Below are 48794 nucleotides of genomic sequence, written 5' to 3'. Positions count from 1 at the left end.
TAATTTTTAGGAGATGCTTTACTCTTGTGGCTAAACTGGGTACAGTGTCACTCTGAGATTGCCCATAGCTTACGTCTCCAAAATTATGTGCAAAAATGATATAATCCATTTCTTCAGCATCAATTCCGGCATCTTCAATTGCATCCTGGGCTGCAAAAAATCCCAAATCGGAAGTATTCAGTTCTTTTTTGGCATAACGCCTTTCATCAATACCGGTTATTGCCTTAAATTTTTCGATAATAACCTCGTTTGTATAATCAAAAGGAATGCCTTCACTGGTAAGAAAATTGTGGTGCTCAAAATCTTTATTTTGAGTAGTGATCGACGGTATATAACAACCTGTGCCGCTAATTCCAATACTCATGTTTTATGGAGTTGTATAAGTTTTTGCCAAACTACTAAAAAACAGTGTACTACTATGCGCGCATAGTAATTAATTACGATGTTCAGAATTAACAAACAATATGAAATTAATTCTTAAGCTTTTATGTAGCCTTTCAAATCCCTGATTATTGGTAAAACTAAGCTTCCATATATGCTTCAATGGGAGCACAGGTGCATATTAAATTACGATCTCCATAAGCATCATCAACTCTTCGAACGCTGGGCCAAAATTTATTTTCATTAACAAAGGGTAGCGGAAATGCTGCTTCTTGTCTTGAATATGGGAAATCCCATGAATCATTGGTCACCATATGCAACGTATGTGGTGCATTTTTTAATAGATTATTTGTATCATTTGCAGAGGCCTGATCAATTTCTGCCCGGATTGATATCATAGCATCACAAAATCGATCTAATTCATCAAGATTTTCACTTTCCGTAGGTTCTATCATAAGGGTTCCGGCTACAGGAAAAGATACAGTTGGAGCATGAAAACCATAGTCCATCAATCGTTTGGCGATATCAGCAACCTCTATTCCGTTTTGTTTAAATGGTCTGCAGTCTATTATCATTTCATGCGCTGCTCGCCCTTGTTCCCCGGTGTAAAGAACATCAAATTTTCCACTTAACCTGTTCTTTATATAATTTGCATTAAGAATGGCAATCTTTGTAGATTCGGTTAAGCCGGCTTCTCCAAGCATCTTTATATAACCATAAGAAATTAAACAAACCAATGAACTGCCCCAGGGAGCCCCTGAAATTGCCGTAATGGCTTTTTCACCACCTGTTTTTATTACCGGATTACCAGGGAGGAAAGGAACCAATTGTGCTGCAACACAAATAGGCCCTACGCCGGGTCCTCCGCCTCCATGTGGGATGGCAAAAGTTTTGTGTAGGTTGAGATGGCAAACGTCAGCTCCAATAGTTGCCGGATTTGTTAATCCTACCTGAGCATTCATATTGGCACCATCCATATAAACCTGTCCCCCATGGTCGTGAATAAGCTGTGTTATTTTTTTAATGGAGGATTCAAAAACCCCATGTGTTGAAGGATAGGTAATCATTAATGCAGCCAAATTTTCTGAATGCATTTCTACTTTCTCCTCAAGGTCCACCATATCTATATTTCCCCGATCATCTGTTTTAGTTACAACAACCTTCATTCCGGCCATTACCGCCGAAGCCGGATTAGTACCATGTGCCGATGCCGGGATTATACAAATATTTCTATGAGTTTCGCCTCTGGATTCATGATATGCTCTTATGGTCATTAATCCCGCATACTCGCCTTGTGCGCCGGAATTGGGTTGCAGAGAAGTACCCGCGAAACCCGTTATTTCCGTTAAATCGTTTTCTAAATCCCGGAGGATTATTTGATAACCCTCTGCCTGCTCAACCGGGACAAATGGATGAATGTTTCCCCATGCAGGCATACTCAAAGGAAGCATTTGACTTGCAGCATTCAATTTCATAGTGCAAGAACCCAGTGAGATCATAGAATGATTTAGTGCCAGGTCCTTCCGTTCTAATTTTTTAAGATAACGCATTAATTCCGTCTCCGAATGATGAGAATTGAAGACCTCGTTTTCCAGGAAGGGGGTGTTGCGTGTTAACGAATTTGGAATAACAACCTTTGTTTTCTCGTCAAAAGAATTAATTTCTTTGGATCCAGTGAATTCACTAAAGCAATTGTAAATTAGTTTAATATCGTCTTTACTTGTTGCCTCATTGACCGATATTGAAACGGTATTATTATCAATATAATTAAAATTAACACCATTTTTTTCCGCTATTGATTTTAAGGACTTGGTATCAGGAATCTGCACCTTGATGGTGTCGAAAAAAGCGGTGTTCAATTGTTTAAGCCCTTGTTGTTCAAGTAACTGACCTAAAAGCTTTGCATTATGATGGACTTTATTTGCAATGTATTCTAATCCTTTTGGCCCGTGATAAACTGCATAAGCCCCTGCCATCACTGCAAGTAAAACCTGGGCTGTACAAATGTTAGATGTGGCTTTATCTCTTTTAATATGTTGTTCTCTGGTCTGCAAAGCCATACGCAAAGCCTGATTGCCGTCTGTATCTCTGGTAAGCCCTATGATTCTTCCAGGGATATTTCTTTTATAAGCTTCCCTGGTGGCAAAAAAAGCAGCATGTGGGCCCCCATAGCCCAAAGGGATTCCAAATCGTTGAGTAGTTCCAACAACTACATCTACTCCAATTTCTCCAGGTGGGGTTAATAAAACCAAACTAAGTATATCTGCCGCTACAGCAACTTTTATCTCTTTATCCCCGGCTTTTTGAACAAAACTTTTATAATCATTTACCTGGCCGTATTTCCCGGGGTATTGCAACAAAGCGCCGTAAAAACTCTCACTAAACTCGAATGTTTCATGATCTCCGCTTACCAATTCAATTCCAAGGGGTTTTGATCTGGTTTGCAATAGTGAGAGGGTCTGCGGCAATACTTCATTGGAAACAAAAAATTTAACCGCCTCATTTTTCTTTTGTTCCCTGGTCCTCACATCAAAAAGCATGGTCATAGCTTCGGCAGCTGCAGTACTCTCATCTAAAAGTGAAGCATTGGATAGCTCCATCCCGGTAAGATCGCATATCATGGTTTGGAAGTTTAATAAGGCTTCCAATCGTCCTTGTGCAATTTCTGCCTGATATGGCGTATAAGCTGTATACCATCCTGGGTTTTCAAGAATATTCCTTTTAATAACAGATGGGGTAATACATTCGTTATAACCCAGACCGATATAAGTTTTGTATACCTTGTTTTTTAGAGAAAGAGAATTAATATGTGACAGGAATTCATGTTCACTCATTTCCCTATTGAGGTCTAAAGGTTTTTTAAGTCTTATTTCACTGGGAATAGTTTCATTTATAAGCTGGTCTATACTTTCTACGCCAATGGTTTCAAGCATTTTGGGCAGATCTTCTTTTCGTATACCTATATGTCTTGAAGCAAACAGGTCTGTCGTCATAATTCCGGATTTTATAGCTAAAATAATAGTGAACAAAATTAGGGATTAATTCTCGTAAAATAATCTATTTCAAAGCGCAGTGGCCTAAAGTTTTTAACGAAAAAGATACGTTATGAACAGTTTGGCTATTTTTGTTTAATGGGATGGTTGAACCGTATTTTTAATTTTTATCTGGATGCCAGTATTCATGTGGCGCTTGCGGTAATAAGCCTGGTATTGATCACAAATCTGTACTTAAACATTATACCCGGGCAGCATCTAATTCTTTTCGTTTTTTTTGGAACTATACCGAGTTATAATTTTATTAAATACGGGGTTGAAGCCAAAAAATATATTCTGGTAAAGAATAGCTATCACAGGCAAATACAAATTTTCAGCTTTATATTATTGGCGCTAGCGGGATATCATTTCTTTTTTTTGAGTTATGCGGTATGGTTCATTTGTTTTGTATTGGCCCTATTTGTAGGATTGTATGCCTTGCCGGTTTCTTCAAAGCACAAGAATTTAAGAAATTCAGGCATCTTAAAAGTATTGCTGGTGGCGTTGGTTTGGACAGGCACTACGGTCATAATTCCTGTAATATCTTCGTCTATTTCTTTTTCATGGGACATTGGACTTCTAATACTCCAACAATTTATTTTAATTCTCATATTGTTAATTCCATTTGAGATAAGGGATCTTGAATATGATGAATTGAATCTTAAGACAATACCACAACGCATAGGGGTATCTCAAACCAAAATTCTTGGCCTGTTCTTGTCTCTGATATGCTATATGATTACCTTTCTTAAGGTCGATTTAAATCAGTTAGAAATTATTGGAAATACGATACTCTTTTTTATTATGCTAATTATGCTGCTTATGACGCGCAGAAATCAAACAAAATATTTTGCCTCTTTTTTTGTAGAAAGCATTCCGATATGTTGGTTGGGGATCCTAATAGTCCTGGAAAATTGTCTTTAGATATTATGTTCAAGCTTTTCTTTCATTTTTTCCTTTTCCAGATCAGAAAGGTTATGCAAATTGGCTTTATCACAAAGTATAGTTAGTTTTTTGTTCTTCCTGGAAAATGCAGCGCAGGTTTTGCAGTATAAAAGGTGAAAACCTAACTTGATTTGTTCAAAAAGTGTGGCTTCTTTGTATTGTTTCTTATTGCAAATTGTACTTGCTTTCTCGCAACTAATCATAATTTAAACCAATTTTCATTCAGGCAACCCATAAGACTCGTTCTCGCTCTGTGTACCATTACCCAAAGGTTAGACGGATTTATACCAAGTTCATTACAGATATCTTCCGTACTTAATCCTCGGATAGTTTTCATGACAAATACTGCAGATTGCTTTTTTGGTAGTTTAGAAATACATTCCTGTATGGCTAGTCCCAATTCTTCATTTTCTATAGCATCATTTTCAAGTGTACTAAAGGGATCTGCCACATTTTCTTCCAGCCAATCTCCCGCTGAATCACTTTGACTGCTATAATTAATTCGCACTTCGGCCTTACCTTTTTTCGAATTAATTTTTCTATAATAATCTATGACCTTTCGTTTTAAAATAGCGATAAGCCAGGTGCGTTCCGTTGCGGCTCCCTGAAAATTTTTAGCCGATTTTAAACCGGCCAGGAATGTTTCCTGTACCAAATCCTTGGCGATCTCCGCATCACTCACCCGCGCCACGGCATAGTTGAAGAGATAATCAGCGTAATTGTCTACCCATGAAGTAGGATTTAAATAATTTTCCGTCATTTTGATACTTGTGGAACCCAAAAATAAATTAATTTTAATGAAAATATTAATTTAAAGTGTAATACACCCAATTATGAAAAATATCGGCTATCTCATTCTTTTGTTATTTACTCAAATAAGTTGCACTCAAACCAAGTCCATGTCAATCACAGAATTGACACCGGTAGATGTTGAAAATGCCGTACTAGTTGATGTTCGCACCCCGGAAGAGTATGCAGAGGGGCATCTTGATAATGCAATCAATATTAATTGGTATGATGAGAATTTTATGGATGAATTCAAGACCATAGAAAAGGGGAAAACCATTTATGTCTACTGTAAAAAAGGTGGACGCAGTGCGAGTGCCGCCGAAATGCTCAACTCATCCGGGTATAAAAATGTAATAGACCTGTTGGGCGGCTATGATGCATTGGAAGAAAAAAAATAAACTAAGCCGTCTTTTTTATTAATCCGGCACGCTCTAAAAGAGCTTCAATTTTAGGCTCTCTGCCCCTAAACCGCTTATAAAGGACCATTGGCTTTTCCGTTCCTCCTTTGGAAAGAATGTCATCTCTAAATTTTTCAGCTACCTCTCTGTTGAAAAGTCCTTTTTCTTTAAAATAATCAAAAGCGTCGGCATCCAATACTTCGGCCCATTTATAGCTGTAATAGCCTGCGGAATATCCACCCTGAAAAATGTGGGCGAAAGATACACTCATGCAAGTCTCCGGGTTATTAGGGTAAAGTAAAGTATCTTCGAAAGCTTTAACTTCATGTTGCTTCACATCTGAGATACCTGAGGGATCAGATGCATGCCATGCCATATCCAGGAAACCAAAACTCAGTTGGCGCATCGTGGCCATCCCCTCCTGAAATGTTGCAGATTTCTTTATGCTATCAACGAATGACATAGGAATAGGTTCTTCTGTCTCATAGTGCCTTGCAAATACTTCCAAAGCTTCTTTTTCATAACACCAATTTTCCAATATCTGACTGGGTAACTCAACAAAATCCCAATATACAGAAGTACCCGATAAGCTTGGATAGATCGTATTTGCAAGAATGCCGTGCAGCGCATGCCCAAATTCATGAAAGAGCGTAGTGACTTCATTAAAAGTTAAAAGGGATGGTTTACTTTCCGTTGGCTTGGTAAAATTGCAAACGATGGAAATCTGAGGTCTTTCATTTTTATTATTCAAGATGAATTGTGGCTTAAATGAAGTCATCCAGGCACCAGCGCGCTTCCCTTCCCTTGGATGAAAATCGGCATAGAAGAGGGATACAAATTTATTGTCACTATCATAAATTTTATAAGTTTTAACTTCGGGATGATACTTGTCTACATCAAATACTTCTTCGAATGACAATCCGTATAGTCTTTCGGTTATCATAAATACTCCTTCAATAACATTTTCTAGCTTAAAGTATGGTTTCAGCTTTTCATCGTCAAGGTTAAAGCGTTTTTGCTTTAATTTTTCAGAGTAAAAAGATCCGTCCCAGGACTGTAGTTGTTCAATGCCATCCAGTGCTTTTGCAAACTCTGATAGTTCTTTGAATTCCTGTTTAGCTGCGGGCTTTGCCTTAATCAACAATTCCTTTAAAAATTCGTATACTTTTTCCGGGGTTTCGGCCATTCGCTCTTCTAAAATGAAATTCGCGTGGCTTTTATAGCCTAATAAATTGGCTCTTTCATGTCGAAGATTGGCAATTTGGAGAACATTAGCCTGATTATCAAGTTCATCATTGTGGAACCCTTTGCTACCAAATGCCATTGAAAGCTCTTTTCTGAGTTCTCTGTTGCGTGCATATTTCATAAATGGAATATAGCTTGGATAATCCAAAGTAATAAGCCATCCTTTTTTACCTTTAATTTTTGCTAACTGAGCCGCAGCATCTTTTGCACTTTCCGGAAGCCCGTCTAGGTCATCTTCGTTTGTGAGGTGCATTTCATATTTATTTGTCTCTTTTAAAAGGTTTTCGCCAAATTTTAATTTTAGAGTTGCAAGTGTTGCATCAATTTTCCGAAGGCGTTTCTTTTCTTCTTCATTGAGGTTTGCGCCATTTCTGCTAAAATTTTTATACTTTTTATCAAGTAAGGTGTATTGTTCTGCTGTAAGCGGGTATTTGTCTTTATTCTCAAAGACATTTTTTACTCTTCTGAATAATTTTTCATTTAGGGTAATATCATTATTAAACTCGGACAGCAAAGGAGATACTTCCTGGGCAATCTTCTGGATGGTATCATTTGTTTCTGCAGAATTCAGGTTAAAAAACAGACTGGCAATGCGTTCCAAATGTTGCCCTGAGAATTCCAAAGCCTCAATAGTATTCTCAAAGGTGGGTTCTTCTTCAGAATTAGTAATGTCATCAATTTCTTTACGAGCATTTTCCATGGCCTGACGAAAAGCCGGCATAAAATGTTCATTTTTAATACGCGAAAAGGGTGCGGTACCAAATGGGGTTAATAAAGGATTCATATATAGACCGATGTTTATTACTTTATTAATGAAGAGGATTTAATCTGCAGAGGAAAAAAGGCGTAAATTTCCTATTTAGGTTTATTTATTTCCTGAGCACCTTTAATTACTTTGTCCTTTAGACCTTCTTTGTATAAAAGAATTTTATCCAGTACGCACTGATCACTGCTGCCTATGATTTGGGCTGCAAGTATCCCTGCATTTTTCGCACCGTTAAGAGCAACGGTAGCCACCGGGACGCCCCCGGGCATCTGTAAAATAGACAAAACCGAATCCCAGCCATCAATGGAGTTACTGCTTTTAACCGGAACCCCTATTACCGGCAGAGGAGAAAGTGAAGCTACCATTCCAGGTAAGTGGGCAGCCCCACCGGCACCGGCTATGATAACCGAATATCCATTTTTATGAGCTTGTTTGCTAAATTCATATAATTTATCAGGCGTTCTGTGGGCAGATACAATATCAACTTCAACTTCAATATCAAATCCCTTTAAAATATCAACGGCTTCCTGCATAATGGGAAGGTCACTTAAGCTACCCATAATTACTGCTACTTTGCTCATATTTTTATTATTTGCTTATTACTCTAATCGTTTTTTTTACTTTTTCGGCTATTTTACGAGCCTCATTTATATCGTCATGTATAATAGTTACATGGCCCATTTTCCTAAACGGTCGTGTTTCCTTTTTACCGTAAATATGAGGTGTAACGCCGCTTAGTTTAAAAATTTCTTCAATATTTTGATAAACGACTTCTCCTGTATACTTTTCATCACCAACCAAATTAACCATAACCCCGGCCAATTTGCTTTCTGAACATCCAAGAGGAAATCCCAGAATGGCTCTAAGGTGCTGTTCAAATTGATTTGTATAGCTGGCCTCTATACTGTAATGACCACTATTATGGGGTCTGGGAGCTACCTCATTGACTAAAATTTCATCCTCTGATGTTTGAAACATTTCAACTGCCAGAAGTCCTACATGCTGTAATTTTTCAGACAGCATTAAAGCAATCTTCCTTGCTTTAGCAGCAACTTTATTGTCAATTCTAGCCGGGCATAAAACATATTCAACCTGATTGGCTTCCGGATGAAACTCCATTTCCACTACCGGATAATCGATTACTTCACCCTGGACATTTCTCGATACTATAACGGCCAGTTCATTTTTAAATGGAATAAGATCCTCAGCAATACATTCTACATTAGGGAGGTTTTCAAGATCATTTAAGGAACGCACAATTTTCACCCCTTGCCCGTCATATCCAAATTGGGCACTTTTCCATACAAAAGGAAATGCAATACCTCCATGAGCAACACTATCCTTTATTTCACTTGTATATGCAAATCTGGAAAAAGGTGCCGTAGGAATTTGATTGTCAATATAGAATAACTTCTGTTTAGCCTTATTTTGAATAGTGCGAAGGACCCTTGTAGAAGGATAAACCGTTTTACCTATTCCTTCCAACTTTTCAAGAGCATCTAAATTTACATTTTCAATTTCAATAGTAAGTAAATCTACGTCTTTTCCAAAATTGTAAACTACATCGAAATCCATCAGGCTGCCCTGGACAAATTCGTTACATGCAATTTTACACGGAGCCTCAGGCGATGGATCAAGTACTTTGGTATAAATGTCAAACTTCCTTGTTTCGTACAGGAGCATTTTGCCCAACTGACCTCCTCCAAGAATGCCCAGCTTAAAATCAGAAGAAAAGAAATTCATGAACTTATACTTTCTCAGGTGAATAAGATTATTTTGACTGGCTACAAAAATACATCTAAATGTTAGAATCTGCCGCCCTAAGCCTAAAAAAGAGAAAGCAAAATGCTATCTTTGCCATCCTATAAACCCTATACCATTGATAAAGCTGCATGACAAATTGTTTAAGCCATTTCTTAAGGAAGAAGAAATACAACTTGCAATTAAAAGAATTGCCGCTGAAATTGCCAAGGACTATAAAGATGAGGTGCCCATATTTGTGGGGGTTCTTAACGGGGCCTTTATGTTTATTTCCGATTTATTGAAGTATTATCCCTATCCATGTGAGGTTTCATTTGTAAAATTAGCTTCATACAGGGGACTGATATCTACAGGGATTGTAGAAACTCTCTTAGATCTTCCCGAAAATTTGGAGGGGAGAAGTGTGATTATTGTGGAAGACATTATTGACACCGGGAGGACCCTTCAGGAATTAGTCCATTTATTTTCAAAGACCAATGTCAAGGAGTTTAAAATAGCAAGCCTGTTTTATAAACATGAAATTTACAACGGAGAATACCCTATTGACTACGTTGGAATTGATATTCCTAATAAATTTATTGTAGGTTACGGCTTAGATTATAAAGAACAGGGAAGAAATTTAAGAGATGTATACCAACTAAACCAAAACCATATGATTAATCTTGTACTTTTTGGAAAACCAGGAGCAGGTAAGGGAACACAAGCTGCTTTTTTAAAGGATCAATATAATTTATTGCATATTTCTACCGGAGATGTTTTTAGATATAATATTAAGAACAATACCGAGCTGGGTAAATTAGCACAAACCTATATGGATAAAGGCGATCTTGTTCCTGATGAGGTTACTATTAAGATGCTAAGGGATGAAGTAGAAAAACATCCAGAAGCTAACGGGTTTATTTTTGACGGTTTTCCCAGAACCGTAGCCCAGGCAAAAGCACTGGATAATTTGATGGATTCAAAGGAAATGCAAATTGACGCAACTATTGCCTTAGATGCCAATGATGAAGAGCTTATACAGCGCTTGTTGGAAAGAGGTAAAATAAGTGGCAGAACTGATGATCAGGACGAGGATAAGATTAGAAATCGTTTTGAAGAATACAATCAAAAAACAGCTCCTCTTAAAGAGTATTATCAATCTCAGGATAAATTCTATAGCGTAAACGGTATTGGAGCTATAGAAGAGATTACAGGGCGCCTTAGCGCCGTAATACATGCGCTGCAGGTCGAAAGGTGATCTGAACACGAACATAGACCAGATTATACTGCTACTTTTTTTAAAATGAATATTGAGCGATGACCGAAGGGAATTTTGTGGACTATGCAAAGATGTATGTTACCTCCGGTAATGGGGGTAAAGGATCCATGCATTTGCACAGGGAAAAATTTATAACAAAAGGCGGGCCCGATGGAGGTGATGGCGGTAGAGGTGGTCATATCATTATTCGTGGCAATGAAAACCTTTGGACACTTATTGGGTTCAAATTTAAACGGCACTATAAGGCCGGGCATGGTGAACATGGAAGTAAAAACAGAAGTACGGGTGCTGATGGAGAGGATGTATATTTGGACGTACCTTTAGGAACGGTTGTGCGCGATTTGGAAACCAATGAAGTGCTATTTGAGATTACAGCACACGGAGAAGAAAAAATTGCGGCTGAAGGAGGTAAAGGAGGTCTTGGGAATTGGCACTTCAGAACAGCTACAAACCAAACCCCCAGGTATGCACAACCTGGGATTCCCGGGCAAGAAAAACAATTTACCCTTGAACTTAAAGTTTTGGCAGATGTAGGCCTGGTTGGATTTCCCAATGCGGGAAAATCTACACTGCTGTCAGTAGTAACATCCGCAAAACCTAAAATAGCAGATTATGAATTTACGACACTAAAACCTAACTTAGGAATTGTCAAATACCGGGATTTCAGGAGTTTCGTAATGGCAGATATTCCGGGTATAATAGAGGGTGCTGCTGAAGGTAAAGGATTAGGGCATTATTTTCTAAGACATATTGAACGTAATTCCATTCTACTGTTTCTAATACCTGCAGATAGCAATGATATCAGCAAAGAGTATGAAATTCTTTTAAATGAACTAAAAAGGTATAATCCTGAACTTTTGGATAAAAACAGATTAGTGGCCATCTCCAAGTCAGATATGCTGGATGATGAGTTGATTGCGGAAATGAAAATTGAATTGGATAAAGATTTTAAAGAGACTCCTTATATTTTCATCTCCTCGGTATCAGAAATGGGTCTTAATGACCTAAAAGATAAGCTTTGGGAGCTGTTAAACGAATAAACGATACAATTTTAAACTTCCCTGTTTTTTTTCTTTATTTTTATGTAAAATCGCCTATGAGAAATATTTTGATCTTGTTGGTTGTTCTATGCGCTATTTCCTGCAGTACGGTAAGGGTAAACTATGATTTTGATAAATCTGTAGATTTCACCAATTACAGCACTTATAATTATTATCCTGAAATGGAGACCGGTCTAAGTGATTTGGATTCAAAGCGACTTTATAATGCGATTGATTCAACTATGCAATTGCGTGGAATTTTATTATCCGAAGAACCGGATTTTTATATCAATATTCAAAGCAAATCTTTTATAACTCCAAATAATAGTACAGTAGGCGTTGGAATAGGCGGTACAAGTGGTAATGTAGGAGGAGGTGTATCTTTAGGAGTTCCATTAGGGGGATCTAATTTGGAACGAGAGCTAATTTTTGATCTGGTGGATAGCCAAAAGGATGCCTTGTTTTGGCAAGCAATAAGTCTCAGTAATTTTAATGAGAATAGTTCACCGGGAACCAGAGAAAAGAAGCTTTATGAAATAGTCACCAAAGTATTTTCAAAGTATCCCCCGGTCATAAAAAAGGCCAACAAAAAATAGCATAAATTTCCTTGTTTAAGCACACATACTATTCTAGGAACACTTTCCTGTTTACAATAAAGGTCCCGTTCACTTCCACTATTTTACCGTTTGTCATAAGCTGGATTTCTTAATTCTTATACAGGCATATATTTAAGTTATAATTTTCTATTTACTTCTGTAACAAAAGAGAAATTTTATATACTAATTGAACTGTAAAGCATGAAATACTTGATAAGTATTAACTCGAAAAACATTTTACCATGAATTTAAACTTTAAAATATTTAGGCTAGCTATGTCTCTAGCCTTTTTTCTTTTAGGAGCAACTGTCTTTGCACAGGACGCAGCTGGTTCCTGGAAAGGGAACCTTGCTGTGCAGGGAACCGAAATGCCATTGATATTCAATGTAATTGAGACAGATGGAAATTACTCTTCCACAATGGACAGCCCATCCCAGGGAGCTACAGACATACCAATGGATGAAACTTCTGTTTCAGAAAATGAGTTAACAATTATATACAAACAAGCAGGAATTAAATATGTAGGTAAGATTGATGGAGAAAAAATGGAGGGCACTTTCTATCAAGGCGAAATGGAACTTCCCTTACTTCTGGAAAAAACAGTTAAAACTATTCCAGGGAATCCTTCACTGGTAAGCTCAGATGAAGAATTAAATAAGATGGCTGCAATGGATAGTGGTAATTACAGATATAGCGTGGAAGATTATTTTGCAAAGCCTAAGGCTTCTACTTTTAGATTTTCTCCGGATGGAAAATACATGTCATATCGAGAAAAAGATGATAATGGAAAGCGACATATTTATGTAAAAGAAATTGCAACAGGAAATATAACCCGGGCCATTGAAGAAAAAGAAGAGTTGGTTAGAGGCTATGGCTGGGTGAATAATGAGCGTATGGTTTATTTAATGGATAATGGAGGGGATGAAAATTATCACGTATTTGCTGTTAATCTGGATGGTTCAGGTCTTAAAGATTTAACTCCTTTTGAAGGTGTGCAGGCACAGTTTTCCGATTTATTGAAGGATGATAAGGACCATATTATTGTTCAAATGAACAAAAACAATCCTCAAGTATTTGAACCATATAAGGTTAATGTGGTAAACGGGGAGCTGAAACAACTCTATAGTAATGAAGATGCTTCTAATCCCATCTCAGATTATAATTTTGATAAAGAAGGAAATTTGAAGGCATTTACCAGGATTCGGGATGGAGTGGAACAGGATATCTATTATGCAACAGAGGAAGGTAAATTTGAGCTTTTCAAAAGTCTTAATTGGAAAGACGCTTTTGGGATTTTACAATTTAATTATGCCACTCCAAATCCGCATGATGCTTACATGGTAACTAATTTGGAAAGTGATAAGTCAGAAATTGTCCTTTATGATCTTAAAGAAGATAAACAAATAAAAAAGATATTCAGTAATGATAAATATGATGTTTCAGACATTTCTACCTCCAGAAAAAGAAATTGGGAGTTAGATTATTTCCAGTACGAAGGGGAGAAGCAAGTTATTGTTCCGGTAAGCGATTATTTCAAAAAATTACATACCAGAATTGAAAAACAATTTGAAGGTAAACAATATAACATTGCAGATTTCACGGATGACGAAAGCAGTTATTTGATTTACGTGTCGAGTGATAAAGTTTATGGGGTTTATTACTCTTATGATGTTAATAAAGATGAGTTTAAAGAACTATATAACTTAATGCCGCAGCTTAAGGAGCAGGATATGGCAGAAATGCGTCCAATAACATTTAAAAGCAGAGATGGCATTACCTTACATGGATACATTACAATCCCTAAAGCAGCGCTAAGTGGCCAAAAGGTTCCTGTAATTGTAAACCCTCACGGAGGTCCGCAAGGGATTCGCGATTCCTGGGGATTTAATCCGGAGGCACAATTATTTGCAAGTAGGGGTTATGCTACGCTTCAGGTAAATTTTAGGATCTCTGGCGGGTACGGCAAAGAATTTTTAGAATCCGGTTTTAAGCAAATTGGCAGGAAGGCTATGGATGATGTGGAAGACGGTTTGCAGTATGTAATTGATCAGGGATGGGTAGATAAGAATAAAGCAGCCATTTATGGAGGGAGTCATGGCGGGTACGCCGTACTTAGAGGTTTAACTAAAACACCGGATTTATATGCCTGCGGTGTAGATTATGTGGGTGTATCAAACATATTTACATTTATGAAAACCATTCCCCCATATTGGAAACCTTATCTTAAAATAATAAAGGAAATTTGGTATGATGAGGACATCGCTGAAGAGAAGGCCATTATGGAAGAAGTGTCCCCGGTCTATCAAATAGACCGCATTGAGAAACCCTTATTTGTAGTACAGGGAGCCAATGACCCCAGGGTTAATATAGATGAGTCAGATCAGATAGTGAGTGCTCTTAGATCTAAGGGATATGATGTTCCATATATGGTAAAATATGATGAGGGTCATGGTTTTGCCAAGGAAGAAAATTCAATAGCACTATATAAAGCTATGATGGGCTTCTATGCGATACATCTTGGTCAGCAGGAAATAGAACCACCTCTAAAGGACTAATCATTTTTCGGGATATGTAATTTTAAGCTTTACAGAAAGGAACCATTTGGTTCCTTTTCTTTTGCTTTTATTGCAAGTTAAATCCTTTTTTTGCTATTTCAAGTTCATCATGCTGTTTCCATTACAACAAAATTCAGAAATTTGTTGAGTCCGAAAACCATGACAAACAGCCTAAGAACTATACTTAGGGCCATAAAGGCTTATAAATTCCATATGCTTTGAGAAAACTAAAACTACCAAAGTGCCAAAAGAGTTGTCTAATAATTTTAATCCAGTAATAATTTTTAAGGATTCAAATTCGTTTACGACATAATAGCTGAGTAAAAATAAATAATGTGAGACCCTTCATATTCCTTTTCATTTTTATGTATTCTATTGGTTTAGATGCGCAAATAGTTCCCGCTGAAATAACCTATTCAATAGGTGCCGGGAAATACAAGCGCGCCACTGAATTATTGTTACAACAGCCCAACCTGTATTCTAATCCTGTTCTCTTGGATAAGCTGGGTGAAACTTATGCATATCAGGAAGAATGGGACAAGGCTATTGAGATTTATAAAGAACTTACCATCTTAGTTGAGGATAACCCTGCCTACTTTTTTAAGTATGGTGGTGTTTTAGCGAAAAAAGCACAAAGTAGCAATCCTTTTGTCGGACTTACTCTTTTAGCGCGTATAAAATCGAGCTTTAATAAAACCCTTGCTCTTGACCCATATCATATTGGAGCGCACTGGGCTATGATAGATCTTTATGTGTCATTGCCGGGAATAGTTGGCGGAAGCTATAACAAGGCTTATGAATTGGCTCAAGAACTCAAAAAGATTTCACCTATTGACAGCTATTTGGCCCTTGGTTATGTCTATGAATATGACGATGAACCAGCTAAGGCCAAGACCAGTTATCTTGAAGCGTTGGCTTTGGTAAAAGAATATAAGGAATTTGAAAGAAATCAATTAAATTATCAGCTAGGTAAGGTGTGCAGTGATTATGGCATTCAATTGGATACAGGAATTGAATTTATGACCAGATATATTGAGAACCATTCTATTAAAGATGGCGTTCCTTTGGAGTGGGCTTATTTTCGAATGGCACGTTTGTACCGGAAAAAAGAGAACAAACAGAATTCTTTATTTTGGATAAATAAGGCCCTTGAAAAACGAACTGGTTTTAAAAGAGCAGAGGAAGAAAAACAAATAATTCTTGCCTTAAAAGGATAAATCTTTTGCTGTAATATAATGAATAGGGCTTTATTTTAAAGTGATTTTAATAAACCCCCATCTATAGGAATATTTGTTCCTGTTATATATGATGCTTTTTCTGAAGCCAGAAAAGCTACCAAATATCCATATTCATTGGGATCTCCTATGCGTTTCATAGGTACCTGATCTTCCATAGCCTTGCGGACTTTATCTACAGGGATCCCCATTTGTTCCGCTTTCTTTTTATTCAAATCTGTGATCCGTTCCGTGTCAAAATATCCCGTTAAAATATTGTTTACCGTAATTTTATCTGAAGCAACCTCATTGGCTAATGATTTTGCCCATGTAACCACTGCGGCCCGGATAGTGTTTGAAAGCACCAAATAACCCAATGGTTCCTTTACAGATATAGAGGCCACATTAATTATACGCCCCCATTTATTTTCCATCATGTGTTTTAAAGCCAGCTGAGTAGTATATACAACAGATTTAAACAGCAGATCAAAAGCCTCCTGATAATCAGAAATATTCTTCTCTAAGGCACTGCCGGAAGAGGGTCCCTGCGTATTATTTACCAGGATGTCTATCTTATGATTTTCAAAATATTCTGAGATTTTTTTTTGGTAACTATCAAAATCCGTAAAATCTACAACCAGATAGTTATGAGGAGGGCCTTCATTATGCGTAAGCCCTCTTACAATAGATTTTAATTGATCCTCACTTCTGGCCATTAGCGTAACACTGGCACCACTTTCCGCCAACTGCTCGGCAATTGCTTTGCCAATGCCACGGCTGCTGCCACCAATTAAAGCTCTTTTACCGTGTAAAGAAATCTGCATAAAACTACTTTTTGAAAATCTTTAAACTCGAATGTTTTTAAATATTTATATGTATTCTTCCCTAACCGGGCTAAAGATATCCATTAACTTACATGGCGTTAAAGCCTTACCGCTATGCGGGGCAAAGGGCGGTATAACCACAAGATCATCTGGTTTATAGAGTTTGGTAAGTCCATTGACTGTAAACTCAAAAGTACCTTCTAAGACTTGCATTATTTGTTCATTTTTATGAGAATGCTCCGGTACTGAGGCACCCTCTTCCACATCCCAATAGGCGAGAGTCATATTTTTTGTATGTATCATTTTGCCATGATAACCAGGCATAATTTCCTGAGATGTAACTTCTGAGAGTTTTATAGTCATAATTGTCCGGTCCAAATATTTTCAACAACTGGCTTAGGAAGCTGCTTCGATTCCTTTACGAAGATAAAAATAATAACATGTTTAAAGAAGGTTTGAGATGCTCTTTTCAATTCCTATCTTTAGCATCTAATTTTGTTGTAAATGCGCATACATTTTATAGCTATTGGGGGAAGTGCCATGCATAACCTGGCCCTTGCCCTGTATCAGAAAGGATATATTGTTACCGGCAGTGATGATGTAATTTTTGAACCCTCCAAAAGCAGATTGGCAAAACAAGGAATCCTCCCTTCTGAGTTTGGTTGGTTTCCAGATAAAATAGATGCTTCTTTGGATGCTGTTATCCTTGGAATGCATGCCAAGGCGGACAATCCTGAATTGTTAAAAGCCAAACAGCTTGGACTTAAAATCTACTCATATCCAGAATTCCTCTATGAACAATCTAAACATAAAACCCGTGTTGTTATTGGAGGAAGTCATGGCAAGACTACCATTACTTCGATGATCCTTCATGTAATGAATTATCATGGGAGGGATGTAGATTATATGGTTGGTGCTCAATTGGAGGGATTTGACCGCATGGTGCATCTTACGGAGGAAAACGATTTTATAGTTTTAGAAGGAGACGAGTATCTTTCCTCACCTATAGACAGGCGGCCAAAATTTCATTTGTACAGGCCTAATATTGCCTTGTTAAGTGGCATAGCCTGGGACCATGTCAACGTTTTCCCCACTTTTGAAAATTATCTGGAGCAATTTCGGATTTTTGTGGATAGTATAGTTAAAGGAGGGAGCATTACTTATAACGAGGAAGATGTAAATGTTAAAAATATCGTTGAAGCCTCTGCAAATTCCATACGGAAACTTCCCTATTCTACCCCGGATTTTTTTGTTGAACACGGAAAGACTTTTTTAAATACCGGGGAAGGCCCAATGCCCCTCGAGATTTTTGGCCGTCATAATTTAAATAACCTGGCAGGGGCAAAGTGGATTTGTCAGAACATGGGGATTGATGAGGAGGATTTTTATGAGGCCATCACTTCATTTAAAGGCGCTTCAAAGCGGCTGGAAAAGATAGGCGAAAGGGATAATACGATAATCTTTAAAGATTATGCTCATTCCCCGAGTAAAGTGGCAGCAACCACAAAGGCGGTAAAAGAACAATTCCCGGATCGAAAACTGATTGCTTGTTTAGAACTACATACCTATAGCAGTTTAAATGCCGAATTTTTAAAGGAATATAGAGGGGCTTTAAAAGAAGCGGATGTATCTGCAGTATTTTATATTCCTGAATCAGTCAAAATAAAGGGTTTAGAGGAAATAACAAAAGATCAGATAGAGCAGGCATTTCAGCAGAAAGACATTAATATTTTTACCAATAGTGCTGCCTTTAAAGAATTTCTTTTTGAACAGGATGTTACTAAGAGTATCATATTATTCATGAGTTCCGGAAACTATGGTGGCCTGGATTTGAATGAGGTCGTAAACATCATTAAAACTAACTAAGCCTGTTTATTCAATTATCACCCTCCTTTAAGGACGTCTGTTAGACCCCAAATTGCCTGAGATGGTGATCTAAATGCTTGTATTCCAGTTTTCCCCATTGCTCAGGGGTGAAATCACCAAAAATTGGATGTGCATTCCAGTCTGTTCTATCGCGCAGGCTATATAGCTCATTAATTAGCTCCAGTAATTTTTTATGTTCCACCTCAAATTCTTTTTCTTCTTTAGCCTTGGCAAAAGGGGTGGTCGGTAAGTTTTTTCGCCAGGGTTTATCGCTGTACATAGACTTTTTAAAGAACCAGCGAATAATTGGATTTCCCCGTTTCTCATATTTTTTATTCTTAATCGCCGCTTTTACGAATATTTGGCAATGCCATAGCATTTGACCAACGCTCATTTTACCCCATGAACCTTCTGATTCAGGACTTAGTTGACTAAAACGTTCTACAACTTCATTATATGTAAATTCATCAAAAATTGATTTCATGAATTCTTATTTAGGATTTTATGAATGAAATTTACAATAATTTTTTTTGTTGATTATCTTTAGGGCATGCAACAAAAATCTTCTTCTTTTTCCATTAAGAATTGGTCTGACGATGACAAACCAAGGGAGAAATTAGTGCATAAGGGGCGTTCAGTTCTTTCTAATGCCGAGCTTATTGCCATTTTAATTGGTTCGGGGACCAAAAATGAAACTGCCGTCGCTCTTTCCAAAAGAATTTTGGCCTCCACTAATAATAGCCTAAACGAATTGGGTACGGTATCCATAAAGCAATTAATGAAGTTTAAAGGCATTGGCGAGGCCAAGGCCGTATCTATTGCAGCGGCATTAGAGATAGGTAGAAGGAGGCAAAATGAGAAGGTAAAAGAGAAGGCGCAGATCTCCAGTAGTAAGGCAGTTTTTGAACTTCTGCAACCTTTGGTTGCCGACCTTCCTCATGAAGAGTTCTGGATTGTTTATTTAAATAACTCAAATAAGGTTATTCATACGGCTCAATTGAGTAAGGGAGGTATAACCGGTACCTTGGTGGACGTTCGTTTGGTAATGAAACAAGCACTGGAAATCGGGGCAGTGTCCTTAATATTAGCCCATAATCATCCTTCAGGGACACTTAAAGCGAGTGAGGCCGACAAAAAAATCACTAATAAACTTCAGAAAGCTTCTGAAGCCATGGATATCAGGGTACTAGATCATGTAATTATTACCCAAAACAAATACTATAGCTTTGCTGACAATAATTTGATATAATTATGCTTTTGATATATACCCATAAAATTACTCCGCGTTTCAGTTATACCATGAAGCAGGTTTTTACCAGGATACTTGGGATAGATATCATTTTCACTACAAAGGTTGAGGATTTTATTAAACATACTGGCCCTAAGATCACTTATAGCAAACAGCCTTTACAGAATGAGTTTTTTGTCAGAAGTAATGAATTGCTATTTGTACATGGGATAAATGATTTACAAATAACCGTTGAAGACTGGGAGGGTACCCCATGTTTTTTCAGGACAAAAGAGCCTAGTGTTATTCCTTATGATATTTTTTCGGCAAGCTTTTATCTTTTAGCGAGATATGAAGAATATTTACCATACTTAAAAGATACACATGGCAGGTTTCCGCCATTAGAAAGTATAGCTTCTACTAATAATTTTTTGCAATTGCCGGTTGTAGATATTTGGGCATACAGATTTCTTGATAAGCTTAAAGAACGTTTTCCTGCTATAGTTAGTAAAAAACGAAAGTTTCAACATACTTCAATAATTGATGTTACTTCATCACACTGTTTTGCACACAGAGGCCCCGTGAGAAGCATAGCGGGCTTGCTGTATGACATGGGGACTTTAAAATGGAAACGGGTAGTACAGCGCACTTCTGTATGGCTAAAGATTAAAAAAGATCCTTATAATAATTACGAAGACTTAATAGAAATTCAGAAAAAATATCAAATAAAAAGTATCTTCTTTTTTCAGTTCGCCAATTATTCAACCTATGATAAAAATGTTTCCCCCGAAAACAACAATTTTAAGTACCTAATTAAATCTGTGGCCGACTATAGTGTCGTAGCTTTGGCAGCTTCTTATAGTTCTTTTAGGGATGTTAAATTATTAAAAGAAGAAAAAAAGAGGTTATCTAACGTTGTAAACAGGCCAATAAATTATTCAAGGATGAGATATAACAGGGTAGATATTCCTCATACATACAGAAACCTTGTAGAAGCAGAATTTACAGATGATTACACCATGGGATATACTCATGAAATGGGCTTTAGAGCAGGTACATGTACGCCTTTTTACTTCTATGATATTGCAATTGAAGAAAAGCAACCCATTAAAATTCACCCATTCGCTGTTCATGACTATGCCTTACGCAATTCCAATTCTGAAGATGAAGCACTAGAGAAGATCCGTATTTATTATGATCAGGTAAAAAAGGTTAATGGGCACTTTATTACTATTTTTTCTAACGAATTATTGGGCGGAGACCAGGAGATTAACTGGTTAGATTTATACAATAAAGTAATTCAGAAGTATCATGTATAGCCAAAATATTTCGGATATATTTTTTGATTTGGATCATACGCTTTGGGATTTTGAAAAGAATTCGGCATTGACATTCCAAAAAATCTTTACTGAAGTAGAAATAGATGTCGATCTCTCTAAATTTTTGGAAGTCTACGTGCCGGTGAATCTCGCATTCTGGAAATTATATCGCGATGATAAAATTAAGAAACCGGAATTGCGTTTTCAAAGGCTAAAAACAACTTTTGATGCCATAGGCTACGAGATTAAAGATGAAGTTATAGACATATTATCGACGGAATATATCACGAATCTGGCCACATACAATAACCTGTTGCCATATACAGTTGAAATACTAAATTATCTGAAACCCAAATACAAGCTACACATTATTACCAATGGATTTGAAGAAGTACAGACCAGAAAATTGGTAAACTCAAATATTTTCGGATATTTTGACCAGGTTATTAATTCTGAAATGGCAGGAGTAAAAAAACCGAATCCCGAAATTTTTGAACTTGCATTAAAAAAGGCTAATACTGCGCCGGATAAGTCGCTAATGGTGGGCGATAGTATAGAGGCAGACATACTTGGGGCGAAAGCTGTAGGATTCCATGCCTTACATTTTAACGCTCATAATGATCTGAAACATGAACATTGCATTATGATTCATAGTTTGCGTGAAATAAAAAAACATTTATAGAGTTATATAAGGGAGAATAATATAGGAGGCAATACCTATTTAGGTGGTTTCAATAAATAATTAACCATTATAAAACTGGTATATAGCAATGAAATATATCCCAAAAAATCTACTTGCCATTCTTTTTTGTGCTGGAATATTAAGTTCCTGCGCGGAGAAACAGGATTTTGATCAATTTGATAATCTCGATATCACCCCAACTGCGGAAGCTAGTATTCTTTATTTAGAAACTCCTGAGCGCATTATTAATGAGGTGAACGGAATAAATTTTTTCTCTCAAATATTTAATTTCGACGCATTTAACGAACAGTTTTTTGCGGATAATGTCTTAGATGGCGTTGTAACGTATGAAGTTGAAAATACAACAAGTAAACCTCTGGATATTACTTTTGAATTTTTGGATGATTTAGGGAATTCTTTGGATTCTGAAAATTTTAGTGTTAATGCCGCCCCAACTGCAATATTACGGCGTGAAATTGCTTATGGACCCGCAGGCAGGAGCCTCGATATTATTAGAAATACCTCGGCAATTAGAGTTAGTGCCATAAATTTAGGTGATAACACCAGTGTATCTGCTTTGCCTAACCCAACCGTTTTCTTAAGATCCAGCGCTAAATTCAGGATTGGACTAAAATGAAAAATAGTCTATTCCCTTTAATTATCCTTTTTACGGGGTATATATCCTCTTATGCACAAAATAAAGCGGTGTTGTATGATTTTCAGGAGATTCCACAGGCTTTGATGGTTAATCCGGGGATGAATACATTTTATAATTGGTATGCCGGTGTCCCTTTTATATCCGGTATATATGCGGGGGGAGCTACAAGCGGACTTACGGTAAATGATATTTTTGCTGCTGATGGGCTGGATATTAATCAGAAAGTAAGAGATCGTGCGGTGAATGCATTAAGTAAACGCGATGAAGTAAATGGAATCTTTCAGGTGGATATATTAAACGGTGGATTCCGTGGACAAAAAGACCCGGCTAATTTCTATTCATTTGGAATGTATGTTGAAGGCTACGCCCTTAATTATTGGCCAAAAGATCTCGCAATTTTAGCTTTTGAAGGCAATGCGGACAGATTGGGACAAAGATTTGATCTAAATGATCTTAATGCCAGTGGTCAATTTATAAATGTCTTTCATTTCGGAATTAATAGACAGATAAAAAATAACCTCACTTTGGGTGCCCGGATCAAATTGTATTCAGGTATTTTGGATTTTAATTCCACAAATAATAACGGTTATTTCGAGACCATAGTAGGTGAGAATAATTTGTTGAGGAACACTTTGGTGTCGGATATGCGATTAAGAACTTCTGGCCTTGATGCACTTATAGAGGCCAATGATAATGGCGGGGGGATAGGAAGTTTACTAACTAAAAGAGGATTTTTTGGCGGTGATCCCGGGCTTGGTTTTGATTTAGGAGTTACTTATAATCTTAATAAACAAACAGTAATCACCGGCAGTATTTTGGATATCGGATTATTATATCACACCTCTGACGTAACAAATTATACGCTTGAAGGGGCTGCCTCAGTTGAAGGGGTAGAAATTATTTTGCCAGAAGCGCTTAACGATCCCAATGCTGATTTTTGGGAAGATCTGGTGAATGAAATTGAAGAATTAATACCGTTTGAAGAGAACAGTAAGAACTATGTAACTTTACGGCCGATAAAATTTTATTCATCCATTCGTTATAATTTTGGAAAACAAGGCGAACCAACTGAGGCTTGCGATTGCGATATTCAACCTGATAGCGGTGATAGATCTTTATATTACCTGAATAGTTTAGGAGGGCAATTGTATGTGATAAACAGACCACGGGGACCGCAGTTTGCGGTAACTGCATTTTATCAGAGAAGATTTGCTAAAGTCCTGGCACTAAAAGCAACCTATACTGTTGATAAGTTCACTGCTTCTAATATAGGTTTGGGCATGAGCCTCCAGGCCGGACCTGTGAACCTCTATATTATGGGTGATAATTTATTGTCTTACGGTAATATTGCTGACAGCAACTACGCTTCTTTACAATTAGGATTAAATATCATATCTTGGGAGAGAAACTGATATATAATTTAAATGAAGAATATTTTTTCCTGCCTGTTTTTAGTTTTTACATTTTCATATGGACTACAAGCGCAATTAAATGATTATAAATATATAATTGTACCAAAAATATTTAAGGGTTTTAAGGAGGAAAACCAATACAAAACAAGTACTCTTTTAAAACATCTTTTTACAAAAAAAGGATTTGAGGCCTATTATGAAGATGAATTGCCATCAGACCTTAATGCTAACAGGTGTCTTGGCCTCCTGGTACAATTGAATCATAAAACCAGTATGTTCTTAACTAAAGCTTCCATTATACTCGAGGATTGTAATTCCAAAGAAATCTATACAAGCCTGGAAGGAAGTAGTAAAGAAAAGGATTACATATCGAGCTATAAGGAGGCGATTGAATTGGCTTTTGCATCAATCAGTGCCCTTCCTTATACCTATAACCCTGTTCAGAACAAAAGTGTCACTGCCAATGCCACAATACCCAAGGCAGAGGAAAAAAGTGCGCCGCCGGTGACTACAGCGGAACCAACACCTGTCCCTGTTCAGGAGAATTTAAAGCAATCTGAAATAGCCGCAAATCCAAAAACTGTGGCGGTTGAAAATACGGAGGTCGTCGCAGCGACCTTAAGTACCCTTGCCAAAACTTCAGAGCCACATGTATTGTATGCGCAACAAATTACCAATGGTTATCAACTGGTTGATAGTACTCCAAAAATTCGTTTGAAAATATACAGTACCTCCGTGCCGGAGGTCTATATTGGCGCAAATGATAAAGGAAATGGCATTGTGTATAAGCGTGGATCCCAATGGTATTTTGAATACTACGTTTCCGACAAATTAGAAATTGAAGAGCTTGTCATCAAATTCTAGTACTTCTTTCCCCACCGTTTTTCGAGAAATTCTCTGAGCGCTATCTCTCTTTTATTATTTCCGGGAATATAAAAGGAAGTCCCTTTTATTTGTTCAGGCAAGAATTCCAGATCCGTAAAATTATCCTCAAAGTCATGAGCGTATTTATAGTTTTCACCATAACCCAATTCTTTCATTAATTTGGTGGGTGCATTCCTCAAAGGTAGTGGAACAGAAAGATCTCCGGTTTCCTTAACATACTCCTGTGCCTTTTTGATGGCCATATAACTCGTATTGCTTTTTGGAGAAGTTGCCAGATAAATGGCACATTGGCTTAGCAGTATTCGGGCCTCAGGATACCCTATAGTGTTAACCGCCTGAAAAGTTGAATTGGCGATAACCAATGCGGTAGGATTGGCCATACCAATGTCTTCAGACGCCGATATTAATAAACGTCGCGCTATAAACTTCACATCTTCTCCACCTTCAATCATTCTGGCAAGCCAATAGACCGTGCCATTCGGATCACTGCCGCGGATAGATTTAATAAAGGCGGAAACTATATCGTAATGTTGTTCTCCTGTTTTATCATATAATACGGTGTTTTTCTGAACCTTTTGCATCACCAGTTTATCTGTGATAACAAGTTCTGTTTTATCTTCAGAGGAAACGACTAATTCGAAGATATTAAGCAGTTTTCTGCCATCACCACCGGAAAGTCGCAAAAGAGCTTCAGTTTCTTCAAGCGTAATATTTTTTGACTTTAGCATGATATCTTCAGCCATTGCTCTTTGTAATAATGCTTCTAAGTCTTCTTTCCCAAAAGAATTAAGTATATAAACCTGGCAGCGCGACAAAAGAGCGGGAATTACTTCAAAGCTTGGATTTTCTGTAGTTGCCCCAATAAGCGTAATCCAGCCTTTTTCTACAGCACCCAGTAAAGAATCCTGCTGGGATTTACTAAAACGATGGATTTCATCAATAAACAGAATTGGATTTTTAGAAGTGAATAAGCCTCCACTTTGCTTTGCTTTATCTATTACTTCCCGGATGTCCTTTACACCACTGCTTATAGCGCTTAATGTATAAAAGGGTCTTTCGCTTTCATTGGCAATTATATGCGCCAAAGTGGTTTTCCCGGTTCCTGGTGGTCCCCAAAGAATTAGTGAGGGAATATTTCCTTTTTTTATTTGGAGGGATAAAGAACCATCAGCACCAACTAAATGACGCTGACTAATATAATCCTCTAGAGTTTTTGGGCGTACTCGTTCTGCAAGTGGTTCGTTCATATGATAAATGTAATAAATACGTTTCTACCTTATACGATAACTGAATTTATAATAAAGTTGGTTAATCTATAAATAAAAATATTGCCCTGACAATTTATCATGTTTTGTATTTATGGCCAATAATTTGAAGAAATAAAATGTAATTTAAGCTTATGTCGGAGGAAACCTATTTTAAATTTTCGAATAAAGTACTTCTTGTTCCAATGATTGCCGTACTATTAATATGGACCGTTTTTTGGGTGGAGATTCGATTTCAGATCAATTTAAATCAGTACGGTATATTTCCAAGAACTTTAATCGGATTAAGAGGAATGCTTTTTAGTCCATTTTTGCACGGTTCAATAGAACATCTTTACAATAATACCATACCTATTGCTATTCTAACCGCTTCATTGGTCTATTTTTACAGAAGCATCTCCTTTAAAGTACTGTTGTGGGGAGTACTACTTTCCGGTTTGTTAACCTGGATTATTGGCAGACCGTCCTATCATATTGGTGCTAGTGGCGTAATATATGTATTGGCTAGTTTTATTTTTTTCAAAGGGATATTTACCAAACATTACCGGCTTGTGGCCCTTTCATTGATGGTTGTATTTATTTATGGAAGTTTGTTGTGGTTTATATTTCCACTGAAAGATAATATTTCCTGGGAAGGACATTTGTCCGGGTTTATTACAGGTTTAACCCTTGCTCTTTTTGTAAAGGCTAAAATACCCACAACCAAAAAGTATGCCTGGGAATTGGAAACTTATAATGAAGAGGAGGATGAGTTTTTAAGACACTTTGATGAACATGGAAATTTTATTGAAAGAAAAGATGAGGCTTTAGAATCAGAAGAAAAACCCTTTAAAATAACGTACCATTTCAGAGAAAATAAAACTAAAGACAAGCCCACTTAAATTACACTGTCCTTTGTCTTACTGCTTCATACAAAAAAACACCACAGGCCACAGATACATTTAGAGAGGCAATTTCACCCATAAGAGGCAGCTTTGCTTTTTGATCCACAGTTTTAAGAATTGAAGGAGATATCCCAGTATCCTCGGAGCCCATAATAATGGCACAAGGAACCTTAAAATTTACGTTGTAAATACTGTTTTCCGTTTTTTCAGTAGCGGCAATTACCTGAATTCCTGATGCTTGAAGATAAAAGACTGCGTCTTTCAGATGATCAATTTTGGCAATAGGAACCTTAAAGGCAGCCCCTGCAGAGGTTTTTATCGTGTCATCAGTTACAGGTGCGGCTCCTTTTTTTTGAATGACAATTCCATCTACACCGGTACATTCAGCAGTTCGTATAATAGCACCAAAATTTCTGACGTCAGAAAGTTGGTCTAAAAGAAGAAACAAAGGAGCTTCCTTCTTTTGCACAACCTCTTCAACAAGAGTTTCAAAGTTGTAAAATTCAATCGGCGAGATATTGGCAATAACACCCTGGTGGTTATTTCTGGTAAGTCTGTTGAGTTTTTCAATAGGGACATAGGAAAAACTAATTCCATTTTCCCGGATCAAGGCTTCTAATTCTTTATAAAGACTACCGCCAAGCCCTTTTTGAATAAATATTTTATCTATGGCGCTTTTAGAATTAATAGCTTCAATAACGGCCCTTATGCCGTAAATACGAGAAGTTTTTTGCATGTCTTAAAGATAGATAAATACAATCCATTTTTATAGACTGTTTTAGTGTAATCATACTATTTTAGAATGTATGGCCCTGTATCTATTTATAAACTATAGGATACCCCCTAAGGCGTAATAATTTAGAGGTTTTATTTATTCCAACCCAAGAGCTTGTATCTCCGGAGCATCTTTATTGTAATGATAGCCTCTCCAGTAAAAACCCTCCGAACGTAGTTTCCAAACAACTTCACCACCTTCTGTGACTTCCCAAAAACCAAAATCTCCTTCGGTGATTAATCTATTCCCATTAGGTAGTGTCACCGCTCCGGAAACTTTTGGCGAATACAATTCGGGATCTGTAAAACTCCAGACTATCTCGGGTTCATTGTTCATATTGGGTAGTAATTCAAAGGTATTGGGAAATTGCAGTTCATAAACCACAGATTGTTCGGTATTGTTCATATTGTTGACAAAAATCAACATATTCTTTTTTCCTGAAACTTCAGTATCTATTAAATTAGGAAAATGGTTGTTAAAGAACAATCGATCACCCATAGAATTATTGTAAGCCGAAGGATTGCCAAAACGGTAGACTAAATCGCCACCTTTTTGATAATTCCCTCCTGCAGAAGAGGCGGCTTCAGAAGTATTTGAGCTATGATCTATGACCCAAACTTCATGAAAAAAGTTGACACTCATAAAAATCAGATCATTAACTTCATCATAGGCTATGCCATTGGAATGCATAATATCACCATCTTCCTGTTGTTGGGTATAATTAAAATTTATCAATTGCGGATTATCTGATATGATTCCAAAGTTTTCCCTGGTATCATCATAGTCCTGAACAAGATGGTCCCATGAATGCCATTCCCATACAATCTGATCTGTCCTGGGATCTATTTCAATAATTGCCTCAGTATAAAGGTCACGGTTATGGACCGAACCATTTTCAATGGCTTTCTGAACGGGCATTCGTTCCCAGACCAGGGCAATTACATTGCCATTTGGCAGTAATTCCACATCATGGTGGGTAATATAGTCTTCCGTAGAATATTCGAAGTTCCAGTCTATTGAGCCATCTCTATTAATAAACTGAATCTTTCCTCCTTTGCCTCCGTAGGTAATCAAAGGCGTATCAGCCTCAAGTATCGCAAGTAATCTGTTATCCGGCAAAAGGTAAACATCATTCCCTATATTGTTGCCCAGAGGCCACTCAAACAATAAATTGGCATTTTTGTCAATAAGGAATGCCCTGTTATTTCCTGCATCATTAACAAGTATATAGCTATCAAAAACAAGATCCGGATTTATAAAGTCTGTACTACCGTCAAAACCTGCTGCTGTATCCTCATCGTCTCCGGAATTTGAATCGTCCGATGAATCGGGATCTTCTATGGTTTCGGGTTCAACGGCGAAGGAGTCATCATTTTTACAAGAAAGGATGACAAAAGCCATAAAAATGAGCACTATGAGTGAAGTAATCCTAATACGCTTCATAAAAATAAAATGTAAACAAATTTACATCATATCAACGAAAATGAGGTCTTAATTAACAAAATAAAAAGCTATGGTAAATTATGAAAATAATTTACCATAGCTTTTTAGATATAAATCTGGAAGTATCTAAACAATTAGTAAGATACCTCCAGATTAAGTTATTAAATTAGTTAACACATTTCCCAGGAGCCGGCCCATATTCACCATAAAGAGCTCCGTCAGGAGAGAAAAGCGAAAAAGAGTGTTCTCCTTCAAAGTTCCCAGAAGTATAAAAGATTTCTAATACACCAGCTGGCACATCAATATCATATATTGCTTCAAATCCTTGATCTGCAGAAATAGTATACGCGGTAGTTGAACCGTCTATACTGAAAGTTAAGAAAGCACCATCCCAACCATCTCCATAACTATCCTGTAAATTAGCAACCCAGGTTCCGGCGGTTTCAACATCCGTAATAGGTGCACAATCCACTAATACAGTAAAAGTAAAGCCATTAAACTGCGCTAGTTGCCCGGTAACATCACCTGTAAAATTACTAGCTGTCCAAAATCTCCCGTCCTTCCCTATACACGTACCTATAAATTGGAAAAGATCTCCGCCACCTATATCCGCGGTAGTAATTCCTAGGAAACCGGTTAATTCCGCATAAGTGTATGAGATACTTGTTGGAAATTCGGTAATAGTATTCAATGGTATAGTATCATAGTCACCACTGCCACTTATCAAAGTAAAGCTTAGATCATACTGGGCAACATTGTCGACCGGAACATCTATGGTTGCTTCAAAAGTTGCATCAGGAACATCTTCAACCAGATAGACAGTTTGATTAACAACAGCACGGACATAAGCCGCCTTGTTGGCATCATCCAAATGAACACTTAATGGAAACTTGTCTTCATTTTCACAGGATGCTATAGTTAAGGCAACGGCAAGAATCCCTAAAATGATTTTATTTATATTTTTCATATTTTTCATTTTTTATAGATATTTTAATTTACAAAACCTGGAGGATTAGTGTCCCAGAATACCGGGGTATCCGGATTTGCCTTCTGGTTGATATTGGTATTGTTATCTGAAGCCGTCTGTGGATACCACTGAGATCTCAGGAAGGTACCAGGATTCTCAACTAGAGTAGCAGGGCTTAAATTATCTGGTTGTCCTGTTCTTCTATACGTGTTATAAGCAGTCATTCCATCACACCAGGAAGCAATAAACACCTGTTCCGCAATGATTCTCAGTTTTCCAGTATTGTCGGCTGCATCATAGGCGGCTAATATCCTCGCAACATGGGCATCAATAAGGGCAGGAGTAGCCTCAAGACCAGTTCCAGTTGCCAATGGAGCTCCAAAGGCTGCGACTTTGTTCATAGATTCTCTAACACCTGTTTCTAAATAAATTCTGGCGTCTCCGGCTGTTCCAAGCTCAAGAGCAGATTCTGCTAACATAAAATGAGTATTGGCAGCCAAAAGCATAGGAGAAATACCAGCTCCGGCCAAACCTTCGCTAACCGCAGTAGAACCTGAAACATTTCTGTAATCATCTGCATCAAAAGGACCCCCTATAGGATATGTACCATGCAGTGTACGAAAAGCGTCATCTGGCGGAATACCATCAGGATCCATGTGGTTTCTTCCCCAAAGACCACCATATCCATTGGTTCCGGGTACTGTGCAATAGTAATTAAAACCTGCCCACCAACTAGGCAATGTTGGTTCAATTATACATTCTTTGGTAATATTATCAGCCCCATCATAATTGCTTTGTTGTCTGTAAAAATAGTAGCGAATTCGCGGATCAATAGCCGTATATTGATTCGCCATTAAATTCATGAAGTAATTACAGGTGTAAAAGTCAGAACTAGGGCCTGCACCATCGTAATTTTGGTCAAAATAAGGATGTCTGCTATCCGGTGCTGCGTTACTTGTACCCCACTGGAATTGAAGATCATCTTCAGAGGAAGCGATAAACTGACCACCAGCAATAATACTATTGATAGTAGCAGCAGACGCAGCTGTATTTACCAACCTACTTTGAACGGCCAAACGCAATCTCATAGTGTTAGCAGCTTTGATCCATTTGCCTTCATCTCCTCCATAATACAAATCATTGGATGGAAGGGTCAATTCGGATTTTTGAAGATTAGCAACAGCATCTTGTAAAAGTGCATCTAAAGCTGCATAAATATCAGCACCTGAGTCAACAGCCGGATTAAAAATTCCCTCTACACCTCTAGCGGCTTCAGTGTAAGGAACATCACCAAATAAATCTACCATGTTCATCATTGCATAAGCTTCCAGGATCTGTCCGATTGCCACATGTGTAAACAATTCTGATTCTTCCGCTAAAGGAGTCATTGTTCTGATGTCGATCAGTAATTCAGAATACATATCATCCCAAATCTGGTCATAATCGCCCGGATCATAAAACTCGCGGTAAGTTGGCCCAAATCCGTGTTGAATACGAACCGGTTCCATTCCAAACTGTGCCCATCCATTTTCTGCACGTCCTTCGGTTCCCGAATGCAGATTTGCAACTTTAATCTGAATTGCATTCAGGAAAAAATCAATATCCGATTGCTCCGGGCTTAAAGAGTTTGGATTCGGTTGGACACTCACATCGGTGGTTTCACATCCATTTATTAGTAACATTGATGTGGCAATAAATACCAAACCAATAAACTTAAACCTGTTTCTCATAATATTCGTTATATTTTTCATTTCTCTTATCTATTAAAAGGAAGCTCTTACAGTAAATCCATATCTTCTTGAAGAAGGTCCCGTAAAGAAATCAATTCCTTGTCCGTTACCAACACCTGTACTAGAAGAGTTCGTGTCATAGTTTACATCAGATGGCATATTAATTGCTTTAAACCAGAGGTTTTGACCTGATAAAGTGAAAGACAAACTTCCAAATGGAGTTTGATCTAATGTCTTAGCAGGTAAAGCATAAGTTAACGATGCTTCTTGAATTCTGAACGTACTTCCATCATATACGGAAAAAGTATTAATACCATCTGCAAAGTATACATCAAATCCAAGTTGCGTAGCAGTAATGGCCGTTTGGTTTGGTTGTCCAGTTGCTTGACTGACACCAGGAAGGACGTATTGAGCTTCTCTTTGAATTGGTGTATCATCATCTACTACTCCACGAGCTATAAGAGTTGTGGCGGTATTAGAATATATATCCCCACCATGGCGGTATTGAAAGTTAGCCGACAGTGAAAAATTCTTATAGGAAATAGTAGGAATAACAGCAGTGTTCCAGTCAGGGTTTGGATCTCCAATTTCCTTTATCGTATTATTTACTAAATAACGACCGGCATTATTTATCAATTTGTTTCCGGCATCATCCAATAAAATACTGGTCCCTAGAAATACTCCAAAGGGCCTACCTTCCACAGCATAGTTAGCTGCTTCTCCGGAAATAGCATCAGTAAGTAGAATATTGTTTGTTCCCTCTGCCAACTTTGTTACGGTTGTTTCTATGGCGGTAAAGTTAGCCGCAATATTAAATCCTACGCCATGTTCAAATTCTTTAAGAATATCAATATTGGTATCTACTTCGATACCTGTAGATTTAATTTCTCCGATATTTACTGTAGTACCTGTAAAACCAGTAGAGCTATCTAATGGTCTGTTAGTAATTAAATCGGTAGTTTTCTTATCAAACACACTCACATTTAAATTCCAGATATTGAAGAGTCTGGTATCTATACCTAATTCTAGTTCTGACACTCTTTCGGGTTTTAAATTTGGATTCCCCAAGGAATTATCCACCGCGTTAGAAGAAACTACATTGCCGTTAATATCAATCAGGGCACGAGCATTTAAGCCTAGTACATTTCTAGTGTTATAAGGTGTTGGGAAACCTGCTGAGGAACCGTAACCAAATCGAAGTTTCATATAAGAAAGTGCTTTTCCCTGCCATGAATCCCACAAGGATGTTGGAATAAAAGAAACACTGGCTCCCGGATAGAATAAAGAGTTGTTCTCTTGTTCTAAAGTAGAAGACCAGTCATTTCTACCAACCACGTTTACATAGATCCAATCTTCATAACCAAAGGTCAAATCCAGATATGCACCTAAAAGGTTTTCTTCAAAGGTTTGTGCCAAATTGGCATTCCCTGTTCTCACAAAAGAGTTTTGAGCAGATGGTGTGGTAAAGTTAAAGTGTTCCAATACGCCGAATACTAACTGTCCCTGGCTTTCGATCCCATCAGAATTGAAAGTATCTCGTCTGGCATTAAAACCAAGAATAGCTTTTAAATTTAAGCTCTCTGTTAAATTCTTATCTGCCGATAAAATTAAATCATGGTTCCAGATAGTGTTTCTAACCGCCCGGGTTCTTAAAAGACCCAAAGGCTGCCCGTCAACTCCCCCTTTGTTTTGTCCGTATTTGTTAAATTCTGTATAGGTATCTAAACCAAGTCTATAGGACAAGTTCATAAAGTCGTTGATCTCATAAGCAATGGAAGTGTTCCCGATAAAACGGTCTGTATCCTGACTTGTTTTAACGTTTGCAACTGTCCAGTAAGGGTTTTGAATGTCGTTACCAGAACGGTAATACATGCTTCTACCATCTGCCGCCTGAAAAGGAAGTCCTGATAAATCAGTCGATCGAGGAGTATACATAACATCTCCAAAAACCGAACCCCCGTTAAAGGCAGATCCACTTCCCACAGAAGGGGCCACTGGTGGCGAGTTGAAGTCTGTTTTGATAAACTGGAAAGAACCTTGAATTGAAAACTTGTTGTTTAGTCTTGCATTACCACCTAAAGAAAAGTTATTTCTCAATACCCTGTTTCCGGGTGTAATCCCTCTATCTTCCGTTCTACCGTAGTTAAAGTTAAAGCTGGCATTTTCATTACCCCCTCTTAAATTTACAGAGGTACTTGTAACATAACCGGTTCTAAAGAATTCTTCAACTCCATTGTAAGGTTTGTATGGATAAGGTTGTGCAGCAATATCTTCATAACCAGCTAACAAGGATTGGTCTGCCAAGAAATTCAAAGGACTACTTAATTGTGCAAAACCAGATTCATTACCTAGCCATTGCCCGGCCAGTGAGACTGCATCATCATCTGTCCTGTCAAACCTTGGACCCCAGTTACTAAAGAAGAAACCAAATCCCTGATGGAAGCCACCTCCGTAGTTATCCTGGTATTTAGGTAGAATTGCGTCAGAAATAAAGGCTGAAGTACTTACACTAACTTCCATTTTGCTGGGAGCATCGCCTTTTGTGGAACTTTTAGTAGTAATCAATATTACCCCGTTCCGTCCTCTATTACCATAAAGAACAGTTGCACTCAACCCTTTAAGAACGTTTACTTCCTTAATTGTGTTTGGATCCAAATCTAAGAACCTACTTGAAGCCGTGTTACCATCTAATATAGACCCCTGGTTATTGGTGCCTGAATCAATTGGTACCCCGTCAACAACAAAAAGCGGTTGGTTAGACTGTGTTACCGAAGAATAACCCCGAATGATGATGTTGGTACCTGAACCGGAAAGGCCGTTACTGGCGGTGATATTTACTCCGGCTACTTTTCCTTGTAGTACCCGACCTATATCTGCTTCTGGTCTTGATTCAATTGCCCCTTCATCTACGGTTGATACCGCATAACCTAAGGACCTTTCCTCTCTCTCGATACCCTGGGCCGTTACCACAACCTCTTCAAGAGCCTGGGCATCTTCTTCCATTTGCACGTCAATGGTATTCGAAGCACCAACGACAATCCTTACATCTCTTTGTCCAATGTAGGAGAAGAGTAACGCCTGACCTTCACTGGCTCTGATTGCGTAATTACCATCGAAATCGGTCTGGGTACCATTTGTTGTACCTTCAACAACGATGTTTACACCAGGTAACGGCAAACCTTCAAAGTCAGTAACCGTACCTGAAATCGCCTTGTCTTGCGCAAATGATAAATGCACAACAAACGCTAAAAGAAGCGTCAAGATTCCATTTAAATTTGTTCTCATTTTTTAATTATTTGAATTAGCTAACTACGAAAATCCAAATTTCATGTTAATAAACCAAACTTATTTTAATAAAACTTTAAGACTAGAGACAGAAAAAAAACAATTCAACATCCTATTGTTAAAAAATTATGTTAAAAAAATGAATAATAAATCATATATCTCTTTATAACATATTAATCATGTGAATTATTTAGCAAAGTATTGTGAAATTGACAATTATTTGGTGCGTTGAAATTAAATTTGACACCTTATATAATAAGGTATAGAGTACAGAAAAATTAAACGCTAAAAACACTTCTTTTCATCAATTTAACCCGCCAATAAAAGGAACTAAAAAAAAATCAGAGAAAATTGTGGGATAGCATTTGAATTATAATGAATAATTACTACATTTGCCAGCCCTTAAATGAGGGTAGTATTTATACATATATATTAGTATGCCAACAATTTCACAATTAGTACGAAAAGGAAGGGCCACAATTACCAAGAAGAGTAAATCGGCTGCTTTGGATTCGTGCCCCCAGCGAAGAGGGGTTTGTACGCGGGTTTATACCACGACACCTAAGAAACCAAATTCTGCAATGCGTAAGGTTGCAAGAGTAAGGTTAACCAATGGTAAGGAGGTAAACGCTTACATTCCCGGCGAGGGTCACAATCTCCAGGAGCACTCGATAGTATTGGTTAGAGGCGGAAGGGTGAAAGATTTGCCAGGAGTTAGATATCATATTGTCCGAGGGGCTTTAGATACAGCAGGAGTTGCTGGAAGGACCCAAAGAAGATCTAAATACGGAGCAAAACGCCCTAAAAAGTAATCTAAACTTGTAAGAAGAAGAGATGAGAAAAAGACAGGCGAAAAAAAGACCACTATTACCGGATCCAAGGTTTAATGACCAACTGGTAACACGTTTTGTGAATATGTTAATGTGGGATGGAAAGAAATCAGTTGCCTTTAAAGTTTTCTACGATGCGATGGATATCGTAGAAGAAAAGAAAACTGATGAAGAAAAATCTGCATTGGAATTATGGAAAGAAGCTCTTTCCAACGTAATGCCACACGTAGAGGTTAGGAGTAGAAGAGTAGGTGGTGCAACATTTCAGATCCCTATGCAAATAAGACCGGATAGAAAAATTTCAACTTCTATGAAATGGCTTATAAGCTTCTCTCGAAAGCGTAATGAAAAGTCTATGGCTCAAAAATTGGCCGGAGAAGTATTGGCAGCTGCCAAAGAAGAAGGTGCTGCTGTTAAAAGAAGAGTGGATACTCATAAAATGGCGGAGGCTAACAAAGCATTTTCCCACTTTAGATTTTAAAAGATAAAATGGCAAGAGATTTAAAATATACAAGAAATATTGGTATTGCAGCGCATATTGATGCAGGTAAGACCACCACTACGGAACGTATTTTATTTTATACAGGCGTAAGTCATAAAATAGGTGAAGTGCATGATGGTGCTGCTACTATGGACTGGATGGCACAGGAGCAGGAGCGTGGAATCACAATTACATCTGCTGCTACCACATGTACATGGAATTTCCCTCTAAAGAACGGACAAGTACTTCCTGAAACTAAACCGTACCATTTTAATATTATTGATACCCCCGGACACGTTGATTTTACTGTTGAAGTGAATCGTTCCCTGAGGGTGTTAGATGGTCTGGTTTTTCTTTTTAGCGCTGTTGATGGAGTTGAACCTCAGTCTGAAACCAACTGGAGATTAGCGGACAATTACAAAGTGCCGCGTATTGCCTTTGTAAATAAAATGGACAGACAGGGAGCCAACTTTATGATGGTTTGCAATCAGGTAAAGGAAATGTTGAAGTCCAATGCTGTTCCTATTGTTTTACCAATAGGTGATGAGGCAGATTTTAGAGGTATAGTTGACCTTGTTAAGAACCGTGCCGTAATCTGGCATGATGAAGATTTTGGCGCTACTTTTGATGTCGTTGATATTCCTGAAGAAATGAAGGAGGAAGTTCACGGACACCGCGCTGCTTTAATTGAAGCGGTTGCGGAATACGATGAAAGTTTGATGGAGAAATTCTTTGAAGATGAAGACTCTATTACAGAAGATGAGGTACATGCGGCTTTGAGAGCAGCAGTTATGGATATGAGTATTATTCCAATGGTCTGCGGTTCTTCCTTTAAGAATAAAGGAGTACAGTTTTTGCTGGATGCAGTATGTCGTTACCTTCCTTCACCAATGGATAAAGAGGGAATTATAGGGATAAATCCGGATACCGGAAAAGAAGTCTTGAGAAAACCGGATAGTAATGAACCCTTTGCAGCTTTGGCATTTAAAATTGCCACGGATCCGTTTGTCGGACGTTTGGCTTTCTTCAGGGCGTACTCTGGCAAATTAAATGCCGGATCCTATGTGCTTAATAATCGCTCCGGGAATAAGGAAAGAATTTCAAGAATATACCAGATGCATTCCAATAAGCAGAATGCCGTAGATTCTATTGCGGCTGGTGATATTGGTGCGGCTGTAGGTTTTAAAGACATTAAAACGGGGGATACGCTTTCTGATGAAAAACATCCAATTATTCTGGAAAGCATGAATTTTCCTGATCCTGTTATCGGGATTGCAGTGGAACCAAAGACCAAAGCTGATGTTGACAGATTAGGAATGTCATTGGCTAAATTGGCTGAGGAGGATCCGACTTTTGTGGTAAAAACTGATGAAGCTTCGGGCCAGACCATTATTTCTGGTATGGGCGAGCTGCATCTTGATATTATTGTGGACCGCTTAAGAAGGGAGTTTAAAGTTGATGTCAACCAAGGAAAACCTCAGGTTGAATACAAAGAAGCGATTACCCGAAGCGCTGATCACAGGGAAACTTATAAAAAACAAACCGGTGGTCGCGGTAAATTTGCAGATATCGTATTTACAATGGAACCAAGAGAGGATGGAAAATCCGGATTGGAATTTGTAAATGTGATCAAGGGAGGTAATATACCCAGGGAGTATATCCCTTCTGTAGAAAAAGGTTTTAAAGAGGCTATGAAGAATGGTCCTTTAGCCGGATTTGAAATGGATAGTATGAAAATTACTCTTAAGGATGGTTCTTTTCACCCTGTGGATTCTGATTCGCTATCTTTTGAGCTGGCTGCTAAAATTGGATATAAAGGCGCGGCGAAGGCTGCGAGAGCGGTACTTATGGAACCCATAATGAAGTTAGAGGCACTTACGCCCGAAGAAAATATGGGAGATATTGTAGGAGACCTTAACCGTAGGAGAGGGCATGTTACTAATATGGATGATAGAGCAGGCGCTAAGGTCATAAAGGCTGAGGTACCTCTTTCGGAGATGTTTGGTTATGTAACTGCGCTTAGAACACTTTCTTCTGGCAGGGCAACTTCAACCATGGAATTTTCACATTATGCAGAAACCCCTTCTGGTTTGGCTGAAGAGGTAATAAAAGCAGCAACAGGTGTAACCGCCTAAATTGTAGTATTATGAGTCAGAAAATTAGAATAAAACTAAAATCGTACGATCATAATCTGGTAGACAAATCTGCCGAGAAGATTGTGAAAACGGTAAAATCGACTGGTGCTGTTGTTACAGGGCCAATTCCTTTACCAACACATAAAAAGATATTTACGGTTTTGCGCTCACCTCATGTGAACAAAAAATCCAGAGAGCAATTCCAGTTAAGTTCATACAAAAGACTTCTGGATATTTATAGTTCCTCATCGAAAACAATTGACGCACTAATGAAGCTGGAGCTTCCAAGTGGTGTTGAGGTGGAGATAAAAGTGTGATAGACCATTCCGTTTCGGTTTGAAACGGTTAACATGTCCGGAGCGTTTCGCAAAGGAAAAACGGCAACAAAAATATATTCGGGATCGAATTGTTTTTGATCCTGTTTTTTTTGCAGAAAAAAATAGTTTAATAGTAATTAATAATTAATAGTAATAATATGTCTGGGTTAATAGGAAAAAAAGTAGGCATGACCAGCATTTTTGACGATAACGGGAAAAACATTCCCTGCACCGTCATAGAGGCTGGACCTTGCGTAGTTACCCAAGTCAGAACCGAAGAGGTAGACGGGTACAATGCCCTTCAGCTTGGTTTCGATGACAAGGCAGAAAAGTCTGCTAATAAGGCTGAAATGGGCCATTTTAAAAAAGCAGGTTCTTCCACCAAAAAGAAAGTCGTTGAATTCCGGGATTTTGAAGGAGATTTTAAATTAGGTGAGACTGTTGGTGTCGATGTATTTGTTGAAGGCGAATTTGTTGATGTATCGGCCACATCTAAAGGGAAAGGATTCCAAGGAGTGGTAAAGAGACACGGTTTTGCAGGGGTTGGACAAGCAACTCACGGTCAGCATAACAGACTGAGAGCTCCTGGTTCAATTGGTGCTGCTTCATATCCCGCAAGAGTGTTTAAGGGAATGAAAATGGCAGGAAGAATGGGCGGTGGTAAAGTTACCGTTCAAAACCTTAGAGTTTTAAAAGTTGTTCCGGAAAAGAATCTTTTAGTTTTAAAAGGTTGTGTACCCGGTCATAAAAATGCTTACTTAACTATAGAGAAGTAATGAAGGTAGCAGTTTTAGATGTTAAAGGAAAAGAAACTGGACGAAAGGTAGACCTGTCGGACGCAGTTTATAAAATAGAACCCAACAAACATGCAATTTATTTGGATGTTAAACAGTACATGGCTCATCAAAGGCAAGGTACCCATAGCGCTAAAGAAAGAGCGGAAATAGTTGGAAGTACCAGAAAGATTAAGAAACAAAAGGGAACCGGTACCGCGCGGGCGGGAAGTATTAAATCCCCAATATTTCGTGGTGGAGGAAGGGTTTTTGGGCCTAGACCAAAAGATTATAGCCAAAAACTCAATAAGAATGTTAAGAGGCTGGCGCGAAAATCTGCTTTAAGTCTTAAGAGTCAGGATGAAGCGATTTTGGTTGTAGAAGACTTCAATTTTGATTCTCCAAAGACCAAAGATTTCATTCAGGTTTTGAAATCCTTAGGATTAGAAAACAAAAAGTCTTTGTTTGTGTTGGGTGATTCAAATAATAATGTATATTTGTCGTCGCGTAATTTAAAAGGTTATGAAGTCGTAACTAATTCAGAATTAAGCACTTACAAAATTCTTAATGCAAATCAAATCGTTCTTCTCGAAGGTTCTTTAGAAGGAATTGAAGCGAACTTAAATAAATAGGTTAGACATGAGTGTGTTGATAAAGCCAATTATAACGGAAAAAATGACAGCGGATAGCGAATTGTATAATCGCTATGGTTTTGTTGTGAATCCTAAGGCCAATAAACTACAGATCAAAGATGCCGTTGAAGCGGCTTATGGCGTTTCAGTGAAAAAAGTTCGAACAATGAATTATGGACCTTCACGCAAAACCCGTTTTACAAAAACCGGGGTTCAGCACGGGAAATCTAATGCATTTAAGAAAGCCATTGTTGATGTGGAAGAAGGGGAAGTAATCGATTTTTACAGTAATCTATAAAGACACCAAATGTCAGTTAGAAAATTAAAACCGATCACTCCAGGACAGCGATTTAAAGTAGTAAATGGGTTTGACGCCATTACTACTGATAAGCCGGAGAAAAGCTTGCTTGCTCCGATAAAAAGGTCTGGAGGTAGAAACAGTCAAGGAAAAATGACCATACGCCATAGAGGTGGTGGGCATAAAAGAAGGTATCGAATTATTGATTTCAAACGGGATAAGCAGGACGTTGCTGCAGAAGTAAAGTCTATCCAGTATGATCCAAATAGAACGGCTTTTATCGCCTTAGTGGAATACGCAGATGGTGATAAGAGATATATTATTGCCCAAAATGGTTTACAGGTAGGACAGAAAATATCCTCCGGAGAAAATGCAGCTCCTGAGATAGGTAATGCTCTTCCCTTAAGTAAAATTCCATTGGGAACTATTATTTCTTGTATTGAATTACGTCCTGGTCAGGGTGCGATAATGGCGAGAAGTGCTGGAACTTTTGCTCAATTAATGGCAAGAGAAGGAAAGTATGCCACTATAAAATTGCCATCTGGCGAGACAAGATTAGTACTTGCAAATTGCTTAGGTACTATTGGGGCGGTCTCAAATTCAGACCAACAGTTGATTGTTTCAGGAAAAGCTGGAAGAAGCAGATGGCTGGGCAGGAGACCAAGAACAAGACCGGTTGCTATGAACCCTGTAGATCATCCAATGGGTGGTGGTGAAGGTAGAGCCTCAGGGGGACATCCAAGATCTAAAAACGGAATTCCTGCTAAAGGGTTCAGGACTAGATCCAAGAACAAGGATACAAATAGGTATATATTAGAACGTAGAAAGAAATAAAAAGTAGAAAGAAATGGCACGTTCACTAAAAAAAGGACCATACATACATCACAGTTTGGATAAAAAAGTCCAGATGAATATAGATTCTGGTAAGAAGTCTGTAATAAAGACCTGGTCCAGAGCATCGACAATTAGTCCTGACTTCGTAGGTCAGACCATTGCAGTTCATAACGGAAGACAATTTGTTCCCGTATATGTAACTGAAAATATGGTGGGACATAAATTAGGCGAATTTTCTCCAACAAGATCTTTCCGAGGTCATGCGGGTGCAAAAAATAAAGGTAAAAAGTAAGTAAGCTATGGGAGTTCGAAAAAAACAAATGGCCGAAAGACTAAAGGCGGAAAAACAAAAAATGGCATTTGCTAAATTAAATAACTGTCCTACTTCACCAAGAAAAATGCGATTAGTTGCAGATTTGGTACGTGGAGCAGAAGTAGAAAAGGCACTTGCTATTCTTAGATTCAGTCCTAAAGAAGCCTCCCGTAGGTTAGAAAAGTTATTGCTTTCAGCAATCGCTAACTGGCAGGCAAAAAATGAAGAGGTAAATATTGAAGAAGTCGAGTTATTTGTGAAAGAAATAACAGTAGACAGCGGACGTATGTTAAAACGATTAAGGCCGGCCCCTCAGGGCAGGGCTCATAGAATAAGAAAACGTTCCAACCATGTAACCTTGGTATTGGGATCTAACAATAATACACAAAGCTAGAATTTTTAGTATGGGACAAAAAACAAATCCAATCGGAAATCGCCTAGGAATTATCAGAGGTTGGGAATCCAACTGGTATGGAGGAAACGATTATGGCGATAAACTAGCCGAAGACGATAAGATAAGAAAGTATGTTCATGCACGTTTGGCGAAGGCTAGTGTATCCAGGGTAATAATTGAGAGAACTTTAAAGCTTATAACCGTGACCATTACAACAGCCAGACCTGGTATTATTATTGGGAAAGGTGGTCAGGAAGTGGATAAACTGAAAGAAGAGCTTAAAAAAATTACAGATAAAGAAGTACAGATTAATATTTTCGAGATAAAGAGGCCTGAAGTTGATGCGAATCTCGTAGCGGCAAGTGTGGCCCGACAGATCGAAAATAGAATTTCATACAGGAGAGCCATTAAAATGGCAATTGCGGCGGCAATGAGAATGAATGCCGAAGGAATTAAAATTCAGATAGCCGGAAGGTTGAATGGAGCGGAAATGGCAAGGTCAGAATCTTACAAAGATGGTAGAATTCCTTTATCGACATTCAGAGCCGATATAGACTATGCAATTCACGAGGCTCATACGACCTATGGTAGATTGGGTATTAAAGTTTGGATCATGAAGGGCGAAGTATATGGAAAAAGAGAACTATCTCCGCTAATTGGGATGTCAAAAGGCCAGTCGAAAGGAAAGCAGCAAGATGCAGGCAAAAAACAACGTCGCAGAAAGTAATAATTAAAGAAGAAGTTAGAGATTATGTTACAGCCAAAAAGAACGAAGTTTCGCAAAGCGCAGAAAGGACGTATGAAAGGGAATTCCGGTAGAGGAAATCAACTTTCTAATGGGATGTTCGGGATTAAATCTTTGGATTCCTCCTTTCTTACTTCCCGCCAGATAGAGGCGGCTCGTATTGCTGCGACCAGGTATATGAAAAGACAAGGGCAATTATGGATTAAAATATTCCCGGACAAGCCTATTACCAAAAAGCCTTTAGAGGTTCGTATGGGTAAAGGTAAAGGAGCCCCGGAATATTTTGTAGCTGTAGTTAAGCCAGGAAGAATAATGTTCGAGGTTGCTGGTGTGCCCATGGACATAGCTAAGGAAGCTTTAAGGCTTGCAGCTCAAAAATTACCGGTAAAGACAAAATTTGTAGTGGCCAGGGATTACGAAGCGGCATAATTTTTATAATTAGGATGATGAAACAATCAGAAATAAAAGAATTATCGGTAGAAGAATTGAAGGAAAAAATGGCTCATTTTAAGAAGCAACACGCAGATCTTAAAATAGCCCACTCGGTCACTCCACTGGAAAACCCCCTTCAAATTAGGAAGGCAAGAAGAACTGTGGCGCAATTAGCTACTGAATTAACAAAAAGGGATAACCAATAATTGGTTCTGCTTTATGGAAAAAAGAAATTTAAGAAAGGAAAGAGTAGGCGTTGTAACTAGCAACAAAATGGAGAAATCTATTGTGGTTTCTGAAGTTAAGCGCGTTAAGCATCCTATGTATGGTAAGTTCGTACTGCGAACAAAAAAGTATGTTGCACATGATGAGACCAATGACTGCAATATTGGGGATACTGTTAAGATAATGGAGACACGTCCATTGAGTAGAACCAAATGTTGGAGACTGGTTGAAGTCCTAGAAAGAGCCAAATAATTATGTTACAGCAAGAATCGAGATTAAAAGTAGCAGACAATACAGGTGCCAAAGAGGTGTTAACCATACGCGTACTTGGCGGTACAAAGAGGAGATATGCATCGGTTGGTGACAAAATCGTAGTTACTGTTAAAGAGGCTACCCCAAACGGTGGTATAAAGAAAGGTACAGTTTCAACGGCCGTTGTTGTAAGAACAAAAAAAGAAGTAAGGAGACCGGATGGTTCTTATATTCGTTTTGATGATAACGCCTGTGTTTTGTTAAACCCTACGGGTGAAATGAGAGGAACTCGCGTTTTCGGACCTGTTGCCAGGGAGTTGCGTGATAAGCAATTCATGAAAATTGTTTCATTAGCTCCTGAGGTGCTTTAAAATATAGTAAGATGAAGTTAAGAATAAAAACGGGAGATACAGTTAGGATAATTGCAGGTGACCATAAAGGAACCGAAGGCAAAGTTACTGTTGTAGACCGTGAAAAGAATAAGGCGATTATAGAAGGTGCCAATATGGTATCTAAACACGAAAAACCGAGCGCACAAAACCCTCAGGGAGGAATAGTGAAAAAAGAAGCTCCTATACATTTATCTAACTTATCACTTATTGATTCCAAATCTGGTGAAACAACAAGAGTGGGCTATGAGGTAAGAGATGGTAAGAAAGTACGTTTTTCTAAAAAATCTAACGAAGTAATTTAGTTATGGCTTACGTTCCAAGATTAAAGCAAGAATATGGAGAGCGCATTGTTAAGGCTCTCAAAGAAGAATTTGGTTACAAAAATGTAATGCAAGTACCTAAGCTACAAAAAATTGTGCTTAGCAGGGGTGTTGGTGCAGCAGTAGCCGATAAAAAATTGGTAGATCATGCCTTAGATGAGTTAGCCCTAATCACTGGTCAAAAGGCGATAGCAACGATTTCAAAAAAGGATGTTGCAGCTTTTAAACTCAGAAAGGGTATGCCGATAGGGGCTAAAGTCACTCTTAGAGGTGAGCGCATGTATGAATTTTTAGACAGATTAGTTACTACTGCTTTGCCAAGGGAAAGGGATTTCCAGGGAATTAGAGCTACAGGTTTTGATGGAAGAGGAAATTACAATCTTGGTATAACAGAGCAGATTATATTTCCAGAAATTAATATTGATAAGATCAATAGGATTAATGGCATGGATATCACTTTTGTAACTAGCGCTGATACAGATAAAGAAGCAAAATCATTGTTAACCGAATTGGGATTACCTTTTAAAAAGAATTAGTATGGCTAAAGAATCAATGAAAGCCCGTGAAAGAAAAAGGGCGAAGGTTGTAGCAAAATATGCGGAGAAGAGAAAGGCTTTAAAAGAAGCCGGGGACTATGAGGCTTTGCAAAAACTGCCAAAAAATGCTTCTCCTGTTCGTATGCACAATAGATGTAAACTGACAGGCAGGCCTAAAGGGTATATGAGAACTTTTGGTATTTCTCGTGTAATGTTTAGAGAAATGGCTAATCAAGGATTGATTCCCGGTGTTAAAAAAGCAAGTTGGTAACCCAATATAAAAGTTAAGAAGATGTTTACAGATCCATTAGCAGATTATTTAACAAGAATTAGAAACGCCAGTAGTGCGGGTCATAGGGTAGTTGAAATTCCGGCTTCTAATTTGAAAAAAGAGGTAACTAAAATATTATTCGATCAAGGATATATTTTGAGTTATAAATTCGAGGAGAATGAGGTACAGGGAATTATTAAAATTGCCCTGAAGTATGATAGGCTGACCAAAGAACCGGTGATTAGAAAGATTCAGCGTATAAGTACGCCTGGTCTTAGAAAATATGCCAGTTCCGGAGATATGCCCAGAGTGCTTAATGGCTTGGGAGTTGCTATTGTATCTACTTCTCATGGAGTTATGACAAGTAAGCAAGCTAAGCGAGATAATGTTGGCGGAGAAGTTTTATGCTACGTTTATTAAGAAATAAAGAGATAGGAAAATGTCTAGAATAGGTAACAATCCAATAGAAATTCCGGAAGGAGCCACAGTTGAACTGCAGGATAATATTATTACTGTAAAGGGGAAATTGGGCGAATTAACGCAGGAATATTCATCGGTTTCCATAAAAGTTGAAGATGGTCAGGTTTGGGTAACAAGACCTTCTGAATCAAAAGAACATAAAGCCAAACACGGCCTGTATAGATCCTTGATTTCCAATATGATTTTGGGAGTGACCAATGGATGGACAAAAGAGCTTGAATTGGTTGGTGTAGGTTACCGCGCAGGTAATCAAGGTCAAAAGTTAGATTTGGCTTTGGGTTTCTCTCATAATATTGTTTTGGATTTAGCTGCTGAAGTTAAAGTTGAGACTATTTCTGAGAAGGGTAAAAACCCAGTTATAAAGCTTACCTCACATGACAAACAATTGGTAGGCCAGATTGCGGCTAAAATAAGATCATTCCGCAAACCTGAACCTTACAAAGGAAAAGGTATAAAATTTGTCGGAGAACAATTAAGAAGAAAAGCAGGTAAATCCGCTTAAGAATTGAATTATGGGATTATCAAAAACTGAAAGAAGAGCGCGCATTAGAAAAAGGATAAGAAAAGTATCCATTGGCACAGCCGAGAGGCCTAGATTGTCTGTTTTTAGAAGCAACAAAGAGATTTATGCTCAAATAATTGACGATAATAATGGAACTACTTTAGCTTCTGCTTCTTCTAGGGATAAGGAACTGAGTAAGGCAAAAGGTACGAAAGTAGAGATTGCCAACCTGGTAGGTAAGGCAGTAGCTGAAAAAGCGAAGAAAGCCGGGATAGAGGCTGTTGCTTTTGATCGCGGCGGTAATTTGTATCATGGTAGAGTAAAATCATTGGCCGAAGGTGCCAGAGAGGCCGGTCTAAAATTTTAATAGGAAATATGTTCGGGAATTACAAAAATGTAGAAATTGTTAAACCGGGAGGTCTTGAACTAAAAGACAGATTGGTTGGTGTTCAAAGAGTTACTAAAGTAACTAAAGGGGGTAGAGCTTTTGGTTTTTCTGCGATCGTGGTTGTAGGTGATGAGAATGGTGTAGTAGGTCATGGTCTTGGGAAGTCTAAAGAAGTAGCTACCGCTATAGCTAAGGCTATTGAGGATGCTAAAAAGAACTTAATTAGAATACCTCTTAGTAAAGGCACTTTGCCACATGAGCAAAAAGGAAAGTTTGGCGGCGCACGGGTGTTTGTTAAACCTGCTTCACATGGTACAGGAGTAATTGCCGGAGGAGCCGTTAGAGCCGTATTGGAATCAGTTGGCGTACAGGACGTTTTGTCCAAGTCTCAGGGATCCTCTAACCCGCATAATGTCGTAAAAGCTACATTTGATGCTTTACTACAATTGAGGGATGCCAGAACTGTAGCAAAACAAAGAGGTGTTTCGTTAGAAAAAGTCTTTAAAGGATAAGTAGCAAGAGTATGGCAAAGATTAGAGTTAAGCAGGTAAGAAGTAGCATTAAAAGGCCACAAAATCAGAAAAGAACACTGGAGGCACTTGGATTGCGTAAGATTGGCCATGTTGTGGAACATGAAACCACACCCAATATTATGGGAATGATCAATAAGGTTAAACACTTAGTTTCTACGGAAGAAGCATAAAATATATTTGTAATGAATTTAGGGAATTTAAAACCAGCCAAAGGGTCTGTTCACAAAGCCGGGAAAACCATAGGCCGAGGCCAGGGTTCTGGCAAAGGAGGTACTGCAACAAGAGGGCATAAAGGTGCTAAATCAAGATCCGGGTATTCCAGGAAGATTGGTTTTGAAGGAGGTCAAATGCCTTTGCAAAGACGTGTACCCAAGTTTGGTTTTACCAACATTAACAGAAAAGATTATCAGGGTATAAATCTGAATAAACTTCAGGAGCTTGCAGATAAAGGATTGGTTAAAAAAACAGTCACTGTTAAAGATCTTGTAGATAACGGAATGGCTCATAAAAACGATTTGGTTAAGATATTAGGCGGTGGTGAACTAAAAGCGTCTCTTAAAATAACCGTGCATAAATTTACTGCAACTGCGAAAGCTGCGATTGAAGCTGCTGGTGGTGAAGCAATAAATTTATAAGTAAGGAAGATTATGAAGAAATTTTTTGAGGTTATATCAAATATCTGGAAAATAGACGAACTGAGGGGCAGAATTATTGTAACCTTAGGTCTGCTGCTTGTGTATCGTTTTGGTGCTCAGGTTGTTCTTCCCGGGATTGATACTTCTCAACTAGCAGAATTATCTTCAAGTACCGAATCAGGTATTTTGGGTTTATTAAATGCCTTTACGGGTGGAGCATTTGCCAATGCTTCTGTATTTGCTCTGGGTATTATGCCCTATATCTCTGCGTCCATTGTGGTTCAATTAATGGGAATCGCAGTGCCTTATCTTCAAAAACTGGATAAGGAAGGTGAAAGTGGAAGAAAAACAAAAAACCAGATAACGAGATGGCTTACCATTGGTATCTGTATTGTGCAGGCTCCCGCGTACCTTTATAGTCTGGGTGCCCTGGGTGTTCCGGATAGTGCATTCCTTTTAGGTAAAGGCTTGAGTTTTATCGTGCCTTCGGTAATTATTTTGGTAACAGGTTGTGTCTTTGCCATGTGGTTAGGAGAAAAAATTACAGATAAAGGAATTGGAAATGGTATTTCCCTTCTTATTATGATAGGGATTATTGCCACTATGCCGCAATCTTTTGTTCAGGAGTTTGTTTCCAGAACCGCTAATAATACGGGTGGACTGATGTTTATGCTCATAGAAATTATTTTGTGGTTTCTTGTTATTCTGGCCAGTGTTCTATTGGTTATGGCAACGAGGAGAATACCGGTTCAATATGCAAGGAGGTCAGCCTCCGGAGGGTATGAAAAAAACATTGCTGGTTCCAGACAATACATTCCTTTGAAATTGAACGCTTCTGGAGTAATGCCTATAATATTTGCACAGGCTATTATG

At 38.1% G+C, this 48794-nt stretch carries 54 protein-coding genes and 1 pseudogene; 40 read left to right on the top strand and 15 right to left on the bottom strand.

The window, feature by feature from the left end; translation table 11 throughout:
• Together WBM60_RS14115 and gcvP are read right to left on the bottom strand one after the other, a co-directional pair.
• A pseudogene (locus tag WBM60_RS14115) lies at positions 1–364 on the bottom strand (ketoacyl-ACP synthase III); the annotation flags it as partial.
• A 157-nt stretch (positions 365–521) separates the two neighbouring features.
• Positions 522–3374: an aminomethyl-transferring glycine dehydrogenase gene (gene gcvP / locus WBM60_RS14110; protein WP_424283219.1), complete on the bottom strand. Its 2853-nt coding sequence runs from the start codon at positions 3372–3374 to the stop codon at positions 522–524.
• A 138-nt stretch (positions 3375–3512) separates the two neighbouring features.
• Between gcvP and WBM60_RS14105 the strand changes: the two genes are divergently transcribed.
• Entirely contained in the window at positions 3513–4337 is an 825-nt protein-coding gene (locus WBM60_RS14105; RefSeq protein WP_424261172.1) for a hypothetical protein, read from the top strand.
• Between the two features lie 220 nt (positions 4338–4557).
• On the opposite strand, the gene WBM60_RS14100 is transcribed toward WBM60_RS14105, so the two are convergent.
• On the bottom strand, positions 4558–5118 hold the full coding sequence (locus tag WBM60_RS14100) for a sigma-70 family RNA polymerase sigma factor (protein ID WP_424261174.1): 561 nt from the start codon (positions 5116–5118) through the stop codon (positions 4558–4560).
• A 139-nt stretch (positions 5119–5257) separates the two neighbouring features.
• Between WBM60_RS14100 and WBM60_RS14095 the strand changes: the two genes are divergently transcribed.
• Positions 5258–5545, top strand: coding sequence for a rhodanese-like domain-containing protein (locus WBM60_RS14095; RefSeq protein ID WP_424261176.1), 288 nt, complete (start codon positions 5258–5260; stop codon positions 5543–5545).
• Position 5546: 1 nt separating this feature from the next.
• On the opposite strand, the gene WBM60_RS14090 is transcribed toward WBM60_RS14095, so the two are convergent.
• The 3 genes from WBM60_RS14090 to WBM60_RS14080 all read right to left on the bottom strand — a co-directional run bounded on the left by WBM60_RS14090 (position 5547) and on the right by WBM60_RS14080 (position 9299).
• Complete coding sequence (locus tag WBM60_RS14090) at positions 5547–7574, bottom strand: M3 family metallopeptidase (protein WP_424283218.1); 2028 nt, start codon at positions 7572–7574, stop codon at positions 5547–5549.
• A gap of 71 nt (positions 7575–7645) precedes the next feature.
• On the bottom strand, positions 7646–8137 hold the full coding sequence (purE, locus tag WBM60_RS14085) for a 5-(carboxyamino)imidazole ribonucleotide mutase (RefSeq protein WP_424261180.1): 492 nt from the start codon (positions 8135–8137) through the stop codon (positions 7646–7648).
• 7 nt (positions 8138–8144) lie between these two features.
• Positions 8145–9299: a 5-(carboxyamino)imidazole ribonucleotide synthase gene (locus WBM60_RS14080; RefSeq protein ID WP_424261182.1), complete on the bottom strand. Its 1155-nt coding sequence runs from the start codon at positions 9297–9299 to the stop codon at positions 8145–8147.
• A gap of 136 nt (positions 9300–9435) precedes the next feature.
• On the opposite strand from WBM60_RS14080, the gene WBM60_RS14075 reads away from it, so the two are divergent.
• The 5 genes from WBM60_RS14075 to WBM60_RS14055 all read left to right on the top strand — a co-directional run bounded on the left by WBM60_RS14075 (position 9436) and on the right by WBM60_RS14055 (position 15983).
• The gene (locus tag WBM60_RS14075; RefSeq protein ID WP_424261184.1) at positions 9436–10554 is read left to right on the top strand and encodes an adenylate kinase; all 1119 of its coding nucleotides are present in this window, start codon (positions 9436–9438) and stop codon (positions 10552–10554) included.
• A 59-nt stretch (positions 10555–10613) separates the two neighbouring features.
• Complete coding sequence (gene obgE / locus WBM60_RS14070) at positions 10614–11615, top strand: GTPase ObgE (protein ID WP_424261186.1); 1002 nt, start codon at positions 10614–10616, stop codon at positions 11613–11615.
• Positions 11616–11671: 56 nt separating this feature from the next.
• A complete protein-coding gene (locus WBM60_RS14065; protein WP_424261188.1) occupies positions 11672–12211 on the top strand; it encodes a DUF4136 domain-containing protein in 540 nt (179 codons plus the stop codon).
• 275 nt (positions 12212–12486) lie between these two features.
• Positions 12487–14766 carry a S9 family peptidase gene (locus tag WBM60_RS14060; protein WP_424276573.1) on the top strand — a complete coding sequence of 760 codons (2280 nt, stop codon included), beginning with the start codon at positions 12487–12489 and terminating at the stop codon, positions 14764–14766.
• 335 nt (positions 14767–15101) lie between these two features.
• On the top strand, positions 15102–15983 hold the full coding sequence (locus WBM60_RS14055) for a tetratricopeptide repeat protein (protein WP_424276574.1): 882 nt from the start codon (positions 15102–15104) through the stop codon (positions 15981–15983).
• Positions 15984–16018: 35 nt separating this feature from the next.
• Here WBM60_RS14055 and WBM60_RS14050 read toward each other — a convergent pair whose 3' ends face one another.
• A complete protein-coding gene (locus WBM60_RS14050) occupies positions 16019–16804 on the bottom strand; it encodes an SDR family oxidoreductase (RefSeq protein WP_424261196.1) in 786 nt (261 codons plus the stop codon).
• Between the two features lie 45 nt (positions 16805–16849).
• Positions 16850–17167: a cupin domain-containing protein gene (locus WBM60_RS14045; protein WP_424261198.1), complete on the bottom strand. Its 318-nt coding sequence runs from the start codon at positions 17165–17167 to the stop codon at positions 16850–16852.
• Positions 17168–17308: 141 nt separating this feature from the next.
• Between WBM60_RS14045 and WBM60_RS14040 the strand changes: the two genes are divergently transcribed.
• On the top strand, positions 17309–18670 hold the full coding sequence (locus WBM60_RS14040; RefSeq protein ID WP_424261200.1) for a UDP-N-acetylmuramate--L-alanine ligase: 1362 nt from the start codon (positions 17309–17311) through the stop codon (positions 18668–18670).
• A gap of 40 nt (positions 18671–18710) precedes the next feature.
• On the opposite strand, the gene WBM60_RS14035 is transcribed toward WBM60_RS14040, so the two are convergent.
• A complete protein-coding gene (locus WBM60_RS14035) occupies positions 18711–19154 on the bottom strand; it encodes a DUF1569 domain-containing protein (RefSeq protein ID WP_424261202.1) in 444 nt (147 codons plus the stop codon).
• 66 nt (positions 19155–19220) lie between these two features.
• Between WBM60_RS14035 and radC the strand changes: the two genes are divergently transcribed.
• The 6 genes from radC to WBM60_RS14005 all read left to right on the top strand — a co-directional run bounded on the left by radC (position 19221) and on the right by WBM60_RS14005 (position 24833).
• A complete protein-coding gene (gene radC, locus WBM60_RS14030; protein WP_299160363.1) occupies positions 19221–19919 on the top strand; it encodes a RadC family protein in 699 nt (232 codons plus the stop codon).
• Between the two features lie 2 nt (positions 19920–19921).
• Positions 19922–21217, top strand: a complete 1296-nt coding sequence (locus WBM60_RS14025) for a polysaccharide deacetylase family protein (protein ID WP_424283217.1) — start codon at positions 19922–19924, stop codon at positions 21215–21217.
• Positions 21210–21899 carry a YjjG family noncanonical pyrimidine nucleotidase gene (locus tag WBM60_RS14020; protein ID WP_424283216.1) on the top strand — a complete coding sequence of 230 codons (690 nt, stop codon included), beginning with the start codon at positions 21210–21212 and terminating at the stop codon, positions 21897–21899. Before WBM60_RS14025 ends, WBM60_RS14020 begins: the two co-directional genes overlap by 8 nt.
• 88 nt (positions 21900–21987) lie before the next feature.
• Positions 21988–22536: a hypothetical protein gene (locus WBM60_RS14015; protein ID WP_424283215.1), complete on the top strand. Its 549-nt coding sequence runs from the start codon at positions 21988–21990 to the stop codon at positions 22534–22536.
• Positions 22533–23969, top strand: a complete 1437-nt coding sequence (locus tag WBM60_RS14010; RefSeq protein ID WP_424283214.1) for a DUF5723 family protein — start codon at positions 22533–22535, stop codon at positions 23967–23969. Before WBM60_RS14015 ends, WBM60_RS14010 begins: the two co-directional genes overlap by 4 nt.
• A 12-nt stretch (positions 23970–23981) precedes the next feature.
• Positions 23982–24833 carry a hypothetical protein gene (locus WBM60_RS14005; RefSeq protein WP_424261529.1) on the top strand — a complete coding sequence of 284 codons (852 nt, stop codon included), beginning with the start codon at positions 23982–23984 and terminating at the stop codon, positions 24831–24833.
• On the opposite strand, the gene WBM60_RS14000 is transcribed toward WBM60_RS14005, so the two are convergent.
• On the bottom strand, positions 24830–26101 hold the full coding sequence (locus WBM60_RS14000) for a replication-associated recombination protein A (protein ID WP_424276640.1): 1272 nt from the start codon (positions 26099–26101) through the stop codon (positions 24830–24832). The two genes, WBM60_RS14005 and WBM60_RS14000, sit on opposite strands and share 4 nt — an antisense overlap.
• 152 nt (positions 26102–26253) lie before the next feature.
• On the opposite strand from WBM60_RS14000, the gene WBM60_RS13995 reads away from it, so the two are divergent.
• Positions 26254–27000, top strand: a complete 747-nt coding sequence (locus tag WBM60_RS13995) for a rhomboid family intramembrane serine protease (RefSeq protein WP_424283213.1) — start codon at positions 26254–26256, stop codon at positions 26998–27000.
• Between the two features lies 1 nt (position 27001).
• On the opposite strand, the gene rlmB is transcribed toward WBM60_RS13995, so the two are convergent.
• The 5 genes from rlmB to WBM60_RS13970 all read right to left on the bottom strand — a co-directional run bounded on the left by rlmB (position 27002) and on the right by WBM60_RS13970 (position 35203).
• Positions 27002–27739, bottom strand: coding sequence for a 23S rRNA (guanosine(2251)-2'-O)-methyltransferase RlmB (gene rlmB / locus WBM60_RS13990; protein WP_424276642.1), 738 nt, complete (start codon positions 27737–27739; stop codon positions 27002–27004).
• Positions 27740–27874: 135 nt separating this feature from the next.
• Positions 27875–29221: an aryl-sulfate sulfotransferase gene (locus tag WBM60_RS13985; RefSeq protein WP_424278353.1), complete on the bottom strand. Its 1347-nt coding sequence runs from the start codon at positions 29219–29221 to the stop codon at positions 27875–27877.
• Between the two features lie 166 nt (positions 29222–29387).
• On the bottom strand, positions 29388–30188 hold the full coding sequence (locus WBM60_RS13980) for a hypothetical protein (protein WP_424258868.1): 801 nt from the start codon (positions 30186–30188) through the stop codon (positions 29388–29390).
• A gap of 23 nt (positions 30189–30211) precedes the next feature.
• Positions 30212–31939 carry a SusD/RagB family nutrient-binding outer membrane lipoprotein gene (locus WBM60_RS13975; RefSeq protein WP_424258870.1) on the bottom strand — a complete coding sequence of 576 codons (1728 nt, stop codon included), beginning with the start codon at positions 31937–31939 and terminating at the stop codon, positions 30212–30214.
• Between the two features lie 12 nt (positions 31940–31951).
• Complete coding sequence (locus WBM60_RS13970) at positions 31952–35203, bottom strand: SusC/RagA family TonB-linked outer membrane protein (RefSeq protein ID WP_424283212.1); 3252 nt, start codon at positions 35201–35203, stop codon at positions 31952–31954.
• Positions 35204–35640: 437 nt separating this feature from the next.
• Between WBM60_RS13970 and rpsL the strand changes: the two genes are divergently transcribed.
• The 25 genes from rpsL to WBM60_RS13845 form a co-directional block, all read left to right on the top strand.
• A complete protein-coding gene (rpsL, locus tag WBM60_RS13965) occupies positions 35641–36015 on the top strand; it encodes a 30S ribosomal protein S12 (RefSeq protein WP_013305196.1) in 375 nt (124 codons plus the stop codon).
• Between the two features lie 22 nt (positions 36016–36037).
• Positions 36038–36514 carry a 30S ribosomal protein S7 gene (gene rpsG / locus WBM60_RS13960; RefSeq protein ID WP_424258874.1) on the top strand — a complete coding sequence of 159 codons (477 nt, stop codon included), beginning with the start codon at positions 36038–36040 and terminating at the stop codon, positions 36512–36514.
• Positions 36515–36522: 8 nt separating this feature from the next.
• A complete protein-coding gene (gene fusA / locus WBM60_RS13955; protein ID WP_424258876.1) occupies positions 36523–38649 on the top strand; it encodes an elongation factor G in 2127 nt (708 codons plus the stop codon).
• 11 nt (positions 38650–38660) lie between these two features.
• Positions 38661–38966: a 30S ribosomal protein S10 gene (gene rpsJ, locus WBM60_RS13950; RefSeq protein ID WP_010181931.1), complete on the top strand. Its 306-nt coding sequence runs from the start codon at positions 38661–38663 to the stop codon at positions 38964–38966.
• A 158-nt stretch (positions 38967–39124) separates the two neighbouring features.
• Entirely contained in the window at positions 39125–39742 is a 618-nt protein-coding gene (rplC, locus tag WBM60_RS13945; protein WP_424258879.1) for a 50S ribosomal protein L3, read from the top strand.
• Complete coding sequence (gene rplD / locus WBM60_RS13940) at positions 39742–40371, top strand: 50S ribosomal protein L4 (RefSeq protein WP_424258881.1); 630 nt, start codon at positions 39742–39744, stop codon at positions 40369–40371. Before rplC ends, rplD begins: the two co-directional genes overlap by 1 nt.
• Positions 40372–40378: 7 nt before the next feature.
• The gene (gene rplW, locus WBM60_RS13935; protein WP_019668206.1) at positions 40379–40669 is read left to right on the top strand and encodes a 50S ribosomal protein L23; all 291 of its coding nucleotides are present in this window, start codon (positions 40379–40381) and stop codon (positions 40667–40669) included.
• A 9-nt stretch (positions 40670–40678) separates the two neighbouring features.
• Positions 40679–41503, top strand: coding sequence for a 50S ribosomal protein L2 (gene rplB, locus WBM60_RS13930; RefSeq protein WP_424258883.1), 825 nt, complete (start codon positions 40679–40681; stop codon positions 41501–41503).
• Between the two features lie 13 nt (positions 41504–41516).
• Positions 41517–41795 (top strand): 30S ribosomal protein S19, encoded by a 279-nt coding sequence (gene rpsS, locus WBM60_RS13925; RefSeq protein ID WP_299160406.1) that lies wholly within the window; start codon positions 41517–41519, stop codon positions 41793–41795.
• 7 nt (positions 41796–41802) lie between these two features.
• Entirely contained in the window at positions 41803–42210 is a 408-nt protein-coding gene (gene rplV, locus WBM60_RS13920; RefSeq protein WP_299160408.1) for a 50S ribosomal protein L22, read from the top strand.
• A 10-nt stretch (positions 42211–42220) separates the two neighbouring features.
• On the top strand, positions 42221–42937 hold the full coding sequence (rpsC, locus tag WBM60_RS13915) for a 30S ribosomal protein S3 (RefSeq protein ID WP_424283211.1): 717 nt from the start codon (positions 42221–42223) through the stop codon (positions 42935–42937).
• Positions 42938–42961: 24 nt separating this feature from the next.
• Positions 42962–43384 carry a 50S ribosomal protein L16 gene (rplP, locus tag WBM60_RS13910; RefSeq protein ID WP_424258889.1) on the top strand — a complete coding sequence of 141 codons (423 nt, stop codon included), beginning with the start codon at positions 42962–42964 and terminating at the stop codon, positions 43382–43384.
• A gap of 17 nt (positions 43385–43401) precedes the next feature.
• Entirely contained in the window at positions 43402–43593 is a 192-nt protein-coding gene (gene rpmC, locus WBM60_RS13905; protein ID WP_348139111.1) for a 50S ribosomal protein L29, read from the top strand.
• A 13-nt stretch (positions 43594–43606) separates the two neighbouring features.
• Entirely contained in the window at positions 43607–43864 is a 258-nt protein-coding gene (gene rpsQ / locus WBM60_RS13900; protein WP_299160418.1) for a 30S ribosomal protein S17, read from the top strand.
• Positions 43865–43866: 2 nt separating this feature from the next.
• Positions 43867–44235 (top strand): 50S ribosomal protein L14, encoded by a 369-nt coding sequence (rplN, locus tag WBM60_RS13895; protein ID WP_299160421.1) that lies wholly within the window; start codon positions 43867–43869, stop codon positions 44233–44235.
• Positions 44236–44246: 11 nt separating this feature from the next.
• A complete protein-coding gene (gene rplX, locus WBM60_RS13890; RefSeq protein ID WP_299160424.1) occupies positions 44247–44558 on the top strand; it encodes a 50S ribosomal protein L24 in 312 nt (103 codons plus the stop codon).
• A 2-nt stretch (positions 44559–44560) separates the two neighbouring features.
• The gene (gene rplE, locus WBM60_RS13885) at positions 44561–45112 is read left to right on the top strand and encodes a 50S ribosomal protein L5 (RefSeq protein ID WP_424258753.1); all 552 of its coding nucleotides are present in this window, start codon (positions 44561–44563) and stop codon (positions 45110–45112) included.
• 1 nt (position 45113) lies between these two features.
• Positions 45114–45383, top strand: a complete 270-nt coding sequence (gene rpsN, locus WBM60_RS13880; RefSeq protein ID WP_299160430.1) for a 30S ribosomal protein S14 — start codon at positions 45114–45116, stop codon at positions 45381–45383.
• Positions 45384–45404: 21 nt separating this feature from the next.
• Positions 45405–45803 carry a 30S ribosomal protein S8 gene (gene rpsH, locus WBM60_RS13875; protein ID WP_299160433.1) on the top strand — a complete coding sequence of 133 codons (399 nt, stop codon included), beginning with the start codon at positions 45405–45407 and terminating at the stop codon, positions 45801–45803.
• 19 nt (positions 45804–45822) lie between these two features.
• On the top strand, positions 45823–46365 hold the full coding sequence (rplF, locus tag WBM60_RS13870; protein WP_424258755.1) for a 50S ribosomal protein L6: 543 nt from the start codon (positions 45823–45825) through the stop codon (positions 46363–46365).
• Positions 46366–46375: 10 nt separating this feature from the next.
• Positions 46376–46732: a 50S ribosomal protein L18 gene (gene rplR, locus WBM60_RS13865; RefSeq protein WP_424277172.1), complete on the top strand. Its 357-nt coding sequence runs from the start codon at positions 46376–46378 to the stop codon at positions 46730–46732.
• Between the two features lie 8 nt (positions 46733–46740).
• Positions 46741–47265, top strand: a complete 525-nt coding sequence (gene rpsE, locus WBM60_RS13860; protein ID WP_299160442.1) for a 30S ribosomal protein S5 — start codon at positions 46741–46743, stop codon at positions 47263–47265.
• An 11-nt stretch (positions 47266–47276) separates the two neighbouring features.
• The gene (gene rpmD, locus WBM60_RS13855) at positions 47277–47456 is read left to right on the top strand and encodes a 50S ribosomal protein L30 (RefSeq protein WP_299160445.1); all 180 of its coding nucleotides are present in this window, start codon (positions 47277–47279) and stop codon (positions 47454–47456) included.
• A gap of 12 nt (positions 47457–47468) precedes the next feature.
• On the top strand, positions 47469–47921 hold the full coding sequence (rplO, locus tag WBM60_RS13850) for a 50S ribosomal protein L15 (RefSeq protein ID WP_299160446.1): 453 nt from the start codon (positions 47469–47471) through the stop codon (positions 47919–47921).
• 12 nt (positions 47922–47933) lie between these two features.
• On the top strand, positions 47934–48794 hold an 861-nt coding region (locus WBM60_RS13845; RefSeq protein WP_424283210.1), incomplete at its 3' end, for a preprotein translocase subunit SecY.

The organism is Eudoraea sp. (assembly GCF_049669105.1).
Lineage (GTDB): Bacteria > Bacteroidota > Bacteroidia > Flavobacteriales > Flavobacteriaceae > Eudoraea.
The sequence above is the reverse complement of the archived record's forward strand: the minus strand, read 5'-3'. Positions and strand labels throughout refer to the sequence as shown.

Coding starts and splice junctions, on each gene's coding strand:
- rplD (WP_424258881.1), top strand. CDS start 39,742: ATGAAGGTAGCAGTTTTAGATGTTAAAGGAAAAGAAACTGGACGAAAG.
- WBM60_RS13985 (WP_424278353.1), bottom strand. CDS start 29,221: ATGAAGCGTATTAGGATTACTTCACTCATAGTGCTCATTTTTATGGCT.
- WBM60_RS14020 (WP_424283216.1), top strand. CDS start 21,210: ATGTATAGCCAAAATATTTCGGATATATTTTTTGATTTGGATCATACG.
- rpsH (WP_299160433.1), top strand. CDS start 45,405: ATGTTTACAGATCCATTAGCAGATTATTTAACAAGAATTAGAAACGCC.
- WBM60_RS14045 (WP_424261198.1), bottom strand. CDS start 17,167: ATGACTATAAAACTCTCAGAAGTTACATCTCAGGAAATTATGCCTGGT.
- rlmB (WP_424276642.1), bottom strand. CDS start 27,739: ATGCAAAAAACTTCTCGTATTTACGGCATAAGGGCCGTTATTGAAGCT.
- WBM60_RS14095 (WP_424261176.1), top strand. CDS start 5,258: ATGTCAATCACAGAATTGACACCGGTAGATGTTGAAAATGCCGTACTA.
- rplN (WP_299160421.1), top strand. CDS start 43,867: ATGTTACAGCAAGAATCGAGATTAAAAGTAGCAGACAATACAGGTGCC.
- rplX (WP_299160424.1), top strand. CDS start 44,247: ATGAAGTTAAGAATAAAAACGGGAGATACAGTTAGGATAATTGCAGGT.
- WBM60_RS13970 (WP_424283212.1), bottom strand. CDS start 35,203: ATGAGAACAAATTTAAATGGAATCTTGACGCTTCTTTTAGCGTTTGTT.
- rpsQ (WP_299160418.1), top strand. CDS start 43,607: ATGGAAAAAAGAAATTTAAGAAAGGAAAGAGTAGGCGTTGTAACTAGC.
- WBM60_RS14010 (WP_424283214.1), top strand. CDS start 22,533: ATGAAAAATAGTCTATTCCCTTTAATTATCCTTTTTACGGGGTATATA.
- WBM60_RS13975 (WP_424258870.1), bottom strand. CDS start 31,939: ATGAAAAATATAACGAATATTATGAGAAACAGGTTTAAGTTTATTGGT.
- WBM60_RS14015 (WP_424283215.1), top strand. CDS start 21,988: ATGAAATATATCCCAAAAAATCTACTTGCCATTCTTTTTTGTGCTGGA.
- rplR (WP_424277172.1), top strand. CDS start 46,376: ATGGGATTATCAAAAACTGAAAGAAGAGCGCGCATTAGAAAAAGGATA.
- rpmD (WP_299160445.1), top strand. CDS start 47,277: ATGGCAAAGATTAGAGTTAAGCAGGTAAGAAGTAGCATTAAAAGGCCA.
- rpsG (WP_424258874.1), top strand. CDS start 36,038: ATGAGAAAAAGACAGGCGAAAAAAAGACCACTATTACCGGATCCAAGG.
- purE (WP_424261180.1), bottom strand. CDS start 8,137: ATGAGCAAAGTAGCAGTAATTATGGGTAGCTTAAGTGACCTTCCCATT.
- rplW (WP_019668206.1), top strand. CDS start 40,379: ATGAGTGTGTTGATAAAGCCAATTATAACGGAAAAAATGACAGCGGAT.
- rplE (WP_424258753.1), top strand. CDS start 44,561: ATGGCTTACGTTCCAAGATTAAAGCAAGAATATGGAGAGCGCATTGTT.
- radC (WP_299160363.1), top strand. CDS start 19,221: ATGCAACAAAAATCTTCTTCTTTTTCCATTAAGAATTGGTCTGACGAT.
- WBM60_RS14080 (WP_424261182.1), bottom strand. CDS start 9,299: ATGAATTTCTTTTCTTCTGATTTTAAGCTGGGCATTCTTGGAGGAGGT.
- gcvP (WP_424283219.1), bottom strand. CDS start 3,374: ATGACGACAGACCTGTTTGCTTCAAGACATATAGGTATACGAAAAGAA.
- WBM60_RS14060 (WP_424276573.1), top strand. CDS start 12,487: ATGTCTCTAGCCTTTTTTCTTTTAGGAGCAACTGTCTTTGCACAGGAC.
- WBM60_RS13980 (WP_424258868.1), bottom strand. CDS start 30,188: ATGAAAAATATAAATAAAATCATTTTAGGGATTCTTGCCGTTGCCTTA.
- rplF (WP_424258755.1), top strand. CDS start 45,823: ATGTCTAGAATAGGTAACAATCCAATAGAAATTCCGGAAGGAGCCACA.
- WBM60_RS14000 (WP_424276640.1), bottom strand. CDS start 26,101: ATGAACGAACCACTTGCAGAACGAGTACGCCCAAAAACTCTAGAGGAT.
- WBM60_RS14025 (WP_424283217.1), top strand. CDS start 19,922: ATGCTTTTGATATATACCCATAAAATTACTCCGCGTTTCAGTTATACC.
- rplO (WP_299160446.1), top strand. CDS start 47,469: ATGAATTTAGGGAATTTAAAACCAGCCAAAGGGTCTGTTCACAAAGCC.
- rpsN (WP_299160430.1), top strand. CDS start 45,114: ATGGCTAAAGAATCAATGAAAGCCCGTGAAAGAAAAAGGGCGAAGGTT.
- obgE (WP_424261186.1), top strand. CDS start 10,614: ATGACCGAAGGGAATTTTGTGGACTATGCAAAGATGTATGTTACCTCC.
- WBM60_RS14035 (WP_424261202.1), bottom strand. CDS start 19,154: ATGAAATCAATTTTTGATGAATTTACATATAATGAAGTTGTAGAACGT.
- WBM60_RS14105 (WP_424261172.1), top strand. CDS start 3,513: ATGGGATGGTTGAACCGTATTTTTAATTTTTATCTGGATGCCAGTATT.
- WBM60_RS14090 (WP_424283218.1), bottom strand. CDS start 7,574: ATGAATCCTTTATTAACCCCATTTGGTACCGCACCCTTTTCGCGTATT.
- rpsE (WP_299160442.1), top strand. CDS start 46,741: ATGTTCGGGAATTACAAAAATGTAGAAATTGTTAAACCGGGAGGTCTT.
- rplV (WP_299160408.1), top strand. CDS start 41,803: ATGGGAGTTCGAAAAAAACAAATGGCCGAAAGACTAAAGGCGGAAAAA.
- WBM60_RS13995 (WP_424283213.1), top strand. CDS start 26,254: ATGTCGGAGGAAACCTATTTTAAATTTTCGAATAAAGTACTTCTTGTT.
- rpmC (WP_348139111.1), top strand. CDS start 43,402: ATGAAACAATCAGAAATAAAAGAATTATCGGTAGAAGAATTGAAGGAA.
- WBM60_RS14005 (WP_424261529.1), top strand. CDS start 23,982: ATGAAGAATATTTTTTCCTGCCTGTTTTTAGTTTTTACATTTTCATAT.
- rpsJ (WP_010181931.1), top strand. CDS start 38,661: ATGAGTCAGAAAATTAGAATAAAACTAAAATCGTACGATCATAATCTG.
- rplB (WP_424258883.1), top strand. CDS start 40,679: ATGTCAGTTAGAAAATTAAAACCGATCACTCCAGGACAGCGATTTAAA.
- fusA (WP_424258876.1), top strand. CDS start 36,523: ATGGCAAGAGATTTAAAATATACAAGAAATATTGGTATTGCAGCGCAT.
- rplP (WP_424258889.1), top strand. CDS start 42,962: ATGTTACAGCCAAAAAGAACGAAGTTTCGCAAAGCGCAGAAAGGACGT.
- WBM60_RS14050 (WP_424261196.1), bottom strand. CDS start 16,804: ATGCAGATTTCTTTACACGGTAAAAGAGCTTTAATTGGTGGCAGCAGC.
- WBM60_RS14100 (WP_424261174.1), bottom strand. CDS start 5,118: ATGACGGAAAATTATTTAAATCCTACTTCATGGGTAGACAATTACGCT.
- rpsS (WP_299160406.1), top strand. CDS start 41,517: ATGGCACGTTCACTAAAAAAAGGACCATACATACATCACAGTTTGGAT.
- WBM60_RS14065 (WP_424261188.1), top strand. CDS start 11,672: ATGAGAAATATTTTGATCTTGTTGGTTGTTCTATGCGCTATTTCCTGC.
- WBM60_RS14040 (WP_424261200.1), top strand. CDS start 17,309: ATGCGCATACATTTTATAGCTATTGGGGGAAGTGCCATGCATAACCTG.
- rpsC (WP_424283211.1), top strand. CDS start 42,221: ATGGGACAAAAAACAAATCCAATCGGAAATCGCCTAGGAATTATCAGA.
- rpsL (WP_013305196.1), top strand. CDS start 35,641: ATGCCAACAATTTCACAATTAGTACGAAAAGGAAGGGCCACAATTACC.
- rplC (WP_424258879.1), top strand. CDS start 39,125: ATGTCTGGGTTAATAGGAAAAAAAGTAGGCATGACCAGCATTTTTGAC.